Here is a 57,671-nt window from a genome sequence, read left to right on the forward strand (position 1 = left end):
AAGTAAAGGATGCACCGCGTTGCATGCAACTGGCGCAGCAGTTCGGTATTACCGCCCTCCTCGACCGACGCTTTAAATACCTTTCCACTGGCGAGACGCGAAAAACCCTGCTGTGTCAGGCGCTGATGTCGGAGCCTGACTTGTTGATTCTTGATGAGTCGTTCGATGGCCTGGATGTTGCCTCACGTCAGCAGCTGGCTGAGCGACTCGCCTCGTTACATCAGTCCGGTATTACTCTGGTACTGGTGCTCAATCGCTTCGATGAGATCCCGGAGTTTGTCCAGTTTGCTGGCGTGCTGGCGGATTGCACGTTAGCGGAAACTGGCGCTAAAGAGGAACTGCTCCAACAAGCACTCGTCGCGCAACTGGCGCATAGTGAACAGCTTGAAGGTGTGCAACTGCCGGAGCCGGATGAACCTTCAGCACGTCACGCCTTACCCGCCAACGAACCGCGCATTGTGCTGAACAATGGCGTGGTTTCTTATAACGATCGCCCCATTCTTAATAACCTTAGCTGGCAGGTGAATCCAGGTGAACACTGGCAAATTGTCGGGCCAAATGGTGCAGGAAAATCGACGTTATTAAGCCTGGTTACTGGCGATCATCCGCAAGGTTACAGCAACGATTTGACGCTTTTCGGACGACGTCGCGGCAGCGGCGAAACCATCTGGGATATCAAAAAGCATATCGGTTACGTCAGCAGTAGTTTGCATCTGGATTACCGGGTCAGCACTACCGTGCGTAATGTGATTCTTTCTGGCTATTTTGATTCGATTGGCATTTATCAGGCCGTTTCGGATCGCCAGCAAAAACTGGTGCAGCAGTGGCTGGATATTCTCGGCATTGATAAACGTACGGCTGACGCTCCGTTCCATAGTCTTTCCTGGGGACAGCAGCGTCTGGCGCTGATCGTCCGCGCACTGGTGAAACATCCGACGTTGCTTATTCTCGATGAACCACTACAGGGGCTTGATCCGCTCAATCGCCAGCTTATCCGCCGTTTTGTTGATGTGCTGATTAGCGAAGGTGAAACGCAATTGTTATTTGTTTCGCACCACGCTGAAGATGCGCCTGCCTGTATTACCCATCGCCTTGAGTTCGTGCCGGACGGTGGACTCTATCGCTATGTGCTGACAAAAATATATTGAGTCGGTAGTGCTGACCTTGCCGGAGGCGGCCTAAGCGCCCTCTCCGGCCAACGGTTCGACGCATGCAGGCATGAAACCGCTTCTTTTTTCAGATAAAAAGCGCAATCATTCATAAACCCTCTGTTTTATAATCACTTAATCGCGCATAAAAAACGGCTAAATTCTTGTGTAAACGATTCCACTAATTTATTCCATGTCACACTTTTCGCATCTTTGTTATGCTATGGTTATTTCATACCATAAGCCTAATGGAGCGAATTATGAGAGTTCTGGTTACCGGTGGTAGCGGTTACATTGGAAGTCATACCTGCGTGCAATTACTGCAAAACGGTCATGATGTCATCATTCTTGATAACCTCTGTAACAGTAAGCGCAGCGTACTGCCTGTTATCGAGCGCTTAGGCGGCAAACATCCAACGTTTGTTGAAGGCGATATTCGTAACGAAGCGTTGATGACCGAGATACTGCACGATCACGCTATCGACACCGTGATCCACTTCGCCGGGCTGAAAGCCGTCGGCGAATCGGTACAAAAACCGCTGGAATATTACGACAACAATGTCAACGGCACTCTGCGCCTGATTAGCGCCATGCGCGCCGCTAACGTCAAAAACTTTATTTTTAGCTCCTCCGCCACCGTTTATGGCGATCAGCCCAAAATTCCATACGTTGAAAGCTTCCCGACCGGCACACCGCAAAGCCCTTATGGCAAAAGCAAATTGATGGTGGAACAGATCCTCACCGACCTGCAAAAAGCCCAGCCGGACTGGAGCATTGCCCTGCTGCGCTACTTCAACCCGGTTGGCGCGCATCCGTCGGGCGATATGGGCGAAGATCCGCAAGGCATTCCGAATAACCTGATGCCATACATCGCCCAGGTTGCTGTAGGCCGTCGCGACTCGCTGGCGATTTTTGGTAACGATTATCCGACCGAAGATGGTACTGGCGTACGCGATTACATCCACGTAATGGATCTGGCGGACGGTCACGTCGTGGCGATGGAAAAACTGGCGAACAAGCCAGGCGTACACATCTACAACCTCGGTGCTGGCGTAGGCAGCAGCGTGCTGGACGTGGTTAATGCCTTCAGCAAAGCCTGCGGCAAACCGGTTAACTATCATTTTGCACCGCGTCGCGAAGGCGACCTTCCGGCCTACTGGGCGGACGCCAGCAAAGCCGACCGTGAACTGAACTGGCGCGTAACGCGCACACTCGATGAAATGGCGCAGGACACCTGGCACTGGCAGTCACGCCATCCACAGGGATATCCCGATTAAGGAACGACCATGACGCAATTTAATCCCGTTGATCATCCACATCGCCGCTACAACCCGCTCACCGGGCAATGGATTCTGGTTTCACCGCACCGCGCTAAGCGCCCCTGGCAGGGGGCGCAGGAAACGCCAGCCAAACAGGTGTTACCTGCGCACGATCCAGATTGCTTCCTCTGCGCAGGTAATGTGCGGGTGACAGGCGATAAAAACCCCGATTACACCGGGACTTACGTTTTCACTAATGACTTTGCGGCCTTGATGTCTGACACGCCAGATGCGCCAGAAAGCAACGATCCTTTGATGCGTTGCCAGAGCGCGCGCGGTACCAGCCGGGTGATCTGCTTTTCACCGGATCACAGTAAAACGTTGCCAGAACTGAGCGTTGCGGCATTGACGGAAATCGTCAAAACCTGGCAGGAGCAAACCGCAGAGCTGGGAAAAACGTACCCGTGGGTGCAGGTCTTTGAAAACAAAGGTGCGGCGATGGGCTGCTCTAACCCGCATCCGCACGGACAGATTTGGGCAAATAGCTTCCTGCCTAACGAAGCTGAGCGCGAAGACCGCCTGCAAAAAGAATATTTTGCCGAACAGAAATCACCAATGCTGGTGGATTATGTTCAGCGCGAGCTGGCAGACGGTAGCCGTACCGTTGTCGAAACCGAACACTGGTTAGCCGTTGTGCCTTACTGGGCTGCCTGGCCGTTCGAAACGCTACTGCTGCCCAAAGCCCACGTTTTGCGGATCACCGATTTGACCGACGCCCAGCGCAGCGATTTGGCGCTGGCGTTGAAAAAGCTGACCAGTCGTTATGACAACCTCTTCCAGTGCTCCTTCCCCTACTCTATGGGCTGGCACGGCGCACCATTTAATGGCGAAGAGAATCAACACTGGCAGCTGCACGCGCACTTTTATCCGCCTCTGCTGCGCTCCGCCACCGTACGTAAATTTATGGTTGGTTATGAAATGCTGGCAGAGACCCAGCGAGACCTGACCGCAGAACAGGCAGCAGAGCGTTTGCGCGCAGTCAGCGATATCCATTTTCGCGAATCCGGAGTGTAAGAAATGAGTCTGAAAGAAAAAACACAATCTCTGTTTGCCAACGCATTTGGCTACCCTGCCACTCACACCATTCAGGCGCCTGGCCGCGTGAATTTGATTGGTGAACACACCGACTACAACGACGGTTTCGTTCTGCCCTGCGCGATTGATTATCAAACCGTGATCAGCTGTGCACCACGCGATGACCGTAAAGTTCGCGTGATGGCAGCCGATTATGAAAATCAGCTCGACGAGTTTTCCCTCAATGCGCCCATTGTCGCGCATGAAAACTATCAATGGGCGAACTACGTTCGTGGCGTGGTGAAACATCTGCAACTGCGTAACAACAGCTTCGGCGGTGTGGACATGGTGATCAGCGGCAATGTGCCGCAGGGTGCCGGGTTAAGTTCTTCCGCTTCACTGGAAGTCGCGGTCGGAACCGTATTGCAGCAGCTTTATCATCTGCCGCTGGACGGCGCACAAATCGCGCTTAACGGTCAGGAAGCAGAAAACCAGTTTGTTGGCTGTAACTGCGGGATCATGGATCAGCTAATTTCCGCACTCGGCAAGAAAGATCATGCCTTGCTGATTGACTGCCGCTCACTGGGGACTAAAGCAGTTTCCATGCCGAAAGGTGTGGCTGTCGTCATCATCAACAGTAACTTCAAACGTACCCTGGTTGGCAGCGAATACAACACCCGTCGTGAACAGTGCGAAACCGGTGCGCGTTTCTTCCAGCAGCCAGCTCTGCGCGATGTCACCATTGAAGAGTTCAACGCTGTTGCACATGAGCTGGACCCAATCGTGGCGAAACGCGTGCGTCATATCCTGACTGAAAACGCCCGCACCGTTGAAGCTGCCAGCGCGCTGGAGCAAGGCGATCTGAAACGTATGGGCGAGTTGATGGCGGAGTCTCATGCCTCTATGCGCGATGATTTCGAAATCACCGTGCCGCAAATTGACACTCTGGTAGAAATCGTCAAAGCAGTGATTGGCGACAAAGGTGGCGTACGCATGACCGGCGGCGGATTTGGCGGCTGTATCGTCGCGCTGATCCCGGAAGAGCTGGTGCCTGCCGTACAGCAAGCTGTCGCTGAACAATATGAAGCAAAAACAGGTATTAAAGAGACTTTTTACGTTTGTAAACCATCACAAGGAGCAGGACAGTGCTGAACGAAACTCCCGCACTGGCACCCGATGGTCAGCCGTACCGACTGTTAACTTTGCGTAACAACGCAGGGATGGTAGTCACGCTGATGGACTGGGGTGCGACTTTACTTTCAGCTCGTATTCCGCTTTCCGATGGCAGCGTCCGCGAGGCGCTGCTCGGCTGTGCCAGCCCGGAATGCTATCAGGATCAGGCCGCGTTTCTGGGGGCCTCTATTGGTCGTTATGCCAACCGCATCGCCAATAGCCGTTATACCTTTGACGGTGAAACGGTGACGCTTTCGCCAAGTCAGGGCGTTAACCAGCTGCACGGCGGCCCGGAAGGGTTCGACAAACGTCGCTGGCAGATTGTGAACCAGAACGATCGTCAGGTGCTGTTTGCCCTGAGTTCAGATGATGGCGATCAGGGCTTCCCGGGTAATCTCGGCGCGACGGTGCAATATCGTCTGACCGACGATAACCGTATCTCCATTACTTATCGCGCCACAGTTGATAAATCTTGCCCGGTGAATATGACTAATCACGTCTATTTCAATCTTGACGGCGAGCAGTCTGACGTGCGCAATCACAAGTTGCAGATTCTGGCGGGCGAATATCTGCCGGTTGATGAAGGCGGCATTCCGCACGACGGCCTGAAATCTGTCGCCGGAACCTCTTTTGATTTCCGCAGCGCCAAAATCATCGCCAGTGAGTTTCTTGCCGACGACGATCAGCGCAAAGTGAAAGGTTACGATCACGCATTCTTGTTACAGGCCAAAGGCGATGGCAAGAAAGTGGCGGCGCATGTCTGGTCAGCAGATGAAAAATTGCAGCTGAAGGTCTACACCACCGCTCCCGCTCTTCAATTCTACTCCGGCAACTTCCTCGGCGGCACACCGTCGCGGGGAACCGAACCTTACGCCGACTGGCAAGGACTGGCGTTGGAAAGCGAGTTTCTGCCGGACAGCCCGAACCACCCTGAATGGCCGCAACCGGACTGCTTCCTGCGTCCTGGCGAAGAGTATTCCAGCCTGACGGAATATCAGTTTATTGCTGAGTAATGTTAAGCCCTCGTCATGAGGGCTTTATCTTCATATTGTTCAAATCACCAGCAAACACCGACATATTTGCAACTCAATATTCACAACAACCTTACACTGCGCCACTATTTTCGCTATGGTTATGCGTAAGCATTGCTGTTGCTTCGTCACGGCAATATAATGAGAATTATTATCATAAAAAGATAATTTGAGGAGTAAGTATATGGCTGTAACTAAGCTGGTTCTGGTTCGTCATGGCGAAAGTCAGTGGAACAAAGAAAACCGTTTCACCGGTTGGTACGACGTGGATCTGTCTGAGAAAGGCGTAAGCGAAGCAAAAGCAGCAGGTAAGCTGCTGAAAGAGGAAGGTTACAGCTTTGACTTTGCTTACACTTCTGTGCTGAAACGCGCTATCCATACCCTGTGGAATGTGCTGGACGAACTGGATCAGGCATGGCTGCCCGTTGAGAAATCCTGGAAACTGAACGAACGTCACTACGGTGCGTTGCAGGGTCTGAACAAAGCGGAAACCGCCGAAAAGTATGGCGACGAGCAGGTGAAACAATGGCGTCGTGGTTTTGCCGTGACTCCGCCGGAACTGACTAAAGATGATGAGCGTTATCCGGGTCACGATCCGCGTTACGCGAAACTGAGCGAGAAAGAGCTGCCGCTGACTGAAAGCCTGGCGCTGACCATTGACCGCGTGATCCCTTACTGGAATGAAACTATTCTACCGCGTATGAAGAGCGGTGAGCGCGTGATCATCGCTGCACACGGTAACTCTTTACGTGCGCTGGTGAAATATCTTGATAACATGAGTGAAGAAGAGATTCTTGAGCTGAATATCCCGACCGGCGTGCCGCTGGTGTATGAGTTCGACGAGAATTTCAAACCGCTGAAACGCTATTATCTGGGTAATGCTGACGAGATCGCAGCGAAAGCAGCGGCGGTTGCTAACCAGGGTAAAGCGAAGTAAACGTCATTCGTTTAAAAATGAGAAAGCCGACTGCAAGTGAGTCGGCTTTTTTGTTGCTAACAATGGAGCACATTGCCTGATGCGACGCTGCGCGTCTTATCAGGCCTGTGGTGATTCATCGGATACGCCACTCTGACGGCGCATCCGACAATTAAACCTTACCCGCGACGCGCTTTTACTGCATTCGCCAGTTGACGTAACAGAGCATCGGTATCTTCCCAGCCAATGCAGGCATCGGTGATGCTCTTACCGTAGGCCAGCGGCTCCCCGCTATCGAGGCTCTGATTGCCTTCCACCAGATGGCTTTCCACCATCACGCCAATAATGGCCTTTTCGCCACCGGCAATCTGCTGGCAAACGTCAGCACAAACATCCATCTGCTTTTTGAATTGTTTGGACGAGTTAGCATGGCTGAAATCGATCATCACCTGTGCTGGCAGGCCTGCTTTGTTCAGCCCTTCTTTCACTTCAGCAACGTGCTTCGCGCTGTAGTTAGGCTCTTTACCGCCGCGCAGAATGATATGGCAATCACCGTTACCGCTGGTATTCACAATCGCCGAATGCCCCCATTTAGTTACGGACAGGAAGCAGTGCGGCGCACCGGCGGCATTAATGGCATCGATAGCCACTTTAATCGTACCGTCTGTGCCATTTTTAAAACCTACCGGACAAGAAAGACCAGACGCCAGTTCGCGGTGCACCTGCGATTCCGTGGTACGTGCACCAATTGCGCCCCAGCTCATCAGGTCAGCGAGATACTGAGGAGTGATCATATCGAGAAACTCACCCGCCGCTGGCAGACCGCTGTCGTTAATATCAAGCAGCAATTTACGGGCTATACGCAGACCGTCGTTGATCTGGAAGCTGTTATCCATATGCGGATCGTTAATCAACCCTTTCCAGCCCACCGTGGTACGCGGCTTTTCAAAATAGACGCGCATTACGATTTCCAGCTCATCTTTCAGCTCTTCACGCAGCGCCAGCAAGCGAGTGGCATACTCTTTAGCCGCGACAGGATCATGAATTGAGCACGGGCCAATCACCACCAACAGGCGATCATCATTACCTTTCAGGATCTTATGGATCGCTTTTCGGGCATGGGCAACCGTATTCGCGGCATTTTCAGTTACGGGGAATTTTTCCAGCAATGCGACAGGAGGAAGTAACTCTTTGATTTCTTTGATGCGTAAATCGTCGTTCTGATAATTCATGTCTGTTCCAGTGTTGCCATACTTATCTTAGTGAATGCAATACTTCCAATCTATATCTTCCGTCAGAATGTGTAAACGGGGTTTTACACTATGAACGGATTAATCCTGGAATTAGCAAGAAAAACGCCAGATTGTCGCGAAAAACGAGATCTCTCCTACAATTTCTAACTGTAACTCCTTTGTTTGTTAATTATTTCAAGATTCTCTGCTGCGTTTCATAAACTGGCTGAAATCTTAAACCAATGCCTTATATTCACCTGCAAATGCACTGTTGGAAGAGGTTATCCGACATAACGACCATAACAGGAGCATCCTATGAAAATGACAAAACTGGCCACATTATTTCTGACTGCCACTCTAAGCCTTGCCAGCGGTGCCGCACTGGCTGCCGATAGCGGAGCGCAAACTAATAACGGCCAGGCAAACGCCGCAGCTGATGCGGGCCAGGTAGCCCCTGACGCCCGTGAAAATGTCGCGCCAAATAACGTCGACAATAACGGGGTAAATACCGGTTCTGGCGGCACAATGCTGCATTCGGATGGTTCTTCAATGAACAATGACGGAATGACCAAAGATGAAGAGCACAAGAACACCATGTGCAAAGATGGTCGATGTCCGGATATCAATAAAAAGGTACAAATCGGTGATGGCATCAATAATGATGTCGATACCAAAACCGACGGTACCACGCAGTAACCCTGCAAAATAGCCAATAATGGGAGAGCGGAGTCTCTCCCTTTTAATTTTTCACTTCTAAAAGCAGTATGATGTCATAAAGTTAAGTGAGAATAATTAAGGGATGACTCGTCATGGCGCACTCACACTCACACACGTCCTCACACCTGCCAGAAGATAATAATGCTCGTCGCTTGTTGTATGCTTTCGGCGTGACTGCCGGGTTTATGCTGGTAGAAGTCGTTGGTGGTTTTCTTTCTGGTTCTCTGGCATTGCTGGCCGATGCGGGTCATATGTTGACCGATACTGCCGCCCTGCTTTTCGCCCTACTCGCCGTGCAATTTTCACGTCGTCCTCCCACCATTCGCCACACTTTCGGTTGGCTAAGACTGACCACGCTCGCGGCGTTTGTGAATGCCATCGCCCTCGTGGTAATTACCATTTTGATTGTCTGGGAGGCGATAGAACGCTTCCGCACGCCGCGTCCGGTCGAGGGCGGCATGATGATGGCAATTGCCGTGGCTGGGTTGCTGGCAAATATACTTTCTTTCTGGTTACTTCATCACGGCAGCGAAGAGAAAAACCTCAACGTACGAGCAGCGGCATTGCATGTGCTCGGGGACCTGTTGGGTTCGGTTGGGGCTATTATTGCCGCGTTGATTATTATCTGGACCGGCTGGACACCTGCTGACCCCATTCTCTCGATAGTGGTGTCGCTTCTGGTTCTGCGTAGCGCGTGGCGACTGTTGAAAGATAGCGTGAATGAATTACTTGAAGGTGCACCGGTATCGCTGGATATCGCTGAACTGAAGCGTCGTATGTGCCGGGAAATCCCGGAAGTCCGCAATGTGCACCATGTACATGTATGGATGGTAGGCGAGAAGCCGGTGATAACGCTGCATGTGCAGGTGATCCCGCCACACGATCACGATGCCTTGTTGGATCAGATCCAACACTACCTGATGGATCACTATCAGATTGAGCACGCCACCATTCAGATGGAATATCAACCTTGTCATGGGCCAGACTGCCACCTGAATGAAGGGGTGTCTGGCCATTCACATCATCACCATTAATGGGACAGCGCGCGTGAGCCTCTTTCACGTGCGCTGTTGATCCACATCCGACTGCCGTTGAGCGCAATAAAGGTCAGGATGATGTACTCCAGAGACATGGCGTAAACGCCCTGAAGTGCAAAAATAACGACGCTAATCACGTTAATAATCACCCACAACAGCCAGTTTTCCACATACTTACGCGTCATCAGAATCATTGCCACGATAGATAACACCATCATGCATGAATCCCAGAACGGGAAAGCGTCCGGTTGCAGTTCAGGCATCACAACCTGTAATCCTAATGCTTGCATGATCATGACTGCCACGCGGGTCAAAAATGCAAACACCGGATTGATAAATACCGTCATCAGACCAATCGAAACAACGCAAACCGCCAACCAGCTGAGCGCCTTCGGCAATGGTAACCAGCGAATTTTCAACTCCGCCTCGTTCTGACTGGTTTGTCGCGACCACGCATACCAACCGTAAATATTCGCGGCAAAGAAAAACACCTGTAATAGCAGGCTGGCATACAGCTGAATCTGAAAGAAAATAATGCCAAACAAGGTGACGTTGATCAGGCCAAAGAAGTAGTTGCTGATCTTCTCCAGACTGGCAAGGCCAATACACAGCAACCCGGCGATCGTGCCTACCGCTTCGATCCATGAGAGATCATAACCGCCTGCCCCTATTGGTATATGTACCAGGATATTCTGCACACTAAAAAAATCCATCTTTCCCCCAAAGCGTAACGTTACGCCTTATTATTCGTTATCCACGTAGTGTAGCCGCAAAATCCAGCATACGATTGAGCGGCACCAGCGCCCTCTCTCGCAGCCTTTCATCAAGAACCTCGTGATTGCTTCCTTCCTGTTCTAATGCCTCTGCGATGGACTGAAGGCCATTCATGGCCATCCACGGACAATGCGCGCAGCTGTGTCAACGCCACGATGTTTGACCGTTATTTGCCATTTTCATGCCCGCTAAATACTTTCGTTACTGATGCTGTCCGCTTTCCACCATTTCATCATCACTGATTGGCGTTGTGTTTTTGGTCAGCACTCCAGCTTTACGTTTCTCTTTTAACCGGTAACTCTCTCCTTTGATATTCAGCGTGGTTGAGTGATGTAGCAGCCGATCCAGGATCGCTGTTGCCAGTACGTGATCTCCGAACATTTCTCCCCAGTCTGCGAACCCTTTGTTTGACGTCAGTATGATGCTCGCTTTTTCATATCGACGGTTCAGTAGCCGGAAGAACAGACTGGCTTCCTCTCTGTTCATCGGCAGATAGCCTATTTCATCCAGGATCAACACCCGGGCATAACTCAGTTGCTGTAGCTGACGCTCCAGCCGGTTTTCCTGTTTCGCTTTCATCAGTGTCGCGATCAGTCTGTCCAGTGGCATAAACAGTACCCGATGTCCCGCATCCACCGCTTTCACGCCAAGAGCTATGGCCAGATGAGTTTTTCCGACACCAGGAGGGCCCAGCAGGATCACGTTTTCGCTGCGCTCCACGAACGCCAGACCAGCCAGTTCCCGGACAACCTTACGGTCGATGCCCGGCTGGAAGGTAAAGTCGAACTGCTCCAGCGTTTTGACCCACGGCAGACGAGCCTGCTTCAGCCTGGACTCCATACCGCGCTGATGCCTGCCGTTCCATTCCTGCTGTAGCGCCATGCACAGGAACTCCCGGTAGTTCAGCTCTTTTTTAGCTGCCTGTTCCAGCAGGCTTTCAACGTGATAACTCAGATGCTCCATTTTCAGGCGACTCAGCAGGACTTCCAGTTCATGCATCACAACAGCTCCTCATAGGCACTCAGTGGTCGATGTTCCACCTGACTGACCTGCTGCCAGAGCGGGGCGTGATGCTCCGGCACTGTCTGCCAGCCAGACGATGCTGAACAGAGGCGATGTGAGGCCACCAGTTTCTCATTACTGTAGATCCGCAACTCGTCATCCAGCGATATTCGTATCGATACCGGCTGACCACACAGCGCTTCGGGAACGCTGTAACGATTACCACCAACCTCGATATAGCTGTCCCAGGACACATGGCGGATATCGAAGTAACTGGTATCGAAGTCTGTATCCGGTAACGGCTGCAGATGTTCCTGCTCCAGCGCGAAGCGCTGTTCCGGCGTTTCTTTGAACTGGCGAAGCTCCCGTTTGTCAGCCACATCGGCTATCCATTGCTCCAGTTGTTGATTGACATGAGTGAAGCTGTCGAACCTGCGGTACCGGACGAAGAAGTTCTCCTTGAGGTATTTCACCATCCGCTCAACCTTACCTTTTGTTCTGGCCCTGCGTGGACGGCATGCCCGTGGCAGGAAGTTATAGTGGTCAGCCAGCAACAGGAATCCGGAGTTGAACACGACTTTCCCGTTGTTATTCTTCAGCACCGCAGCCTTCTGGTTATCAACCAGCACCGTTTTCACACAACCACCGAAGTAGCGGAAGGCGCGAACCAGTGATTCGTAGGTATGCTCAGCATCCTGTTTTGGTGCGGCGAAGACATGGAAGCTGCGGGAGAACCCCAGCGTATTAACCGCAAAGTTAACTTTGCACCGTTGCCCGGCAACCTCCACCTCAACTTCGCCCCAGTCATGCTGGAGCTGGTATCCAGGCTGAGTTTCGAAGCGAACTGTTCTTTTTGACGGACGCATTTTACGTTTGGGCTGGATGTAGTAACGCAGCATGGAACGTCCGCCCGTATAACCCATTGCCTTAATCTCCGCGAAGATAACCTCGCTATTCCAGACATTCTCTGCCAGGCGCATGTCGATGTAATCCATAAACGGTTTCAGCTTAACCATTTTGTGGCGGGTCTTTCTGGCTGGCGGTTCAGGGTATTTGAGGTAGCGTCTGACCGTCCGTTCAGAGCAACCAATCTGAGTCGCAATATCAACGATGTACGCGCCCTGCTGGCGCATTTGCTTTATCATGTAAAAGTCCTCTCTGCTCAGCATGTTGATGTCCTTTCTGGTGTGAGAACCTTAAGGAAACAACATGTTGGGTGGAGCGGACAATCCAAATGGCGAATTACCGTCTTATATCACTGGCGCTGACACCTGCGGCAGGTTGCACCCTCACCTGCGGTTGGTGCTTCCAGTAACTCTTTATCTGGCACCGCCTGCTGCATTTTGTAGAAAATGCCCCGATCGGTTGCCACGATAAGCCGCTGATGTGGCAATGTTTTCGCAGCAGCGATCAGTTGACTGGTGGAACCGACCGCATCCGCCATATCGACAATAGCTTGTGGTGATTCTGGATGCACCAGTATGGCAGCATCCGGGTATTCTTCTTGCAAGCGGGTTAACGCCTGAGTCTTAAATTCATCATGCACAATACAGGCACCCTGCCAGCATAAAATGTCTGCGCCCGTCTGTTTTTGCACGTAACGCCCCAGATGTTTGTCGGGTGCCCAGATGATTTTTTCACCAAAACTATCCAGATGATCAATAAGTTCGACGGCAATGCTTGAAGTTACCACCCAATCTGCGCGCGCTTTTACCGCAGCAGAAGTGTTGGCGTAGACGACGACAGTATGATCGGGATGGGCATCGCAAAATGCGTTAAATTCTTCAACAGGGCAGCCGAGATCCAGTGAACATTCAGCCTGAAGTGTCAGCATCAGAATTGTTTTTTCCGGACTGAGAATTTTGGCGGTTTCTCCCATAAATCTCACCCCAGCGACTAACAACGTAGAAGCGGGATGCTTTGCACCGAAGCGCGCCATTTCCAGAGAATCAGAAATACAGCCACCGGTTTCTTCTGCCAGTTGTTGAATTTCGGGGTCGGTATAGTAGTGGGCAACCATCACCGCATTACGTTCTTTTAGCAGACGTTTTATCTTCTCGCGGTAATACGCTTTTTCATCAATGCTTAACGGCGTCGGCTTCGGGGGGAAAGGATAAATCGCCGTGTCTGGATCAAACATCACGCTCATCTTACCATCTCGTTTTACAGGCTTAACGTTAAAACCGACATTAGCGTAATATTCGCTACTATCGGCGTAATTTGTTTTATATGCTAAACAAGATAGTCGAATGGTGGGGAAAAGTCACTCGAATTACGCCTAATTCCACCGACGTAGAGTTGCTTGCACAGTAAGCTCTGACGATGTCATCAGGTTTACAAAGTGAAATTGAGGATGCCTGAATAGCAAAAAAGCGCCTTTAGGGCGCTTTTTTACATTGGTGGGTCGTGCAGGATGACTCGCTTCGCTCGCCCTTCGGGCCGTCGCCGCGAGCGGCTCCGTTGTTTCGCTGCGCTCAACTCGAACCTGCTGCAGGTTCGAATCTTTGAATATCTCAGATAGCAAAAAAGCGCCTTTAGGGCGCTTTTTTACATTGGTGGGTCGTGCAGGATGACTCGCTTCGCTCGCCCTTCGGGCCGTCGCCGCGAGCGGCTCCGTTGTTTCGCTGCGCTCAACTCGAACCTGCTGCAGGTTCGAATCTTTGAATATCTCAGATAGCAAAAAAGCGCCTTTAGGGCGCTTTTTTACATTGGTGGGTCGTGCAGGATTCGAACCTGCGACCAATTGATTAAAAGTCAACTGCTCTACCAACTGAGCTAACGACCCCTTGCGGGATTATGCTGCTTTAATCATTCAGGATGGTGGGTCGTGCAGGATTCGAACCTGCGACCAATTGATTAAAAGTCAACTGCTCTACCAACTGAGCTAACGACCCATACGGGTGTTACCTGAAAGATTTCTACTCGGGGCCAATCTTTAAGATTGGTGGGTCGTGCAGGATGACTCGCTTCGCTTGCCCTACGGGCCGTTGCTGGCGCAACGTTATCCTTCACGCTTAACATCTGAGTTTGATGTTAAAATTGGTGGGTCGTGCAGGATTCGAACCTGCGACCAATTGATTAAAAGTCAACTGCTCTACCAACTGAGCTAACGACCCGAGTGGTGGGTGATGACGGGATCGAACCGCCGACCCCCTCCTTGTAAGGGAGGTGCTCTCCCAGCTGAGCTAATCACCCGATACTGCGCTGGATACTACAAACTACTTCCACCGAACCCACCGTAATTAGTGGTGGGTCGTGCAGGATGACTCGCTTCGCTCGCCCTACGGGCCGTTGCTGACGCAACGTTATCCTACACGCTTAACATCTGTCTTCGATGCTAAAACTGGTGGGTCGTGCAGGATTCGAACCTGCGACCAATTGATTAAAAGTCAACTGCTCTACCAACTGAGCTAACGACCCACTTTTTCGTTGCTTTCGGTTTGTTTGATATCCCGTGGCAACGGCGGCATATATTACTGATTTCAGACTTGAGCGCAACAAAAATTTCGATGCAGATCACTCAACTGCTTATGATTCGCACGACACGACCAGAAATAATGCGACTTCTGGTCGTGTGTTATGCATTACATCGCGTTCAGACGTTTTTGTGCCTGTTTAGCGCCATCAGTACCAGGGTATTTACTGATAACCTGCTGGTATACGGCTTTCGCTTTTGCGGTGTCACCTTTGTCCTGCATGATGACGCCGACTTTAAACATCGCATCAGCAGCCTTTGGTGACTTCGGATAGTTTTTCACTACCGAAGCAAAATAGTACGCCGCATCATCTTTTTTACCCTTGTTGTAGTTTAACTGACCCAGCCAATAATTGGCGTTTGGCAGGTAAGTTGAATCAGGGTAATTTTTGATGAAATTCTGAAATGCCACCATTGCGTCATCCTGGCGGGATTTATCCTGCACCAGCGCAATAGCTGCATTGTAATCCGTGTTTGCATCGCCGCTTTTCACCGGCGCGCCAGCATTCGCAGTACCAGCATCAGCTGTCGGCGTCGTTGATGCCGCCGCACCGCTTTGATCGCTGCTGGTTGATTGCGCCGCTGCACCACCGCTGCTGAGGCTGTCGATCTGCAACAGGATCTGCTTTTGCCGCTCCACGACCTGATTCAGTTGATACTGATTTTCCTGAATCTGACCACGCAGGGAATCAATATCGGATTGATTATCAGAAAGTTGTTGCTGGAGTTGGGTTAAAAGCTGGCTGTGAGCATTAGAAATACGCTCAAGTTGAGTGACGCGGTCTTCGACCGAGCCTGAGCCGACACTACTGATTGGTGCCTGAGCAAAAGCGGCCCAGGGGGCCGCTATACCAACCAGTAACGACAGACTCAATAGTTGATGTCTGAAGTTACTGCTCATGCAATTCTCTTAGTAAACCAGTACCGCACGACGGTTTTTGGAGTATGCCGCTTCGTCATGACCCAGTACTGCAGGTTTTTCTTTACCGTAAGAAACGATGGAGATCTGGTCTGCAGAAACGCCTTTACCCTGCAGGTACATCTTAACGGCGTTCGCACGACGTTCACCCAGGGAGATGTTGTATTCCGGAGTACCACGTTCGTCCGCGTGACCTTCTACGGTGACTTTGTAAGACGGGTTGCTACGCAGGAAGTTTGCATGTGCATCCAGCATTTGAGCGAAGTCAGAACGGATATCGTACTTGTCCAGATCGAAGTAAACGATGTTGTTCTGCTGCAGCTGTTGCATTTGCAGACGAGCCTGCTCTTCGGAAGACATGTTGCCGTTGCCGCCGTTCGCATCCATACCAGTGCCGGCACCCAGCATGCCTTCGCTGCCGTCATTGCTGGCGTTCTTGTTGGAAGAACATGCCGCAATTGCCATAACAGGCAGAGCAATCATCAGCCCTTTCAGCACTTTGTTCAGTTGCATTTCAATGATTCCTTTACTATTCAATTAATTATTATCACAGATACGGCGACCAGGCAGGGAATTTGACCTGTCCATCAGTTGCCGGAAGACGCGCTTTGAAACGCCCATCTGTAGAAACCAAATTCAGCACGGATCCCATCCCCTGAGAAGAGCTGTAGATTACCATAGTGCCGTTAGGTGCCAGACTTGGCGTTTCATCCAGGAACGTGGACGACAGAACTTGTACGCCTCCCGTTGCCAGATCTTGTTTGGCAATGTGCTGCTGCCCACCGTTGGAGCTGACCATTACCATAAATTTACCGTCGCTGCTGACATCCGCATCCTGGTTCTGCGAACCTTCCCAGGTAATACGTTGTGGCGCACCGCCGTTGATATTCACTTTATAAACCTGTGGACGACCGGCCTGGTCAGAAGTAAATGCCAGGTTCTGGCTGTCCGGGAACCAGGTCGGTTCGGTATTGTTACTGCGACCATCAGTCACCTGGCGGATCTGACCAGAAGCCAAATCCATTACGTACAGGTTCAGGCTACCGGTTTTCGACAAGGCGAATGCCAGTTTGCTGCCGTCTGGCGAGAATGCAGGCGCACCGTTGTGACGCGGGAATGAAGCCACCTGACGTACAGCGCCGTTTGCCAGCGTTTGGATAACTAGCGCGGAACGACCGCTTTCGAAGGTCACATAAGCCAGTTTAGAACCGTCTGGTGACCACGCCGGGGACATCAGCGGCTGTGGTGAACGGTGAACGACAAACTGGTTGTAACCGTCATAGTCAGATACGCGCAGTTCATACGGGAACTGACCGCCGTTGGTCTGAACAACGTAGGCAATACGGGTACGGAACGCACCTTTAATGCCGGTCAGTTTTTCAAACACTTCATCACTGGCGGTATGACCAGCATAGCGCAGCCACTGCTTGTTCACTTTGTACGAGTTCTGAGCAAGTACAGTACCCGGTGCGCCGCCAGTGTCAACAAGTTGATAAGCAACATTGTAAGAACCATCCGGATTCGGAGTGACCTGACCGACAACTACAGCGTCAATACCCAGCGCGGACCATGCAGCTGGTTGTACTTCCTGCGCACTACCCGGCTGCTGTGGCAGACGAGCGCGATCTAACGGATTAAATTTACCGCTGTTACGCAAGTCGGCAGCAACGATGCCGCCAATATCTTCAGGTGCCGCACCAGGGCCCGCCCACTGGAAAGGAACAACACCAATAGGACGACCGGAATCTACACCGCTGTCGATCACAATGCGGACTTCAGCATGCAGAACTGATGCCCACAGTATGAGAAAACCAAATGCTACTCGTAATGCCTGCTTCATCATATCTCCCTTATCTGGACCGATGGCCCACGATAATTTAGCAGAATGTTAACAAACTAAAATACACAAAACTACCAGAACCCCGTGGCAACCGGTGCCTGATGTTGACCGTCGGAACAGTCAACATCGCGATTACGGTTTGAAGTCCAATGGCGCGTTTTTGAACACTTCATATACTGCCTGGCTTGGTGGTTTCGGGATCTTCGCAAGTTTAGCTGCTGCCAACGCAGCCTGACAAAGTGCGGGATCGCCACCTTCAGGTTTGATATCCAGTAACATACCATCGGGTGCCAGTTTTATGCGCAGCGTACAGGTTTTGCCTGCATAGGACGATGCGTCATAGAACTTACTTTCGATAGCAGATTTAATCTGCCCGGCATAGTTATTGATATCGGCCCCTGATGCGCCATTGTTTTTAGTATTACCACTCCCGGCAGGCGAAGCATTGTTCCCTTTCGCCCCTCCCCCCGTTTTCGGTGCATTCTTACCAGAGCTTAGCTCACCGAAAATATCATCTGCCTCTGCGGCAGCTTTTGCTGCAGCGGCTTTTTCAGCTGCTGCTTTTGCCGCTGCCGCTTTTTTGTCTGCGGCGGCTTTTTCTGCCGCTGCTTTTGCCGCTGCCGCTTTTTTGTCTGCGGCGGCTTTTTCTGCCGCTGCTTTCTTATCAGCTGCTGCCTTATCAGCAGCCGCTTTTTCTGCTGCTTTTTTGTCGGCTGCAGCTTTCTCTGCTGCCGCTTTCTTTCTTGCTTCAGCTGCAGCAGCTTCTGCCGCTTCCGCTTTCTTCTTCAGTGCCGCAGCGGCTGCCTCGGCTTTTTTCTGCGCTTCGGCTGCGGCTTTGGCGGCTTCTGCTTCTGCTTTTTTCTTCGCGTCTGCCGCCGCTTTCTTCGCTGCTTCTTCCGCAGCTTTAGCATCCGCTTCGGCCTTCGCTTTAGCATCTGCCGCCGCTTTCGCTGCCGCCTCTTCCGCTTGCTTCTGCTTTAACTCGGCCTGTTTTGCGGCTTCTTCAGCCTGCTTTTTCTGTTCCTGAGCAGCTAACCGCTCTTTCTCAAGTTGCTTCAGGCGTTCCTGTTCAGCCGCTTGTTTCTCACGCAGTTCTTCAGCAGCCTGCTGTTCCTTTATCTTGCGCTGCTCATCAGAACGCTTCGCGCTTGATTCCTGGCTTTGCATGCGTTTGTACTGCTCAACTACCGCACCTGAATCAACCATGACAGCGTCGATGGACGAACCACCGCCGCCTCCGGCTGAAGCTTCTATATTCTCATCGAACGAACTCCAGAGCAGCGCCGCAAATAAGATGACATGCAGCACTGCTGAAATAATTATCGCCCGCTTGAGCTTGTCGTTTTGTTCGGTTGCCTTTGACACTCTCGGTTTCCAAAAACTGTTCGCCTGTTACCCGCTCTCTTTCAAGCAAGGGAAACGCAGATGTTTAGATAGGCTGCGTCATTAAACCAACCGATTTCACACCCGCACTATGTAACAAGTTCAGTGCTTTAATTATTTCATCGTAAGGCACATCTTTTGCGCCACCGATCAGAAAGACCGTTTTCGGGTTGGCCTTGAAACGGCTGGACACTTCCGCCACCACCTGCTCTGGTGGTAAACGCTCCAGGCGATCTTTCTCAACCACCACGGTGTACTGACCAATACCAGACACTTCAACAATCACTGGCGGATTATCGTTACTGCTCACCGCCTGTGATTCAGTAGCGTCTGGCAGATCGACCTCCACGCTCTGGGTGATGATGGGCGCTGTCGCCATAAAGATCAGCAACAGCACCAGCAGTACGTCCAGCAACGGTACAATGTTGATTTCGGACTTGAGATCGCGACGACCTCGTCCACGCGCTCTGGCCATGGCTTACCCCTTGTTGCTCTCGCTAACGGTAAACGCCTGGCGGTGCAGAATCGCGGTAAACTCTTCCATAAAGTTGTCGTAATTCAGTTCCAGTTTGTTTACGCGCTGGTTGAGGCGGTTATAAGCCATTACCGCCGGAATTGCGGCGAACAGACCAATTGCAGTCGCAATCAACGCTTCTGCGATACCGGGCGCAACCATTTGCAGTGTTGCTTGTTTTACCGCCCCGAGGGCGATAAAGGCGTGCATGATCCCCCAGACCGTACCAAACAGACCAATATACGGGCTGATGGAGCCAACCGTACCGAGGAACGGAATGTGCGTTTCCAGATTTTCAAGTTCACGGTTCATGGAGATACGCATAGCACGCGACGCCCCTTCCACTACGGCTTCCGGCGCATGGCTATTGGCACGATGCAGGCGCACAAACTCTTTGAACCCGCTGTAAAATATTTGTTCCGAACCAGTCAGATTATCCCGTTTCCCCTGACTCTCTTGATAGAGGCGAGAGAGTTCGATTCCAGACCAGAATTTATCTTCAAACGCTTCGGCTTCGCGCGCCGCTGCGTTAAGAATACGGGTCCGCTGGATAATAATGGCCCAGGATGCGATTGAAAAACCAATCAAAATCAACATGATAAGTTTAACCAGAAGGCTAGCCTTCAGGAACAAATCAAGGATATTCATGTCAGTCACTGCTTAAACTCCGCGACAATAGACTTGGGAAGCGCACGAGGCTTCATTTTGAGTGGGTCAACGCAAACAACCAGAACCTCTGCTTCATTCAGCAAAGTATTCTCGGCGTTGACAATACGTTGCGTGAAAACCAAAGAGGTGCCACGCATTGATGTTATTTCAGTCTGTATTTCGAGCATATCGTCGAGCCGCGCAGGTGCGTAATATTCCACCGTCATTTTACGTACCACAAAGGCAACGCGTTCAGCCATCAGCGCCTGCTGACTGAAGTGATGATGACGCAGCATCTCTGTGCGTGCTCTTTCATAAAAAGCGACGTAACTGGCGTGGTACACCACACCACCGGCATCGGTATCTTCATAGTAGACGCGAACCGGCCATCGAAACAGCGTTGTATTCACTTTACATCCCGGTAATGCAACAAAAGTTAGAGCTTTTAAACGCTGCTACTATACGCGCGCGATTGAGGTTTGGGAATGAGGGCAAGTTAAGGGAGCGTAAAAATTTATGGGCCTGGAGCGGCCCATAATTTTTTAAAGAGAATTCTGATTTAAAAGAAGAAGAAAATCAGCCCGACAATGAGAACAATATCGGCAAGCAATGGGCAAAAAATCCCTTGCCAAAGAACCTTCTGCGGACGAAAGCCCACGCCGTGAATCACACCAGCACAGACGGCCCACATCAGCAATAAACCATGCCAGATTTCCAGTTCACTGGTCTTCGCGGCAAAACGAGATGGGTCCCAAAACATACATCCTGCTAACAGAAGCGCCATCACGAAGGAAAGCGCCCGCAGGGGGCGCTTGTCCATTACCGCATACAAGGTCGCGATAATCTTACTCATCAGATGTCTTCTTGACCGGCTTTGCCTGATTCGACGTGTTCAAGCGCCAGCGCGGTGATTACCCCAAACGAACAGGCAAGAAGCGTTCCCAGAATCCATGCGAAATACCACATTTTTAGCTCCTTACTTAGTACAGAGAGTGGGTGTTACGTTCAATATCTTCTTTGGTGATACGACCGAACATTTTCCAGTAACACCAAGCGGTGTAGAGCAGAATGATCGGTACCAGAACCACCGCAACCCAAGTCATGACGTTAAGCGTCAGCTGGCTGGAAGTTGCATCCCACATTGTCAGACTTGCGTTCATCATGGTGCTGGACGGCATCACAAACGGGAACATTGCGATACCGGCTGTCAGGATGATGCAGGCCAGCGTCAGGGAGGAGAACACAAACGCCCACGCGGCTTTATCCATACGTGCAGTCAGGATGGTCAGCAGCGGAAGAACCACACCCAGTGCCGGAATAGCCCACAGAATTGGCGTGTTGTTGAAGTTAACCAGCCATGCGCCAGCTTCACGAACCACTTCTTTATTCAGTGGGTTAGAGGCTGCGTAATGGTCCATTGTCGATTTCACGACATAACCATCGATACCGTACATCACCCATACGCCAGCCAGTGCGAAACAGACCAGTGTCACCAGCGCAGCCACCTGAGCCGTTGCACGGGTACGCAGGTGCAGTTCGCCCACGGTACGCATTTGCAGATAGGTTGCGCCCTGAGTAATGATCATCCCTACGCTCACCACGCCTGCCAGCAGGCCGAACGGGTTAAGCAACTGGAAGAAGTTACCGGTGTAGTACAGACGCAGATATTCATCAACGTTGAACGGTACGCCCTGCAACAGGTTACCGAACGCTACACCAATTACCAGCGGCGGAACGAAACTACCAATGAAGATGCCCCAGTCCCACATGTTACGCCAGCGGGTTTCTTCAATCTTGGAGCGGTAGTCAAAACCGACCGGACGGAAGAACAAAGACGCCAGCACGAGGATCATCGCCACATAGAAGCCGGAGAACGCAGCGGCATAGACCATCGGCCAGGCAGCAAAGAGTGCGCCGCCCGCGGTGATCAGCCAAACCTGGTTACCGTCCCAGTGTGGTGCAATGGAGTTAATCATAATTCGACGCTCGGTGTCGTTACGACCGAGGAAACGGGTGAGCATGCCCACCCCCATGTCGAAACCGTCAGTGACTGCAAAACCAATCAGCAGAACGCCAACCAGCAGCCACCAGATAAAACGCAATACTTCATAATCGATCATTTGACGACTCCTGTCTTAGCGTGCCGGCTGAGTAGTCGTGGAAGACTGCTCAAAGTGATAGCGACCGGTTTTCAGGCTGCTTGGGCCGAGGCGTGCAAACTTGAACATTAAGAACAATTCTGCCACCAGGAACAGGGTATACAGGCCGCAAATCAGCACCATTGAGAAGATGAGATCGCCTGCGGTCAGTGACGAGTTCGCCACAGCTGTCGGCAGCACTTCACCGATAGCCCACGGTTGGCGGCCATATTCAGCCACGAACCAGCCCGCTTCTACAGCAATCCACGGCAGCGGAATACCGTACAGCGCGGCGCGCAGAAGCCATTTTTTCTCGCCAATGCGGTTGCGGATGACACTCCAGAAAGAGAGCGCGATGATTGCCAGAAGCAGGAAGCCACACGCCACCATGATACGGAACGCAAAGTACAGCGGCGCTACACGCGGGATGGAGTCTTTGGTTGCCTGTTGAATCTGCGCTTCAGTCGCATCAGCCACGTTTGGCGTATAGCGTTTCAGCAGCAGACCGTAACCGAGGTCTTTCTTCATGCTATTGAACTGGTCACGAACCGCCTGGTCGGTAGAACCAGAACGCAGTTGTTCGAGCAGAGAGTACGCCTTCATCCCGTTACGAATGCGTTCTTCATGCTGCACCATCAGCTCTTTCAGGCCGATAACCGGGGTATCCACGGAACGCGTTGCAATGATGCCCAGTGCGTAAGGGATCTGAATCGCAAATTTGTTCGTCTCCTCTTCCTGATCAGGAATGCCGAACAGAGTAAAGGCAGCAGGCGCAGGTTGCGTTTCCCACTCGGCTTCAATAGCAGCCAGTTTGGTTTTCTGCACGTCGCCCATTTCGTAGCCGGATTCATCACCCAGAACAATAACAGACAGAACAGCAGCCATACCGAAGCTGGCAGCGATAGCAAAGGAGCGTTTAGCGAAGGCGAAGTCACGACCTTTCAGCATATACCATGCGCTGATACCGAGGATGAACATCGCGCCAGTCACATAACCAGACGCTACAGTGTGAACGAATTTCACCTGAGCAACCGGGTTAAGCACCAGCTCGGAGAAGCTCACCATCTCCATACGCATAGTTTCAAAGTTGAAATCGGACGCGATTGGGTTTTGCATCCAGCCGTTCGCAACCAGAATCCACAGTGCGGACAGGTTTGAACCGAGCGCCACCAGCCAGGTGACACACATATGCTGAACTTTACCCAGACGATCCCAACCGAAGAAGAACAGACCTACAAAGGTGGATTCGAGGAAGAAGGCCATCAGACCTTCGATTGCCAGCGGCGCACCGAAGATATCCCCTACATAGTGGGAATAGTAAGACCAGTTAGTCCCGAACTGGAACTCCATGGTCAGACCGGTAGCCACACCCAGAGCGAAGTTGATACCAAACAACTTGCCCCAGAACTTGGTCATATCTTTATAAATCTGTTTGCCGGAGAGGACGTAGACCGTTTCCATAATGGCCAGCAGGAACGCCATACCGAGCGTCAGTGGCACAAAAAGGAAGTGGTACATCGCGGTCAAGGCAAACTGTAAGCGCGACAGTTCGACTATATCTAACATCATGACTCCTTGCTCATCGCATGAAGACTCCGAGAGTGAACCCCGTTAGAAAGGGTCACACGCATGCCCCAATAGAAATTTGTTTGAACACTTTCATCATACCATGTGAATGCACACAAAAACGGCGTAAAGAAAGGTTGCAAACATGTTAATAAAAACTCAAATTGATCCCACGTATATATTACGCCGCAAAATCCTTACAATAAACAGGTTTTTGTTGAAGCAAATTTGCATTTTTCGACGGTGATCAATTTATAGCTAAATTACCGCCTTTCAGCCAATTTGATCGAGAACAATTTATCTCTTTTTGATGCCAATTTCCAAGACTTATACATTGATAAATATCAATTCCTACAAATTATGTTAATCATGTTTCAATAAGGTAACTTTAGTGACATTTATGTTTAAAATGTGTGAGTTATAAGGCTGAAATTAGTTTCGGTTGGCAATTTAAAGATAAAAAGAGACGAAGCAAAAACAGCACGGTTGACCTTAATTCTTTTTTTGGTCACTGGCTAATACGACGCAGAGTTTCAGGATTACTAATAAAGGCATAAATCCACCCCGCCGATATTAACATTTAATTAACTTGTAATTATATTATAATTAACTCACCCAGGGTTATTATTTTGTTAAAAATAAAGCCACATATACGTGGCTTGAGAGTGAAGATAAACGCAAAATTACCTGATGCGCTACGCTTGCCAGTGTCTACATCATCTCTGCAATATATTGAATTTGCCTGCTTTTGTAGACCGAATAAAGCGTTCATGCCGTATCCGGCATGAACAAAGCGCCCTTTGTCAACAATCTGGCCGCGCATATGTGGCTTCGGTTTGATTGCTATTCAGGCAAGCCGGTAACTGAACGTCCGTGACTGGCCGGGTAAAAAAGGCCCCGATAGATTTGAACCTTGATTTTCCTCGGTGGTAATGTGTTCATCCATCATCGTTTCTGAGCAAGAAATCACCTCGCGACTGAAAGCAACAGTCGCATCACAGGTTGCTGATTCAGCCGGATTAAACAGCCGTAAAATCACTTCTTGTCGGTCTTCAGCTTTCTTAAGTGCGCTTATCAGGCATCCCACTGGGGGCATTTTCAACAAACTATAACTTTCCGGCACGTTGAATCCGGCTTTGTTGAGCTTCATCGCATCCCATGGGATTTTGTTGTAACACTGTACTGGAGTCAGCCATGCTCGCGCCTGCTGAGCTACACCAGCGGCGGTTGGCGTACCGGTATAACTCAATAAACTTAGGCGACAAGAAAGCAGACCACGTAGTTGTGAGTCCGGGACTGGCATTTTAATTCCCGAAGGCCGCCCAGGCCTTAAAAGCAGATCTTCTTTGCCCAGTAAGCCCACGCCACGCAGCAACGTAATGGCAAAGGTTTTCTTCTCTTCACCGATGACTTCAAATTCACGTAACCCTTCGCTAAAGACAGCCATGCCGTTACGCCCTTCCTGTAAGGCAACATAGTTGAGCATATTCCATACCGGAACCGGCGCTTCTTTCCAGCCTTCTTGCTGCCAGTTGTTCATTGCACTGTCGTTCACGGGGCGCGTTAGCGAACCAAACTGCGTATCTGCCAGAACACTGTCAGTGTTAAAAGGTGTAGGGACCAGGACACGAAGGCGATGATCGTCAGCCTGGTTATCAAGGTTGATATCCACATCAATACGCCTGCTGTTATGACTAAGAGTGACAACCAACACCCCCCCTACTCTGCCAGTGGATTGCCGGGCGCTGCGTTCTGACAAATTGAGCGGCACTGCCATGTCATAGCGGATAACAGCCCTGCTCTGCCAGGCTTCATGAATAATATCGCATTGCGGTTTCGCGTTCGCTGCGGTAATTACCCACTCTTCTTTTGCGGGTGAATAGTCATATTCATCACCATCATCAGAGCTTTCTTCAATTTGCAATACCCGGTCATAGCGCACACCGCTGTCTTTATCTACCAGTTGCAGAGAACCATCCTCATTGAGCGCAATCTGCCAGAAAGCATTTTCCAGAATCCCTTCAGCGTCACTTTTTGCCGCAATCACGTTGCCAGGCTGATTCGCTTCAATATAAAGCGTGCGATAGCCCATAGAAGGGACAATCTGGTTGATCTGAATATCAAACTCCATAAAGGGATCATAATTGCCATAATGAACAATTTGCCGATCGATTAGGCCAGGATCGATCTCACGGGCATGGCGAATAAAATACGGTACAGGCTGACCGCGATCGTCTTGTAGATTAAACTGGCTGGCGCGCAGCCGCACAGTGGTGTTAATAACTTCTTCCCGCGGCCAGGGCATCAGGTTAAACAGCACGAGTTTGTCGGCATCACTCTGTGGCATGTTATCGGCAATTTTGCGCATGTAGAAACGCAGCAGATTATCCGCCATGTCTTCAGCCAGTTCGAAGCGGGCGACAATTTCGCGATGAACTTTGTCACTGCAACAACAACCGATACTGTCGTGGGCATGATTTTTTAAGATCTCTTTCCACATTTTCTCCAGCAAGCCGTGGTGGTATTCAAAACCCAACGTCCAGGCCAGCGTTGCCAGCGGTTCCAGCAGATTAACAATCTTATTTTCAATACGTGCGTGGGCAATTTTGATATCCATGCGCGTGGAACCGATGGTGCGATGTACGCGCATATATTTGCCATCGATAAATTCACCTTTCAGGGTGGCCAGACTTTCACGCTGCGCTTCGATCTTCTCAAATACCTCTTCAAAGCGGCTCATCACAAACTTACGTTGAGGGTAGATCTCACGTAGCTTATCCATCACTTCGAAGATATTTTGCTGCAATGGCATCTGGTCATGACCATTCGGCAGCAAAATCTCTTTGGTTACAGACGCTTTTTCCAGCACGTCAAAATAACTGTCGAGGCGTTTACGTAATCCGTTTTCGTCGGCAGGTAAGTACTTACCGATGGCGTAGCCCAGCGGCAGCACCTGCGCCGTCACTTCGCTACCGTCACTGCTTTGCCACAAAAACTCGGTTTTATCAGTACCGTGGCGCTCCGAACATCCGCGCCAGAACATAGTGCGGGTAATGCCAAATCCATTGTAAATATGCGGCAGTTGCCCGGACATGCCAAAGGAATCCGGTAAATAACCTATTTTCATCGGCTCGCCAAACGCGAGGCAGTCACGCATTCCGTACATCAGATTACGGACGATGGATTCCGCAGAAACAATCGTGGTATCGGTCTGGGTATACCAGGGGCCGATAATCAACTTACCGGCTTCTACCTGTTTCTTCACGCGGTCTTTGTTTTCCGGTTTCACCGCGAAATAATCTTCGAGGATCGCCGTTTGCCCGTCGAGTACGTAATATTTGTATTCGTTGTCCTGTTCCAGTCGGCACAGGATCTCTTCCATATTATTGACCAGCAGAATGCGTGACTCTTCGGTGGTGAAATACCACTCCCGATCCCAATGCATATGCGGGGTGATGTGAACGCGAGATACCGCTTTCATCGTCGTTTCCTTTTTGTTTATGGCATTACGCCATCAGTCAGATAGTTGCCATGCTTAACCGCGTGACGCCGCCAGATCAGGAGAATTGCAGTCGAGATTGCAGCCCCCACCAATGCCGCACCAAACCAGCCAATTGCCGCCATAACACCGCCCGCGCCATTATCATGAAGTAAAAAGAGCGAGAAAATGCCGGCACCGGGTGTCGAAAGGCCGATATTCATCGCACCGACAATAGCGCCCGTTACCATAGAGCCCAGCACAAACGAACCAATAACCCGCAGCGGATCTTCAATCGCCATCGGGATCGCCCCTTCGGTAATACCTGCCAGCCCTAACAGCCAGGTGGATTTCCCGGTCTCAATTTCAAACTCTTTAAACAGGCGCGGTGCGAGCATCGTGGAAGCGGTTACGGTAAATGCCGAAACCATTTTGACGGAGGCGAAAATGGCATACGGGCCGTAAACGCCGTTCGCCATTGCGCCCAGGCAGAATGCATAAGCGGCTTTGTTCACTGGCCCTCCAAGGTCAAAGGAACACATAAAACCGAGAATGGCACCCAGCAACAGCGCGTTACTTCCTGACAGACCGTTCAGCCAGGCGGTAAGCGAGTTATTGATCCATGCGACAGGTTCTCCCACCACAAACAGCATCAGACTGCCCGCTCCCAACGTACCGAGCACCGGGTAGAGATAAAAAGTCAGGAATCCATTGAATTTACTGCTAAGACGCAAGTGATTTTTCACCCAGCGCATCAAGTAACCGGCTATCAATCCGCCAACGACCGCGCCGAGAAACCCGGAGCCGATCATGTTGGCGGCAAGTCCAGCCGCAAAGCCTGGCGCTAACGCCGGTTTATCTGCCAGAGAATAGGCGGTATAGGCCGCGAGCACCGGTACCATCAAAATTCCGAGCAGCCCGCCGCCCAGCTTGCGGTACATCCACAGCCAGGAGTTTTCTTCATTAAACAGATCTTGTAGCCCGAAGATTTGCGACAGTAATACCGCGACCGCCAGCACCGTGCCCCCCGCGACAATCAACGGTACGGCAAAAGAGATTCCGCTCAACAGTGCCTGTTTCAGCTCCGTTTTGACACTTTTCACCGGTTGCGTATCTTGCTGTACGGTACGCGTCTCATCGCTACGCTTGAGGGTAAGCGCTTGTTGGATCAACGCTTCTGCATGGCGAATCGGCTCGGCAACAGGCACTGAAAGCGCGGGAATGCCATTAAAACGCTCACTCTCCTTGATGGCGACTTCAGCCGCAAAAATACAGGCGGTTGCACTATTGAGTTGATCCGCCGTTAAACGCCCTTCAATGCCGTTAGCGCCTTGTTTTTCAACGTAAACATTTACGCCGAGTTTGCGTCCGGCTTTTTCCAGATATTCCGCAGCCATATAGGTGTGAGCAATACCCGCCGGACAGGCCGTTACGCAGACGATAGTTGGCGCGTTGGAAAAAGAGGCAGAAGGTTGCGTGCCTCCCTTGTCATCCAGCGCCGAGAGCAACTCATCAGGCGTCGTCGCCGACTGTATACGCGCCCGAATCTCATCATCCGCAAGGCGCGTGGTCAGCGCTGTCAGCAGTTGCATATGCGTAGTACCCGCTTCATTGGGGGGAATCGCCAGCAGCACCACTAAATCAACTGCTTCCGGGCCATCAACGCCTTCCCACTGAAGCGGCTCGCTGAGTGTGGCGACCGCAAACGCCGCTTCTTTTACCGCAGCAGTTTTGCCATGCGGCACAGCCAACCCTTCACCTAAGGCGGTCGGGCCAAGGCTTTCACGGCGATACACTTCTTCCAGAAATTGCTCAGTACTGGAAATTTTCCCCAGAGCAGCAAGACGTTGAGTCAACGCGTGGATGGCCTCTTCACGGCTGGTAAAGCGCGCATTCAGACACAACGCATCGCGGTGGGTCAGAGTCGTCAGATTCATCATGATCCTCACTTGATCGTTTTTATAGTCGCGCCAGTGTGCCCGATAAAACAATACCATCATGTGATCAATTTCACTTGATTGAAATTATTTGTATTGTATTTGTATTATTTACAGGATGAATTTATCGGCATAATGGCTAAATTCGTATTAATGAGATACTAAAAATGGGACACAAGCCCTTATACCGGCAGATTGCCGATCGCATTCGTGAACAAATTGCGCGTGGCGAGCTTAAACCTGGCGATGCGTTACCCACTGAATCAGCGCTACAAACAGAGTTTGGCGTCAGCCGGGTTACGGTGCGTCAGGCTTTGCGCCAGCTAGTCGAGCAGCAGATCCTCGAAAGCATTCAGGGCAGCGGGACTTACGTCAAAGAAGAGCGGGTCAATTACGATATTTTTCAGTTAACCAGTTTTGATGAAAAACTGTCGGACCGTCACGTCGATACACACAGTGAAATCCTGATATTTGAAGTGATTCCGGCTGACGATTTTCTTCAGCAACAGCTACAAATCACCGCGCAGGATCGTGTGTGGCATGTGAAGCGCGTGCGCTATCGCAAGCAAAAGCCAATGGCGCTGGAAGAAACCTGGATGCCGCTTGCGTTGTTCCCGGATCTCACCTGGCAGGTCATGGAAAATTCGAAATATCACTTTATTGAAGAAGTGAAGAAGATGGTTATCGATCGTAGCGAACAGGAAATCATTCCTCTGATGCCAACCGAAGAGATGAGCCGTCTGCTTAATATCAGCCAGACAAAGCCGATTCTTGAAAAAGTATCGCGTGGATATTTAGTTGATGGTCGGGTGTTTGAATATAGCCGCAACGCTTTTAATACCGATGACTATAAATTTACCCTGATAGCGCAGCGAAAATCATCGCGATAAGCACAAAAAAGGCCATCATACGATGGCCAACCATGTCGAAACCGACAGCCCTTCGCCATTCCTGTAGAGGGAAGCGGCGAGGGCTATTTCTTATTACAGATATTTATTTCAGAACAGTTTTCAGTGCTTCACCGATATCCGCCAGGCTGCGAACGGTTTTCACGCCTGCGGCTTCCAGAGCAGCGAATTTCTCATCCGCAGTCCCTTTCCCACCAGCAATGATCGCACCCGCGTGGCCCATACGTTTGCCTTTCGGCGCAGTCACACCAGCGATGTAACCTACAACTGGCTTGGTAACGTGCTCTTTGATGTACGCTGCCGCTTCTTCTTCAGCGCTACCGCCGATCTCACCGATCATCACGATCGCTTCGGTCTGCGGATCTTTTTCGAACATTTCGAGGATGTCGATAAAGTTAGAGCCTGGGATCGGGTCACCGCCGATACCAACACAGGTCGACTGACCGAAACCGTAATCCGTGGTCTGTTTAACCGCTTCATAGGTCAGTGTACCGGAACGGGAAACGATACCCACTTTACCCGGTTTGTGAATGTGACCCGGCTGGATACCGATTTTGCATTCACCCGGAGTGATAACGCCCGGGCAGTTCGGGCCGATCATACGAACGCCGGCTTCGTCCAGTTTCACTTTCACAGTCAGCATATCCAGCGTCGGGATGCCTTCAGTGATGGTGATAATCAGTTTGATGCCTGCATCAATAGCTTCCAGAATGGAGTCTTTGCAGAACGGTGCTGGTACGTAGATAACAGAAGCGGTAGCGCCAGTAGCAGCAACAGCTTCACGCACGGTGTTGAACACCGGCAGGCCGAGGTGGGTAGTACCGCCTTTACCTGGGGTTACGCCGCCAACCATTTTAGTGCCGTATGCAATGGCCTGTTCTGAGTGGAAAGTCCCCTGGCTACCAGTAAAGCCCTGGCAGATAACCTTGGTGTTTTTATCAATTAAAATGGACATTATTTCCCCTCCACTGCGGCAACAACCTGCTGAGCTGCATCCGTCAGACCTTTTGCTGCAATAATATTCAGGCCGCTGTCAGCCAGTTTCTTCGCGCCGAGTTCGGCGTTGTTACCTTCCAGACGTACCACGACCGGTACGTTAACACCCACTTCTGCTACCGCGCCGATGATACCGTCAGCGATCAGGTCGCAACGAACGATACCGCCGAAGATGTTAACCAGAACGGCTTTCACTTTGTCGTCAGAGAGGATGATTTTGAACGCTTCGGTTACACGTTCTTTGGTTGCGCCGCCGCCAACGTCAAGGAAGTTAGCCGGTTCGCCGCCGTGCAGTTTAACGATGTCCATCGTACCCATCGCCAGACCTGCGCCGTTAACCATACAACCGATGTTACCGTCCAGCGCAACGTAGTTCAGTTCCCACTGTGCAGCCTGTGCTTCACGCGGATCTTCCTGCGACTGGTCACGCATTTCGCGCAGATCAGGCTGGCGGAACAGTGCGTTGCCGTCAGCGCCCAGTTTGCCGTCGAGGCAAATCAGATCGCCCTGTTTGGTGATGACCAGCGGGTTGATTTCGATCAACGCCAGGTCGCGCTCCAGGAAAATGGTCGCCAGGCCCATGAAGATTTTGGTGAACTGCTGAACCAGTTTACCTTCCAGACCCAGTTTGAACGCCAGCTCGCGTCCCTGATACGGCATCGGGCCAGTCAGCGGATCAAGCGCAACTTTGTGGATCAGGTGCGGAGTTTCTTCCGCCACTTTTTCGATTTCCACGCCGCCTTCGGTGGAGGCCATAAAGACCACACGACGGGAACTACGGTCTACAACGGCACCGAGATACAGCTCTTTAGCGATATCGGTCGCTGCTTCAACCAGAATCTGGTTAACCGGTTGGCCATTGGCATCTGTTTGATACGTTACCAGACGCTTGCCGAGCCAGTTTTCTGCAAAAGCACGGATGTCTTCTTTGCTGTTTACAACTTTCACACCGCCCGCTTTACCGCGGCCACCAGCGTGAACCTGACATTTCACTACCCACGGGCCGGCACCGATTTTTGAAGCGGCTTCTTCTGCTTCGCGCGGAGTAGTACAGGCATAACCCACCGGTGCTGGTAAGCCATAGCGGGCAAAAAGTTGTTTTGCCTGATATTCATGTAAGTTCATGTGTTCTGTCCATCCTTCAGTAATCGTTATCTTTTAAACCGTAGACCGACACCCTATCCACGTCGGTCTACAGTGCAGGTGAAGCTTAAACTACTACACGTCCAGCAGCAGACGCGTCGGATCTTCCAGCAACTCTTTGATCGTTACCAGGAAGCCCACGGATTCGCGACCATCGATCAGACGGTGATCGTAGGACAGCGCCAGGTACATCATCGGCAGGATCTCAACCTGACCATTCACCGCCATCGGACGATCTTTGATAGCGTGCATACCCAGAATTGCGCTCTGCGGCGGGTTGATGATCGGCGTAGACATCAGGGAACCGAACACACCACCGTTGGTGATGGTGAAGTTACCACCGGTCAGATCTTCAACCGTCAGCTTGCCGTCACGGCCTTTAACTGCCAGCTCTTTGATTTTCTTCTCGATGTCTGCCATGCCGAGGGTATCGACATCACGCAGTACCGGCGTCACCAGGCCGCGCGGCGTGGAAACCGCCATGCTGACGTCGAAATAGTTGTGGTAAACCACGTCATCACCGTCGATAGAAGCATTCACTTCCGGGTAACGTTTCAGGGCTTCAACCACCGCTTTCACGTAGAAGGACATAAAGCCCAGACGGATGCCGTGGCGTTTTTCAAACGCTTCACCGTACTGCTTACGCAGATCCATAATCGGCTTCATGTTGACTTCGTTGAACGTGGTCAGCATGGCGGTGGAGTTTTTCGCTTCCAGCAGACGCTCTGCCACACGCTTACGCAGGCGAGTCATCGGGACACGTTTTTCACTACGTGCAGCCAGAGCCGGTTGCGCCGCCGGAGCAGCCGCTGCCGGAGCAGACTCTTTCGCCGGGGCTTTCGCCAGATGTTTTTCCACATCTTCACGAGTCAGACGACCACCCACACCGGTGCCTTTAATGGCGCTGGCGTCGAGATTGTGTTCAGCCAGCAGGCGACGGATCGCCGGGCTTAACGCATCGTTGTTTTGCTCTTCCAGAGACGCCTGCTGGCGTTGCGCCGGAGTGGACGCTTTCTCTTCAGATTTGGCGCTGGTTTCTTTACCGGCGCTGTTGCCTTCACGCAGGCGACCAAGGATCTGACGAGACGTTACCGTTGTACCTTCATCTTCCAGAACCGCATCCAGAATGCCGTCTGCTGATGCCGGTACTTCCAGTACCACTTTGTCAGTTTCGATTTCTACCAGCACTTCATCACGTACGACTGCGTCGCCGGGTTTTTTATGCCAGGTTGCGACGGTGGCATCGGCTACGGATTCAGGCAGGTCAGGGACCAGAATATCTACGCTACTCATTGTGTATCCTTTATTTATTCGACGTTCAGCGCGTCATTAACCAGATCTTGTTGCTGTTTCTGGTGAACGGACATATACCCTACCGCCGGAGAGGCGGAGGCCGTGCGGCCTGCATAACGCAGAGAAGCCCCAAACGGAATCACTTCACGGAAATGATGCTGGCTGCAGTACCATGCGCCCTGGTTGAGCGGCTCTTCCTGGCACCAGACAAAATCCTTGACGTGAGCAAACTGCTGCAACACTTCCTGCATCGCTTTATGCGGGAACGGGTAGAGTTGCTCGATACGCACAATGGCGACATCGTGTTGATTGTTCTTACGACGCTGTTCCAGCAGGTCGTAATAAACCTTACCAGAACACATCACTACGCGCTTCACGCCCTTCGGATCAAGCTCGTCGATTTCACCGATGGCTGGCAGGAAGGTGCCGTTCGCCAGTTCTTCGAGGCTGGAAACCGCCAGCGGATGACGCAGCAGGGATTTCGGCGACATCACTACCAGCGGACGACGCATCCCGCGCAGCGCCTGACGACGCAGCATGTGGTAAACCTGTGCCGGGGTAGACGGAACGCAAACCTGCATGTTTTGCTCAGCACAAAGTTGCAGATAACGTTCCAGACGCGCGGAGGAGTGCTCCGGCCCCTGCCCTTCGTAACCGTGCGGCAGCAACATCACCAGACCACACATCCGGCCCCATTTCTGTTCGCCAGAAGAGATGAACTGGTCGATAACCACCTGCGCACCGTTGGCGAAGTCACCGAACTGCGCTTCCCAGATGGTCAGAGTGCGTGGTTCTGCGGTGGCATAACCGTATTCAAACGCCAGCACTGCTTCTTCAGACAGTACGGAGTCCCAGACGCGGAACGCGCCCTGCCCGTTATGGATGTGTTGCAACGGCGTGTAAGTGGAACCGTTAGACTGGTTGTGGATCACCGCGTGGCGGTGGAAGAAGGTACCGCGACCGGAGTCTTCACCCGACAGGCGAACCGGAATGCCTTCGTCAACCAGCGTGGCGTAAGCGAGGTTTTCCGCACCGCCCCAGTCGAACAGTTTCTCACCGGCAGCCATCGCCTGGCGATCGCCATAAATCTTGGCAACGCGAGACTGCATTTCAACTGCTTCCGGCACCGTGCTGATGCGTTTCGCCAGCTCCTGCAGGCGCTTCATCTCAACTTTGTTCGGGTACTCTTCGTCCCATTCGTGGTTGAGGTACGGCGACCAGGTGAAAGAGTGCATGTTCATCGGACGCCACTCTGCCACTACGCAATCGCCAGCATCCAGCGCATCGCGGTACAGGTTAACCATCTCGGTGGCATCTTCCAGCGTCGCCACTTTTTCCTGCTCCAGCTTGTCAGCGTAGATTTTGCGCGGTGTCGGATGTTTTTTGATTTTCTGATACATCAGCGGCTGGGTTGCGCTCGGCTCGTCGGCTTCGTTGTGGCCGTGACGGCGGTAGCACACCAGGTCGATGAAGACATCACGTTTAAAGGTGTTACGGAAATCGAGCGCCAGACGGGTCACAAAGGCAACGGCTTCCGGATCATCCGCGTTAACGTGGAAAATCGGTGCCTGAACCATCTTACCGATATCAGTACAGTACGGTGTAGAACGAGCATCCAGTGGATTAGAGGTGGTGAAACCAACCTGGTTGTTGATAACGATACGTACCGTACCGCCAACTTCATAACCACGCGCTTTCGACATGTTCAGAGTTTCCTGAACCACGCCCTGCCCGGTCACTGCGGCGTCACCGTGGATGGTGATTGGCAGCACTTTGTTGCTGCTCGGCTCATCAAGTCTGTCCAGACGGGCACGAACAGAACCGATAACTACCGGGCTTACAATCTCAAGGTGAGACGGGTTAAACGCCAGCGCCAGGTGCACCAGGCCGCCATCGGTCTGGAAGTCAGACGAGAAGCCCATGTGGTATTTCACGTCACCCGTGCCGAGGTGTTCTTTATGTTTACCGGCAAACTCGTCGAACAAGTCTTGCGGTTTTTTACCCAGCACGTTCACCAGCACGTTCAGACGACCACGGTGCGCCATCCCAAGAACCACTTCGCGGGTGCCGCTGTTGCCAGCGTGGCGGATCATCTCTTTAAGCATCGGGATTAACGCGTCACCGCCTTCCAGCGAGAAGCGTTTTGCGCCAGGGAATTTTGCGCCGAGGTAACGTTCAAGGCCTTCAGCGGCGGTCAGTTCGCTTAAGAAGCGTTTTTTCTCTTCGCTATTGAAAGTCGCGCGACCAGACTCGATACGCTGTTGGATCCAGCGTTTTTCTTCGGTGCTGGTAATGTGCATATACTCGGCACCAATCGGGCCACAGTAGGTTTGCTTGAGGGCTTCCAGCAGCTCGCCGAGTTTCATGTTTTCTTTGCCGCTGGCAAATGAACCGACGTTGAAGGTCTCCTGGAAGTCTGCTTCGGTCAGATCGTGGAAAGACGGATCCAGATCGGCCACTTTATCTTGCTGCCACAGTCCCAGCGGATCGAGATTCGCATGCTGGTGACCACGGAAGCGGTATGCGTTAATGAGCTGCAGGACTTTAACCTGCTTCACATTGGTGTCAGGGTCGGAGATCGTTGAAGAGTAACGTGAAGCGTCTTTCGCCAGGCGGCGGAAATATTCACGCGTTTGAGAGTGGAATTGATCCGGTTTGACTCCCGTACCAGGTAACTGCTGGAACGTCGAACGCCAGTTAGCGTCAACCGAGTCAGGATCGGTTAAGAAGTCTTCATAGAGCTGTTCTATCCAGCTCTGGTTTGCGCCAGAGAGGTAAGAAGAGTCCAACCAGGCTTTCAAAGCGCTGTTCTGCATCGTGATCCCTTAAGCATCTTTTTTATGCTTACTTCGCCGTGGATACTACCACGCACAGTGATGTGCGTGCCGGGGTTCACTTGCGAGCTCTTGTCTATGTAGTGGCTCGCGAAGGAACCTTTAAAAACTGTCTTAGTGTCAGGGGCAGTTTTTAAAGATTTCCTGCATTTCTTTGTTACGCCTGATGCGCTGCGCTTATCAGGCCTACGGGTAATGACTTGTAGGCCGGATAAGGCGTTCACGCCGCATCCGGCACTGGTTGCCTGATGCGACGCTTGCGCGTCTTATCAGGCCTACGGTTTACGCATTACGTTGCAACAACATCGACTTAATATGGCCGATGGCGCGCGTCGGGTTCAGCCCCTTCGGACATACACTGACGCAGTTCATGATGCTGTGACAGCGGAATACGCTGAATGCATCGCTCAAACCGTCGAGGCGGCTGTCAGTCTCGGTATCACGGCTATCGATCAGGAAACGATATGCCGCTAACAAGCCTGCCGGGCCGATAAACTTATCGGGATTCCACCAGAAAGACGGACAAGAGGTTGAACAACATGCGCAGAGAATACATTCATACAGCCCGTCGAGTTTTTCGCGCTGCTCTGGCATCTGTAAATGCTCGCGAGCTGGCGGATTTTGTCCATTATTCAACAGGTAAGGCTTAATTTTCTCATATTGCGCATAGAATTGTCCCATGTCTACCACCAAATCGCGGATCACCGGTAAACCTGGCAGCGGGCGAATCACAATCTTCTTGCCCGGCTGGTTGAGTGCCGAAATCGGGGTAATACAGGCCAGACCATTCTTGCCGTTCATGTTCAGACCGTCGGAACCGCACACACCTTCACGGCAGGAGCGGCGGAACGACAGGCTGGGATCTTTCTCTTTCAGCTGGATAAGCGCATCCAGCAGCATCATGTCGCGACCTTCTTCCGCTTCCAGGGTGTAATCCTGCATACGCGGAGCATCATCAACATCCGGGTTATAGCGATAAATTGAAAACTCGAGTCTCATTTTCCTGTCTCCGCATTAGTAAGTACGAATCTTCGGCGGGAATGCCGGGCGCAGTTTCGGTTCCATGTTGACGCTTCGGCGCGTCATGGATTCCGACTCTGGCAGATACAGGGAGTGGCACAGCCAGTTTTCATCATCACGATCCGGGAAGTCGAAGCGGCTATGTGCGCCACGGCTTTCGGTACGGAAGTTGGCAGAAACAGCCGTTGCATACGCCGTTTCCATCAGGTTATCCAGTTCCAGGCACTCAACGCGCTGGGTGTTGAACTCGCTGGAAGTGTCATCCAGACGGGCATTTTTCAGACGCTCGCGGATCACTTTCAACTGCTCAAGCCCTTTCGCCATCGCATCACCTTCACGGAAGACCGAGAAGTTATGCTGCATACATTCTTGCAGCGCTTTACGAATCGCCACCGGATCTTCACCGTTACGATTATTGTTCCAGCGGTTCAGACGATCCAGAGATGCTTCAACATCAGACTCGCTGGCATCGCGCAATGCGCCCTGTTCGGCGATAGACTCTTGCAGATGCAGACCTGCCGCACGACCAAAGACCACCAGGTCCAGCAGCGAGTTGCCGCCCAGACGGTTAGCGCCGTGTACCGATACACAAGCGATTTCACCAACGGCAAACAGCCCCGGAACAACCACATCTTCGCCTTTCTCGTTCACCGTCAGCGCCTGACCGGTCACTTTGGTCGGAATACCGCCCATCATGTAGTGACAGGTTGGGATAACCGGAATCGGCTCTTTCACCGGATCGACGTGAGCAAAGGTACGGGAAAGCTCCAGGATACCCGGCAGACGGGATTCGAGAACTTCTTTACCCAGGTGATCGAGTTTCAGTTTCGCGTGTGGCCCCCACGGACCATCACAGCCGCGACCTTCACGGATTTCAATCATGATGGAACGCGCCACCACATCACGGCCCGCCAGGTCTTTGGCGTTCGGCGCATAACGCTCCATAAAGCGTTCGCCATGTTTGTTCAGCAGATAACCGCCTTCACCACGGCAACCTTCGGTGACCAGTACGCCCGCACCGGCAATGCCGGTCGGGTGGAATTGCCACATTTCCATATCCTGCACCGGTACGCCTGCGCGGATAGCCATGCCGACACCGTCGCCAGTGTTAATGTGGGCGTTAGTGGTGGACTGATAAATACGCCCTGCCCCGCCAGTCGCCAGCACGGTAGCGCGGGCTTTGAAATAAACCACTTCACCGGTTTCGATGCACAGTGCGGTACAACCCACCACCGCGCCATCCTGGTTTTTCACCAGATCCAGCGCATACCACTCGGAGAAAATGGTGGTGTGGTTTTTCAGGTTCTGCTGATAAAGCGTGTGCAACAGTGCGTGACCGGTACGGTCAGCCGCCGCCGCAGTGCGTGCCGCCTGCTCGCCGCCGAAGTTTTTCGACTGACCGCCAAACGGACGTTGATAGATACGACCATCATCAAGACGCGAGAACGGCAGGCCCATGTGTTCGAGTTCCAGAATCGCTTCCGGCCCGGTTTTACACATATATTCAATCGCGTCCTGGTCACCGATATAGTCCGACCCTTTTACGGTGTCGTACATATGCCATTCCCAGTTATCTTCATGGGTATTACCCAGCGCAACGGTAATGCCGCCTTGCGCAGAAACGGTATGGGAACGGGTCGGGAAGACTTTAGAGAGCAGCGCACAGGTCTGGCCGCTCTGGGAAATTTGCAGCGCCGCGCGCATACCTGCGCCACCGGCACCAATCACAACTGCATCAAATTCTCTGACTGGCAATTTCATCACACACCCCACACCACAACGAATCCATAAATCACGTAAACCACCAGTGCAACGACAATCACCAGTTGCAGCATCAGGCGCAATGCCAGCGGTTTAACGTAGTCGGTCAACACCTGCCACATGCCGATCCAGGCATGAATCAAGATAGAAAACAGCGCCAGCAGGGTGAACACTTTGGTGAACGCAGAGGCGAAGAAACCGATCCAGACTTCATATGTCAGTTCGCCACTGGTGGCGAAAAAACCGACCATATAAATGATGTAGAGCGTCAGGACGATAGCGGTAGCGCGAACGAGGATGAAATCATGTACGCCATTGCGTCCTAATGCGGAGGCGTTGCTTACCATACGAGGACTCCTGCGAGAAGTGAAAGCACGACAGTAATAACAAAGGAGATTTTGGCGGAGCGTTTACCCGCTTCGAATGTTTCTTCCAGATAGCCAAAATCCATCATCATGTGGCGAATACCTACGACGACGTGATACGCCAGAGCGGTAAGGATGCCCCACATGATAAATTTGACGAAGAAGCTGCCCATAATCGCGGAAGCTTGCTCGAAACCTTCAGGGGAAGAGAGGCTGGTACCCAGAAGCCACAGCAGGATGCCCACTGCAACAAAGGTGATCACACCGGAAACGCGATGGAGAATGGACGCTATCGCCGTGATGGGGAACCGGATGGTCTGTAGGTCCAGATTAACAGGTCTTTGTTTTTTCACATTTCTTATCATGAATAACGCCCACATGCTGTTCTTATTATTCCCTGGGGACTACGGGCACAGAGGTTAACTTTCTGTTACCTGGAGACGTCGGGATTTCCTTCCTCCGGTCTGCTTGCGGGTCAGACAGCGTCCTTTCTATAACTGCGCGTCATGCAAAACACTGCTTCCAGATGCGAAAACGACACGTTACAACGCTGGGTGGCTCGGGATTGCAGGGTGTTCCGGAGACCTGGCGGCAGTATAGGCTGTTCACAAAATCATTACAATTAACCTACATATAGTTTGTCGGGTTTTATCCTGAACAGTGATCCAGGTCACGATAACAACATTTATTTAATTTTTAATCATCTAATTTGACAATCATTCAACAAAGTTGTTACAAACATTGCCAGGAAAAGCATATAATGCGTAAAAGTTATGAAGTCGGTATTTCACCTAAGATTAACTTATGTAACAGTGTGGAAGTATTGACCAATTCATTCGGGACAGTTATTAGTGGTAGACAAGTTTAATAATTCGGATTGCTAAGTACTTGATTCGCCATTTATTCGTCATCAATGGATCCTTTACCTGCAAGCGCCCAGAGCTCTGTACCCAGGTTTTCCCCTCTTTCACAGAGCGGCGAGCCAAATAACAAACGGGTAAAGCCAGGTTGATGTGCGAAGGCAAATTTAAGTTCCGGCAGTCTTACGCAATAAGGCGCTAAGGAGACCTTAAATGGCTGATACAAAAGCAAAACTCACCCTCAACGGGGACACAGCTGTTGAACTGGATGTGCTGAAAGGCACGCTGGGTCAAGATGTTATTGATATCCGTACTCTCGGTTCAAAAGGTGTGTTCACCTTTGACCCAGGCTTCACTTCAACCGCATCCTGCGAATCTAAAATTACTTTTATTGATGGTGATGAAGGTATTTTGCTGCACCGCGGTTTCCCGATCGATCAGCTGGCGACCGATTCTAACTACCTGGAAGTTTGTTACATCCTGCTGAATGGTGAAAAACCGACTCAGGAACAGTATGACGAATTTAAAACTACGGTGACCCGTCATACCATGATCCACGAGCAGATTACCCGTCTGTTCCATGCTTTCCGTCGCGACTCGCATCCAATGGCAGTCATGTGTGGTATTACCGGCGCGCTGGCGGCGTTCTATCACGACTCGCTGGATGTTAACAATCCTCGTCACCGTGAAATTGCCGCGTTCCGCCTGCTGTCGAAAATGCCGACCATGGCCGCGATGTGTTACAAGTATTCCATTGGTCAGCCATTTGTTTATCCGCGCAACGATCTCTCCTATGCCGGTAACTTCCTGAATATGATGTTCTCCACGCCGTGCGAACCGTATGAAGTTAATCCGATTCTGGAACGTGCTATGGACCGTATTCTGATCCTGCACGCTGACCATGAACAGAACGCCTCTACCTCCACCGTGCGTACCGCTGGCTCTTCGGGTGCGAACCCGTTTGCCTGTATCGCAGCAGGTATTGCTTCACTGTGGGGACCTGCGCACGGTGGTGCTAACGAAGCGGCGCTGAAAATGCTGGAAGAAATTAGCTCCGTTAAACACATTCCGGAATTTGTTCGTCGTGCGAAAGATAAAAATGATTCTTTCCGCCTGATGGGCTTCGGTCACCGCGTGTACAAAAATTACGACCCGCGCGCCACCGTAATGCGTGAAACCTGCCATGAAGTTCTGAAAGAGCTGGGCACCAAAGATGACCTGCTGGAAGTGGCTATGGAGCTGGAAAACATCGCGCTGAACGACCCGTACTTTATCGAGAAGAAACTGTACCCGAACGTCGATTTCTACTCTGGTATCATCCTGAAAGCGATGGGTATTCCGTCTTCCATGTTCACCGTCATTTTCGCAATGGCACGTACCGTTGGCTGGATCGCCCACTGGAGCGAAATGCACAGTGACGGTATGAAGATTGCCCGTCCGCGTCAGCTGTATACAGGATATGAAAAACGCGACTTTAAAAGCGATATCAAGCGTTAATGGTTGATTGCTAAGTTGTAAATATTTTAACCCGCCGTTCAAATGGCGGGTTAATTTTTATATGCCCAAACACAAAAAATTGTAAAAATAAAATCCACTATCGGACATTCATATATTCTAAAAAAAATATATCGGTATAAATTATAAACAAATCGATGATTTTTAATCATCTATCTTCCTCTCAGTTACATGAATAAACCACCAAATATAGCGCACCCCTATAATTTCCAATACTTTATTCATCAAACATTTAATTCATACCATCAATTAATTACTTTTACATTTAATAAAATTAATAATATTTTTAAGAAAAACTAAAAACATTCGACAATCAAATAAGATATTCTTGCACCGATATACTTTTTTCTTTTCTGTTAAAGGACTCAGTTATGTTTAAAGGACAAAAAACATTGGCCGCACTGGCCGTATCTCTGCTGTTCACAGCACCTGTTTATGCGGCTGATGAAGGATCCGGTGAAATTCACTTTAAAGGTGAAGTTATTGAAGCACCGTGTGAAATACATCAGGATGATATTGATAAAGAGGTTGAACTCGGTCAGGTGACCACCAGCCACATTAATCAGTCACATCACAGCGATGCCGTTGCTGTCGACCTGCGCTTAGTCAACTGTGATCTGGAAAACTCCAGCAACGGTTCCGGTGGCAAGATTTCTAAAGTTGCAGTCACCTTTGATAGCTCAGCGAAAACCACCGGCGCAGATCCGATTCTCAACAACACCAGCACGGGTGAAGCCACCGGCGTCGGCGTACGTTTAATGAATAAAGATCAAAGCAATATCGTTTTAGGCACCGCTACTCCAGATATCGACCTGGCTCCGACCTCCAGCGAACAAACGCTGAATTTCTTTGCCTGGATGGAACAAATTGATCAGGCTACACCTGTAACGCCAGGCGCAGTTACGGCGAATGCAACCTACGTGCTGGATTATAAATAAGTATTACTTTGGCGGCGCTATCGCCGCCTTTCATAAAATATTTATCAGGTATGGACACCGTGAATATTTATCGACTCTCTTTTGTATCCTGCCTGGTCGTGGCGATGCCTTGCGCATTGGCGGTCGAATTCAACCTTAATGTTCTCGATAAATCGATGCGCGACCGCATTGATATTTCATTATTAAAGGAAAAAGGAGTCATTGCTCCCGGTGAGTATTTTGTTAGCGTTGCGGTAAATAATAACCAAATCAGTAACGGGCAAAAGATTAACTGGCACAAAAATGACGATAAAACCATTCCGTGCATCAATGATTTACTGGTCGATAAATTTGGCTTAAAACCTGAAGTCCGTCAGTCGTTACCATTGATAAATCAGTGCGTCGATTTTAGCTCCCGACCTGAAATGCTCTTCAATTTCGATCAAGCCAATCAGCAACTGAATATTAGTATTCCGCAAGCCTGGCTGGCGTGGCACTCAGAAAACTGGACCCCACCCTCCACATGGAAAGAAGGTGTCGCCGGTATCCTGATGGATTACAACTTGTTTGCCAGCAGCTACCGCCCACAGGACGGCAGCAGCAGCACTAACCTGAACGCCTACGGTACCACCGGAATTAACGCCGGGGCATGGCGCTTACGTAGTGATTATCAGTTGAATCAGACTGATAGCGATGATAACCATGAACAGTCAGGCGGAATATCGCGCACCTATCTTTTTCGTCCATTACCGCAATTAGGCTCTAAATTAACCCTCGGCGAAACGGATTTTAGTTCCAATATTTTCGACGGTTTTTCTTATACCGGCGCGGCACTGGCAAGTGACGAGCGAATGTTGCCATGGGAACTACGCGGCTACGCCCCACAAATTAGCGGTATTGCACAGACCAATGCCACGGTGACGATCAGTCAATCAGGCCGCGTCATTTACCAGAAAAAAGTCCCACCAGGCCCATTTATCATTGACGACCTTAATCAGTCTGTTCAGGGCACACTGGATGTCAAAGTGACGGAAGAAGATGGTCGGGTGAACAATTTCCAGGTTTCGGCAGCATCGACGCCCTTCCTGACTCGTCAGGGACAGGTTCGCTATAAACTGGCCGCGGGTCAGCCACGGCCCTCCATGTCACATCAAACTGAAAATGAAACCTTTTTTAGCAATGAAGTTTCCTGGGGGATGCTGTCAAACACCTCGCTGTACGGCGGCCTGCTGCTTTCTGGTGATGACTACCATTCTGCCGCAATGGGTATTGGGCAAAATATGCTGTGGCTTGGTGCGCTGTCGTTTGATGTCACGTGGGCCAGTAGCCATTTTGATACTCAGCAGGACGAGCGGGGCTTAAGCTACCGTTTTAATTACAGCAAACAAGTGGATGCCACTAACAGCACGATTTCCCTCGCCGCTTATCGTTTCTCCGATCGTCATTTTCACAGCTACGCCAACTATCTGGATCACAAATACAACGACAGCGATGCGCAGGACGAAAAACAGACGATCAGCTTATTGTGGGCCAACCGATTACCCCACTAAACCTCAATCTTTACGCCAACCTGCTACATCAAACCTGGTGGAATGCAGACGCCTCCACGACCGCCAACATCACGGCAGGTTTTAATGTTGATATTGGTGACTGGAGAGATATCTCTATTTCGACGTCATTCAATACAACCCATTACGAAGATAAAGATCACGACAACCAGATTTACCTGTCGATTTCGCTCCCCTTCGGTAACGGTGGTCGGGTTGGCTATGACATGCAAAACAGTAGCCACAGCACCACACACCGCATGTCGTGGAACGATACGCTGGATGAACGTAATAGCTGGGGCATGTCTGCCGGACTGCAATCCGACCGTCCTGACAATGGAGCCCAGGTGAGCGGTAACTATCAGCACCTGAGTTCAGCGGGTGAGTGGGATATTTCTGGTACCTATGCCGCCAATGATTACAGTTCCGTCAGCAGCAGCTGGAGCGGTTCTTTCACCGCAACCCAATATGGTGCAGCGTTTCATCGCCGCAGCTCCACCAATGAACCACGCCTGATGGTCAGCACCGATGGCGTGGCAGATATTCCGGTTCAGGGCAATCTCGACTACACCAACCATTTTGGCATTGCGGTGGTGCCGTTGATTTCCAGTTACCAGCCTTCCACCGTGGCGGTGAACATGAATGACTTACCCGACGGCGTAACAGTTGCAGAAAACGTTATCAAAGAAACGTGGATTGAAGGCGCGATAGGTTACAAATCACTGGCTTCCCGTTCCGGTAAAGACGTTAACGTCATCATTCGCAACGCCAGCGGTCAGTTTCCTCCCCTCGGAGCGGATATCCGCCAGGATGACAGCGGCATTAGCGTGGGGATGGTTGGCGAGGAAGGACATGCCTGGTTAAGCGGAGTCGCTGAAAATCAAAAGTTTACCGTGGTCTGGGGTGATAGCCAGCATTGCTCGCTCCATCTTCCTGAACATATGGAAGACACCGCAAATCGCCTGATTTTACCTTGTCATTAATTAAGGAAATGAAAATGACATTTATGAAAGGACTACCCCTTTTGTTGTTGGTTGCCAGTCTGTGCAGCCACGCTGCACTACAACCCGATCGCACTCGTATTGTGTTTAACGCTAATGATAAAGCTACCAGTCTGCGGGTGGATAATCGTAGCGATAAACTCCCCTACCTCGCTTATTCCTGGCTCGAAAATGAAAAAGGGGAGAAAAGCGATGATCTTCTGGTCGCCCTGCCGCCGATACAACGTCTGGAACCGAAAGCAACAACGCAGGTACGGATAGTAAAGCAAGCCTCGACCACAAAATTACCGGGCGATCGCGAAACGCTATTTTTCTACAATATGCGTGAAATTCCTCCCGCCCCGGAAAAAAACAGCGACCATGCCGTTCTGCAAGTCGCCATTCAGAGTCGTATCAAGGTGTTCTGGCGACCGGCTGCATTACGCAAGAAAGCAGGAGAAAAGGTCGAACTGCAGTTACAGGTCAGCCAGCAGGGCAACCAACTGACACTGAAAAATCCTACCGCGTATTATCTGACCATTGCCTACCTGGGACGAAATGAAAAAGGCGTTCTCCCCGGCTTCAAAACCGTGATGGTTGCGCCTTTTAGTACGGTCAACACAAACACCGGAAATTATAGCGGCAGCCAGTTTTATCTCGGTTATATGGATGATTACGGCGCGTTACGCATGACGACGCTCAACTGCAGCGGACAATGCCATTTACAAGCCGTGGAGGCGAAGAAATGAGTGCTGGCAAGGGAGTGTTGCTCGTCATCTGTCTGTTATTTCTGCCGTTGAAGTCTGCGCTTGCCCTGAACTGCTACTTTGGTTCATCCGGTGGCTCGGTAGAAAAATCAGAAGCGATTCAACCTTTTGCTGTACCAGGCAATGCCAAACTCGGCGATAAGATTTGGGAATCTGACGATATTAAAATTCCCGTCTATTGTGACAACAATACCAACGGCAATTTTGAAAGTGAGCATGTTTATGCCTGGGTAACCCCCTACCCGGGGGTGCAGGATCGCTATTATCAACTCGGCGTAACTTACAATGGCGTTGATTATGACGCCAACCAGGGAAAAAGCCGCATCGACACTAACCAGTGTATTGACAGTAAGAACATTGACATTTATACCCCTGAGCAGATTATCGCGATGGGATGGCAGAACAAAATTTGCTCGGGTGATCCCGCTAATATTCACATGTCGCGTACCTTTCTCGCTCGCATGCGGTTATACGTCAAAATACGAGAAATGCCGCCGCATGATTATCAAAGTACGCTTAGCGACTATATCGTCGTGCAATTTGACGGTGCCGGTAGCGTTAACGAAGACCCTACTGCCCAAAACCTGAAATATCATATTACTGGTCTGGAAAACATTCGCGTGCTGGATTGCAGCGTCAATTTTTCCATTTCACCGGAAACACAGGTGATTGATTTTGGTAAATTTAATTTGCTGGATATTCGTCGCCACACAATGTCGAAAACATTCAGTATTAAGACGACAAAATCACAAAATGACCAATGCACCGACGGATTTAAAGTCAGTTCCTCCTTTTATACCGAAGAAACGTTGGTTGAAGAAGATAAAGCATTGTTGATTGGTAATGGTCTGAAGCTACGTTTGCTGGATGAAAACGCCTCGCCTTATACCTTCAATAAATATGCTGAATACGCCGATTTCACCAGCGACATGTTGGTCTACGAAAAAACCTATACAGCTGAACTTTCGTCCATTGCAGGTACCCCCATCGAGGCTGGGCCCTTCGATACAGTGGTGCTTTTTAAAATTAACTATAACTGATTTGCCATGATGCCCTTTGCAGCCGGAAAGGGCATCTCTTTCAGAAAATTGCTGATTTTCCCCTTTTCCTTGATTGCTGTTATTTTTTCCTGGCCCGGCTTTCTTTATGCTGTATCGATACACCAAAGAGAAAATAATGAGGGAGCGAAGGATGCCAGTTTTGCAGTGGGGAATGTTATGTGTGCTATCACTTCTCCTTTCTATTGGTTTCCTCGCGGTACATCTCCCGGCGGCGCTATTACTTGGGCCGATGATCGCCGGGATCATCTTCAGTATGCGCGGAATTACTCTGCAACTTCCCCGCTCCGCTTTTCTCGCCGCGCAGGCCATTCTTGGCTGCATGATTGCGCAAAACCTCACTGGTTCGATTCTCACCACGCTGGCCGCCAACTGGCCGATCGTGCTTGCTATTTTACTGGTGACGCTGCTTTCCAGCGCCATCGTGGGTTGGTTATTGGTGCGCTATAGCTCACTGCCTGGAAATACCGGTGCCTGGGGTTCTTCTCCAGGCGGCGCAGCGGCAATGGTCGCTATGGCGCAAGATTACGGCGCAGATATTCGCCTGGTTGCATTTATGCAATATCTGCGAGTGCTGTTCGTCGCGGGGGCCGCTGTTCTGGTCACCCGCATGATGCTGGGTGATAACGCTGAAGCGGTTAACCAGCAAATCGTCTGGTTCCCGCCAGTGAGCATTAATCTCCTGCTTACGATTTTGCTCGCAGTCGTTGCCGGTACGGCGGGATGCATGCTGCGTCTTCCTTCCGGCACGATGCTCATCCCGATGCTGGCGGGCGCAGTGCTCCAGTCTGGTCAGCTCATCACCATCGAACTACCGGAATGGCTGCTGGCGATGGCGTATATGGCAATTGGCTGGCGGATTGGTCTTGGTTTCGATAAACAAATCTTACTGCGGGCACTACGCCCGCTACCGCAAATCCTGCTGTCGATTTTTGCTCTGCTGGCTATTTGTGCGGGTATGGCGTGGGGGCTGACCCGGTTTATGCACATTGATTTTATGACTGCCTACCTCGCCACCAGTCCCGGCGGGCTTGATACCGTGGCGGTCATCGCCGCAGGGAGCAATGCCGATATGGCGCTTATTATGGCGATGCAAACCCTGCGCCTGTTCAGTATTTTGCTGACGGGGCCAGCCATTGCGCGGTTTATTTCAACCTATGCGCCGAAGCGGTCGGCCTAGTGCTGGCAGCCAGGGCACCAGTAAAACGGGCGAGATGACAGCGTGGTTTTCTCAATGATGCTGCCACAGCGTTCGCACGGTTCGCCATCACGATGAAAAACCTTAAAGCGAAACAGCGCCCCATGATGCTTATTCTCATCCACCTGCCCCCTCGTAGCGTAGGAAAATCGAGGAATATCCAGTAACGCGTGTGCGAGTGCATCCAGTTGCGCCGCATTGAGATCTTTCGCTTTATGATTTCCAGTCAACCCAACCTGCCAGAGGATCTCCACCCGCAAATAATTGCCAAGCCCAGCCAGAAACGCCTGATCGAGCAGTAATCCTGCAAACTGACGGTTACGAAAGCGCGGTGACAATAACCGTTCCTTTACCACCTCCGGCGTCAGATTCGGATCCAGCACATCGGGACCAACGCGTTGTAAAAACGGATGCGTGGTCAGTTGTTCCGGCCTCAACATCTCAATATCCGAGGCGCTATAAAGCAGAATGGTTTTGTCAGCCGTTTGCAGTTTTACCCGCAATACTCGCGTGGTCTGCGGCTCTTCGCCGGTATCAACCACGCGCCAGACGCCGTAAAGCTGATTATGGCTGTAGAGCGTTAAGTCGTTGGAAAAATGAGTTAACAACGCCTTACCACGCGTTTCCACATGGGTAACGTGTTGACCGATAAGTTGTGATTGATAAGTTTTTAACTGCGGGAAGGCAAACCAGACATCAGTTAGTGGTTTGCCTTTGATCGCCGCCTCCAGGTTATCCGCTGCACGGCGGATCTCCGGGCCTTCAGGCATGGTGATATCCTTTTTTCATTCTTTATTAATCGGGGTTATGCTGCGACAACAATCTCCTTTTCGGCAAATGTAGAGCGTAGTCGGCGGGCGAACGCCAGTGCGTGCTCGCCGTCGCCATGCAGGCAGACTGTTTGCGCCGTGACCGTTGCCCATTCGCCGGTGATACTTTTGACTCTGCCGTGTTGCACCATCTCTAGCGTTTGCGCCAACGCCTGTTCTTCGTTTTCAATCAACGCGCCTCGCTGACTTCGCGGCACCAGCGAGCCGTCAGCCTGATAACCGCGATCGGCAAACACTTCCTCGCGCGTTGTCAGGCCATATTGCTTGCCTGCACGAATCAGCTCGCTTCCTGCCAGCCCAACGAGAATCAATGCCGGATCGCAAGCGTATACCGCTCTGGCGATGGCGTCTGCCAGTTGTGCTTCTTTCGCCGCCTGGTTGTACAACATGCCGTGCGGTTTGACATGACGCATTACGCCGCCTTGCGCACGGGCAATCGTTGCCAGCGCGCCAATTTGATACAGCGTCTGGGCGTAAACGGTTTCTGGCGGCAGCTGCATGGCGCTGCGACCAAAATTTTCCCTGTCGGGAAAACTCGGGTGAGCGCCAATCGCGACACCATTTTTTATTGCTTCACGCACGCAAGCCTGCATGATTTGCGCATCGCCTGCATGAAATCCACAGGCAATATTGGCAGAGGAAACCAGCGTTAATAGCTCTGCGTCGCTGGCGCAGCCTTCGCCCAGATCGGCGTTCAGGTCAATTTTCATTGTGCAGCCGCCACACTAATTGTTCGAAATAACGTTGCTGATCTTGCCGCGCTTTCAGTGCCTCTTCCAGTGAACACTGGACAAAATGAATCGGCTGACCGAGCGGAATTTGCGCCAGATGGTACATATCAGCCTCAATGATACAGGCAATACGCGGGTAACCATCGGTGGTCTGTGCGTCGTTCATCAACACAATCGGCTGCCCGTTATGTGGCACCTGCACCACGCCCGGTAACAAACCGTGAGATAACAGTTCGCGATCGGTGGTGCGTTTTAAAATTTGCCCCTGTAAGCGATAGCCCATGCGGTTACTTTGCGAGCTAAGCTGCCAGGGCGAACGCCAGAATGCATCCTGCGAGGCGCGATCGAACTCATGATATTCCGGCCCCGGCAAGGCGCGAATGCGGTTGCCCCACAGCAGCTGTTTAACGCCCTGCGCTTCCATAAAATCACGCTTCGATTTGCCAATCGGGAGTCGGTCACCATCCTTCAGTAAACGGCCTTCCAGCCCGCCAATCCCCACTTTGAGATCGGTGCTGCATGACCCCATTACCGGCGGAACATCAATACCACCCGCGACCGCCAGATAACTGCGCATCCCGTGCTGCGGGCGTTTAAGCGTTAAACGCTGGCCTGCTTTCATCGGCAATCGCCAGCCGGTCCAGACGGCATTATCATCCAGCCGCGCTTCGCAACCGGCACCCGTCAGAGCAAACCACCCATCAGTTTCGAACTCAACCGTTAACTGACCGAGCGTGATCTCCAGCGCGGGGGCATTGGCGTCATTACCCACCAGCAGGTTAGCAATGCGTAACGCAGGCATATCCAGTGCGCCGCAGTGGCTGATTCCCGACTGGCGAAAACCGTGACGACCGCCATCCTGCACAGTGGTATACATGCCCGCACGAATAATCTTCAGCATACTCCCTCCTTCTGCGGTACAAAGCGCACGCTGTCTCCCGGACGTAATAAGATGGGTTCGTCACGCGCCGGATCAAACAGGCTGAGTGAGGTATGACCAATCAACTGCCAGCCACCCGGCGTTGCCAGCGGATAAACACCAGTCTGCGGCCCGCCGATCCCGACAGAACCTGCCGGAACGAGCAAGCGCGGTTCAGCGCGCCGTGGCGTGTGTAGTTGTTCCGGCAAACTCCCGAGATACGGGAAGCCCGGTTGAAAACCTAAAAACCAGACCACGTATTCCACGGAGGAGTGCAATTCAACAACCTGTTTTTCGCTAAACCCGCAATGCGCCGCGACCACCGCCAAATCCGGTCCGCCTGCACCACCGTAAACCACCGGAATTTCAATAAAGCGAGACTCAGGTTCCAGGGCCTCGCTCTCCTCCCACCAGCGTTGCAAACGCTCTATGGCATCCAGCGCCAGCGACTCAGGATTACGCAAAATCACCGTGATATTGTTCATGCCGGGAATGGCTTCAACCACATTCGGCATATCCACCAGACGCTGCGCCAGTCGCCAGATCCGTTTCTGGCTAGCCAGCGTCACCGGCGGTTCCAGTTCCAGCACTACCGCCGTTTCACCTATCAGATAACAACGCGCTCGTTGCACTTTCGATCCCTCTGATTATTCGTTATGCAGGATTAGGAATATCAATAAAGGTCACATCAAGATCGGTATTTTCATTCAGCCACTCGCTCAATGCGCGAATACCACCACGTTCAGTGGCATGGTGACCTGCAGCATAAAAATGCAACCCCTGCTCGCGGGCTGAATGAATGGTCTGTTCAGAAACTTCGCCAGTAATAAAAGCATCCACGCCAAAACGCGCGGCGCTATCGATAAAACTTTGCCCGCCGCCCGTGCACCAGGCGACGCGCTGGACCACCTCAGGTCCGGTATCGCCACACCATAACGGCTTACGTCCCAGACGCGCTTCAATCCAGGAGGCTAGTTCCAGTCCCGGCACAGGCATGGTCAGCTCTCCCCACGGCACCAACGGCTCAATTTCGCCCATGACCGTGATCCCCAGTAACGCCGCCAGCTGTGCGTTATTGCCCAGCTCAGGATGTACGTCAAGCGGCAAATGCCAGCCATACAGGTTGATATCATTCGCCAGCAACGTTTTTAAACGGTTACGCTTCATTCCGCGAATGACCGGAGACTCTCCTTTCCAGAAGTAGCCATGATGCACAATGACCGCATCCGCGCCCAGACGCACTGCCTCATCGAGCAAAGCCTGGCTGGCGGTGACACCGGTAACAATTTTTTGCACCGTCTCTTTGCCTTCTACCTGCAAACCATTCGGCGCGTAATCACTAATCGCCGCGCTGTTCAGTTTTTCGTTAATCAGTTGTTCCAGTTCGGTGTTTTTCATCTTCGCGCCTTCCGTATTCTGATAGCTACACCGTTAACATAGCGTTACCTCGCCTGTTCGTCGATAGCCAATCTTTTGACATATTAAGAAACAAACCCGACGCCAAAAGACGCAAATTGTTTATATCATCACGCTTCAGCTAATGTATATTTATGCAATCAGACAGCATATTGCATAAATAATCAGATCTGTATCAAAGTTTTAACTTTAAGGAAACACAAGCACGCCGCGCAACTATTACGTGACGTTGCAGTCAATTGTGGAATTATTATGAATAAACACGCATCACAACCGCGCACTATTTACTATGTCGTTGCGCTGCAAATCTGGGAATATTTTAGCTTTTACGGCATGCGTGCCCTGCTGATTCTCTATCTCACCAATCAACTAAAATACAACGATACTCACGCCTACGAGTTATTTAGCGCCTACTGTTCGCTGGTGTATGTCACGCCAATCCTCGGTGGCTTTTTGGCGGATAAAGTTCTCGGCAATCGCATGGCGGTGATGCTGGGGGCGTTGTTGATGGCGATCGGTCATGTGGTGCTGGGTGCCAGTGAGATCCATCCGTCATTCCTCTATCTGTCCCTGGCGATTATCGTTTGTGGCTATGGTCTGTTTAAATCCAATGTCAGTTGCCTGCTCGGCGAGCTGTATGAGCCAACCGATCCGCGTCGTGATGGCGGTTTCTCGCTGATGTATGCAGCGGGTAACGTGGGGTCTATTATCGCACCTATCGCCTGTGGTTACGCCCAGGAAGAGTACAGCTGGGCGATGGGCTTTGGCCTGGCGGCGGTGGGTATGATCGCGGGTCTGGTCATTTTCTTATGTGGCAATCGTCATTTCACACATACCCGCGGCGTTAATAAAAAAGTACTGCGTGCAACAAACTTTCTCCTGCCTAACTGGGGATGGCTGCTGGTTCTGCTGGTGGCAACGCCTGCGCTGATTACCGTACTGTTCTGGAAAGAGTGGTCGGTATACGCCTTAATTGTCGCGACTATTATTGGCCTGGGTGTACTGGCAAAAATTTATCGCAAAGCAGAAAACCAGAAACAGCGTAAGGAGCTGGGGCTGATTGTGACGCTCACCTTCTTCAGTATGTTGTTCTGGGCCTTCGCACAACAGGGCGGCAGCTCAATTAGCCTTTATATCGACCGCTTCGTTAACCGCGATATGTTTGGTTATACCGTTCCGACTGCTATGTTCCAGTCGATTAATGCCTTCGCAGTTATGCTATGCGGTGTGTTCCTGGCGTGGGTGGTTAAAGAAAGCGTCGCAGGTAATCGTACCGTGCGCATCTGGGGAAAATTTGCTCTTGGCCTTGGCCTGATGAGCGCCGGATTCTGCATTCTGACCTTAAGCGCCCGCTGGTCCGCAATGTATGGTCACTCTTCTCTGCCACTGATGGTGTTAGGCCTCGCGGTGATGGGCTTTGCGGAACTGTTTATCGACCCGGTTGCCATGTCGCAAATTACGCGCATTGAAATTCCGGGCGTGACCGGCGTATTAACCGGCATCTACATGCTGCTTTCTGGCGCGATCGCGAACTATCTGGCGGGCGTGATTGCCGATCAGACATCGCAGGCTTCGTTTGATGCTTCCGGGGCGATCAACTACTCCATCAATGCATATATTGAAGTATTTGATCAAATTACCTGGGGCGCACTGGCGTGTGTAGGACTGGTACTGATGATTTGGCTGTATCAGGCGCTGAAATTCAGAAACCGCGCGCTGGCGCTGGAGTCATAATAGGCCAGCACCGATGCCTGATGCGACGCTTGACGCGTCTTATCAGGCCGGTGATGCTGCCAACTTACTGATTTAGTGTATGATGGTGTTTTTGAGGTGCTCCAGTGGCTTCTGTTTCTATCAGCTGTCCCTCCTGTTCAGCTACTGACGGGGTGGTGCGTAACGGCAAAAGCACTGCCGGACATCAGCGCTATCTCTGCTCTCACTGCCGTAAAACATGGCAACTGCAGTTCACTTACACCGCTTCTCAACCCGGTACGCACCAGAAAATCATTGATATGGCCATGAATGGCGTTGGATGCCGGGCAACTGCACGCATTATGGGCGTTGGCCTCAACACGATTTTACGTCACTTAAAAAACTCAGGCCGCAGTCGGTAACCTCGCGCATACAGCCGGGCAGTGACGTCATCGTCTGCGCGGAAATGGACGAACAGTGGGGCTATGTCGGGGCTAAATCGCGCCAGCGCTGGCTGTTTTACGCGTATGACAGTCTCCGGAAGACGGTTGTTGCGCACGTATTCGGTGAACGCACTATGGCGACGCTGGGGCGTCTTATGAGCCTGCTGTCACCCTTTGACGTGGTGATATGGATGACGGATGGCTGGCCGCTGTATGAATCCCGCCTGAAGGGAAAGCTGCACGTAATCAGCAAGCGATATACGCAGCGAATTGAGCGGCATAACCTGAATCTGAGGCAGCACCTGGCACGGCTGGGACGGAAGTCGCTGTCGTTCTCAAAATCGGTGGAGCTGCATGACAAAGTCATCGGGCATTATCTGAACATAAAACACTATCAATAAGTTGGAGTCATTACCAAGGCAGGGTTAAGACGTAAGATGCGAAAAGCAGCCATGGACAGAAACTATCTGGCGTCAGTCCTTGCGGGGAGCGGGCTTTCGTAATCTTGCCCTGACTTGTAGTCTAATTTTCATGGCTGACTTTGGTGAAAGCCGCTATTTTAAACCTGCAAAAATAGCTATGAATAAGAATAATTTGATTATAAGGACGAGTGATGTAGAAATAGCATTTAAGATAACGAAATAAGTATTTGTTTTAACAGTGTTTATGTTTTTTAAAAAGAGAAAATGGAGTGCGATTGTTAGTTTGAAATACAATTAATAGTGAGGTAATTAAGCTTTGAGAACTGTTATTTTCTAAAAATAAAAAATACAAAAAATGAATGCAGCTCGGGAAATAGTAGAATAATTCTCACTCAGATGAAGTTGATAATATTTTTACCAACAAAATACTTCCCCGCAAAAACTCTGCCCCATAAAATTCATTTACCATCGTCTACACTTACTCCTTTATACCGTTCAGGAGCAGTAATGAATCTACAACGATTTGATGACAGCACCCTAATCCGTATCTTTGCCCTTCATGAGTTACATCGACTGAAAGAACATGGCTTAACGCGCGGGGCGCTTCTCGATTATCACAGCCGCTATAAACTCGTCTTTCTGGCGCATTCTCAGCCGGAGTACCGCAAACTTGGCCCGTTCGTGGCTGATATTCACCAGTGGCAAAATCTGGATGACTATTACAACCAGTACCGCCAACGCGTAGTTGTTTTGCTTTCTCACCCCGCCAACCCGCGCGATCACACCAATGTTTTGATGCACGTTCAGGGTTATTTTCGCCCGCATATTGATTCCACAGAACGCCAGCAGCTGGCTGCGCTTATCGACAGTTATCGCCGTGGCGAGCAACCACTTCTTGCGCCGCTGATGCGTATCAAACACTATATGGCGCTTTATCATGACGCCTGGCTTTCAGGGCAGCGTTATTTCGAACTTTGGCCGCGTGTGATTAACTTGCGCCATTCAGGAGTTTTATGACTACCCATCTGGTCTGGTTTCGCCAAGATTTACGTCTGCACGATAATCTCGCACTGGCTGCCGCCTGCCGCAATTCGTCTGCACGCGTGCTGGCGTTGTATATCGCTACACCACGCCAGTGGGCGACGCATAACATGTCGCCGCGTCAGGCTGAACTTATCAATGCTCAACTGAATGGGCTACAAATAGCGCTTGCGGAAAAAGGTATTCCTTTATTGTTCCGTGAAGTGGATGACTTTGTCGCCAGTGTCGAAATAGTTAAACAGGTGTGCGCGGAAAACAGCGTTACCCACCTGTTTTATAACTATCAGTATGAAGTGAATGAGCGGGCGCGGGATGTGGAAGTTGAAAGAGCGCTGCGTAACGTGGTGTGTGAAGGATTTGATGACAGCGTGATCCTGCCGCCTGGCGCGGTGATGACCGGTAATCACGAGATGTACAAAGTCTTTACGCCTTTTAAGAATGCCTGGCTGAAACGGCTGCGGGAAGGGATGCCGGAGTGCGTCGCTGCGCCAAAAGTTCGTAGTAGCGGATCGATAGAGCCCTCGCCATCCATTACGCTGAATTATCCTCGTCAGTCTTTCGATACTGCGCATTTTCCGGTGGAAGAAAAAGCGGCGATTGCGCAATTACGCCAGTTTTGCCAGAACGGTGCCGGAGAATATGAGCAACAACGAGATTTTCCGGCAGTGGAAGGCACCAGCCGTTTGTCGGCCAGCCTGGCAACGGGCGGGTTATCGCCTCGCCAGTGCTTGCATCGCTTGTTGGCTGAACAGCCGCAGGCGCTGGACGGTGGGGTCGGTAGTGTCTGGCTTAATGAGCTGATCTGGCGCGAGTTTTACCGTCACCTGATAACGTATCACCCCTCGTTGTGTAAACATCGTCCAATTATTGCCTGGACGGATCGTGTACAGTGGCAGAGCAATCCCGCACATTTACAGGCCTGGCAGGAAGGCAAAACGGGATACCCGATTGTTGATGCCGCTATGCGTCAGCTTAACAGCACTGGCTGGATGCATAACAGGCTACGGATGATTACAGCCAGTTTTCTGGTGAAAGATTTATTGATCGACTGGCGCGAAGGCGAGCGATATTTCATGTCGCAGCTGATTGATGGTGATTTGGCAGCCAATAACGGTGGCTGGCAGTGGGCCGCTTCAACCGGAACCGATGCAGCGCCGTATTTTCGTATTTTCAACCCGACAACCCAGGGCGAGAAATTTGATCTCGAAGGTGAGTTTATCCGCCAGTGGCTACCGGAACTACGCAATGTACCGGGGAAATCGGTGCATGAGCCGTGGAAGTGGGCGCAGAAAGCAGGTGTGAAGCTGGATTATCCGCAACCGATAGTCGAGCACAAAGAGGCGAGAGTACAAACGTTGGCAGCGTATGAGGCGGCGCGGAAGGGGAAATAACAGACGCGTCAGGCAATCGAGCCCAGATGCCGGATGCGGCGTGAACGCCTTATCCAGCCTACAAATTTGTGCAAATTCAATAAATTGCAGGAAATACGTAGGCCTGATAAGGTAATGACTCCAACTTATTGATAGTGTTTTATGTTCAGATAATGCCCGATGACTTTGTCATGCAGCTCCACCGATTTTGAGAACGACAGCGACTTCCGTCCCAGCCGTGCCAGGTGCTGCCTCAGATTCAGGTTATGCCGCTCAATTCGCTGCGTATATCGCTTGCTGATTACGTGCAGCTTTCCCTTCAGGCGGGATTCATACAGCGGCCAGCCATCCGTCATCCATATCACCACGTCAAAGGGTGACAGC

General features: G+C 51.2%; 51 protein-coding genes, 5 tRNA genes, 2 other RNA genes and 4 pseudogenes (2 of these 62 cut by a window edge). 22 read left to right on the top strand and 40 right to left on the bottom strand.

What is annotated here, in order from left to right; translation table 11 throughout:
* The 6 genes from modF to gpmA all read left to right on the top strand — a co-directional run.
* Window positions 1–1,148 carry the 3' portion of a molybdate ABC transporter ATP-binding protein ModF gene (gene modF, locus C1P89_RS11975; RefSeq protein WP_000096888.1) on the top strand. The gene continues 325 nt to the left of window position 1, outside the view, so only the last 1,148 of its 1,473 coding nucleotides appear in the window; its start codon lies off the left edge, out of view; it ends in the stop codon at window positions 1,146–1,148.
* Window positions 1,149–1,408: 260 nt separating this feature from the next.
* Window positions 1,409–2,425 carry a UDP-glucose 4-epimerase GalE gene (galE, locus tag C1P89_RS11980; RefSeq protein WP_001265443.1) on the top strand — a complete coding sequence of 339 codons (1,017 nt, stop codon included), beginning with the start codon at window positions 1,409–1,411 and terminating at the stop codon, window positions 2,423–2,425.
* A gap of 9 nt (window positions 2,426–2,434) precedes the next feature.
* On the top strand, window positions 2,435–3,481 hold the full coding sequence (gene galT / locus C1P89_RS11985; RefSeq protein WP_000191508.1) for a galactose-1-phosphate uridylyltransferase: 1,047 nt from the start codon (window positions 2,435–2,437) through the stop codon (window positions 3,479–3,481).
* Between the two features lie 3 nt (window positions 3,482–3,484).
* A complete protein-coding gene (galK, locus tag C1P89_RS11990; protein ID WP_000053437.1) occupies window positions 3,485–4,633 on the top strand; it encodes a galactokinase in 1,149 nt (382 codons plus the stop codon).
* The gene (galM, locus tag C1P89_RS11995) at window positions 4,627–5,667 is read left to right on the top strand and encodes a galactose-1-epimerase (RefSeq protein ID WP_000931400.1); all 1,041 of its coding nucleotides are present in this window, start codon (window positions 4,627–4,629) and stop codon (window positions 5,665–5,667) included. The genes galK and galM overlap by 7 nt, the downstream gene beginning before the upstream one ends.
* A 202-nt stretch (window positions 5,668–5,869) precedes the next feature.
* Window positions 5,870–6,622 (top strand): 2,3-diphosphoglycerate-dependent phosphoglycerate mutase, encoded by a 753-nt coding sequence (gene gpmA / locus C1P89_RS12000; RefSeq protein WP_001295305.1) that lies wholly within the window; start codon window positions 5,870–5,872, stop codon window positions 6,620–6,622.
* A gap of 158 nt (window positions 6,623–6,780) precedes the next feature.
* Here the strand turns inward: gpmA and aroG are convergent, their stop codons facing one another.
* Window positions 6,781–7,833 carry a 3-deoxy-7-phosphoheptulonate synthase AroG gene (gene aroG, locus C1P89_RS12005; RefSeq protein ID WP_001109223.1) on the bottom strand — a complete coding sequence of 351 codons (1,053 nt, stop codon included), beginning with the start codon at window positions 7,831–7,833 and terminating at the stop codon, window positions 6,781–6,783.
* Window positions 7,834–8,148: 315 nt separating this feature from the next.
* Between aroG and C1P89_RS12010 the strand changes: the two genes are divergently transcribed.
* Window positions 8,149–8,529, top strand: a complete 381-nt coding sequence (locus C1P89_RS12010; RefSeq protein ID WP_000784350.1) for a YbgS-like family protein — start codon at window positions 8,149–8,151, stop codon at window positions 8,527–8,529.
* 113 nt (window positions 8,530–8,642) lie between these two features.
* A complete protein-coding gene (gene zitB, locus C1P89_RS12015; protein WP_000951298.1) occupies window positions 8,643–9,584 on the top strand; it encodes a CDF family zinc transporter ZitB in 942 nt (313 codons plus the stop codon).
* On the opposite strand, the gene pnuC is transcribed toward zitB, so the two are convergent.
* From pnuC to mngA, 25 genes and pseudogenes are all read right to left on the bottom strand, one after another.
* The gene (gene pnuC / locus C1P89_RS12020; RefSeq protein ID WP_000345410.1) at window positions 9,581–10,300 is read right to left on the bottom strand and encodes a nicotinamide riboside transporter PnuC; all 720 of its coding nucleotides are present in this window, start codon (window positions 10,298–10,300) and stop codon (window positions 9,581–9,583) included. The genes zitB and pnuC overlap by 4 nt on opposite strands.
* Before the next feature lie 37 nt (window positions 10,301–10,337).
* Window positions 10,338–10,502: pseudogene (locus C1P89_RS12025) on the bottom strand (quinolinate synthase NadA); the annotation flags it as partial.
* 60 nt (window positions 10,503–10,562) lie between these two features.
* Entirely contained in the window at window positions 10,563–11,360 is a 798-nt protein-coding gene (istB, locus tag C1P89_RS12030; RefSeq protein WP_000544828.1) for an IS21-like element IS21 family helper ATPase IstB, read from the bottom strand.
* Window positions 11,360–12,532, bottom strand: coding sequence for an IS21-like element IS21 family transposase (gene istA / locus C1P89_RS12035; RefSeq protein WP_000952382.1), 1,173 nt, complete (start codon window positions 12,530–12,532; stop codon window positions 11,360–11,362). The genes istB and istA overlap by 1 nt, the downstream gene beginning before the upstream one ends.
* Window positions 12,533–12,630: 98 nt before the next feature.
* A pseudogene (gene nadA, locus C1P89_RS12040) lies at window positions 12,631–13,512 on the bottom strand (quinolinate synthase NadA); the annotation flags it as partial.
* A gap of 248 nt (window positions 13,513–13,760) precedes the next feature.
* Window positions 13,761–13,892, bottom strand: a non-coding RNA gene (locus C1P89_RS12045) — RtT sRNA.
* 24 nt (window positions 13,893–13,916) lie between these two features.
* Window positions 13,917–14,048: non-coding RNA, RtT sRNA (locus tag C1P89_RS12050), on the bottom strand.
* Window positions 14,049–14,072: 24 nt separating this feature from the next.
* Window positions 14,073–14,148 (bottom strand) — tRNA-Lys (locus tag C1P89_RS12055).
* Window positions 14,149–14,181: 33 nt separating this feature from the next.
* A tRNA-Lys gene (locus tag C1P89_RS12060) sits at window positions 14,182–14,257 on the bottom strand.
* A gap of 146 nt (window positions 14,258–14,403) precedes the next feature.
* A tRNA-Lys gene (locus C1P89_RS12065) sits at window positions 14,404–14,479 on the bottom strand.
* A gap of 3 nt (window positions 14,480–14,482) precedes the next feature.
* A tRNA-Val gene (locus C1P89_RS12070) sits at window positions 14,483–14,558 on the bottom strand.
* A gap of 149 nt (window positions 14,559–14,707) precedes the next feature.
* Window positions 14,708–14,783: transfer RNA gene (locus tag C1P89_RS12075), tRNA-Lys, on the bottom strand.
* A gap of 164 nt (window positions 14,784–14,947) precedes the next feature.
* Entirely contained in the window at window positions 14,948–15,739 is a 792-nt protein-coding gene (gene cpoB, locus C1P89_RS12080; RefSeq protein ID WP_000097580.1) for a cell division protein CpoB, read from the bottom strand.
* A gap of 9 nt (window positions 15,740–15,748) precedes the next feature.
* On the bottom strand, window positions 15,749–16,270 hold the full coding sequence (pal, locus tag C1P89_RS12085; RefSeq protein ID WP_001295306.1) for a peptidoglycan-associated lipoprotein Pal: 522 nt from the start codon (window positions 16,268–16,270) through the stop codon (window positions 15,749–15,751).
* 34 nt (window positions 16,271–16,304) lie between these two features.
* On the bottom strand, window positions 16,305–17,597 hold the full coding sequence (gene tolB / locus C1P89_RS12090; protein ID WP_001295307.1) for a Tol-Pal system beta propeller repeat protein TolB: 1,293 nt from the start codon (window positions 17,595–17,597) through the stop codon (window positions 16,305–16,307).
* A gap of 132 nt (window positions 17,598–17,729) precedes the next feature.
* Entirely contained in the window at window positions 17,730–18,962 is a 1,233-nt protein-coding gene (tolA, locus tag C1P89_RS12095) for a cell envelope integrity protein TolA (protein WP_000030709.1), read from the bottom strand.
* Between the two features lie 64 nt (window positions 18,963–19,026).
* Window positions 19,027–19,455 carry a colicin uptake protein TolR gene (tolR, locus tag C1P89_RS12100; protein ID WP_000090097.1) on the bottom strand — a complete coding sequence of 143 codons (429 nt, stop codon included), beginning with the start codon at window positions 19,453–19,455 and terminating at the stop codon, window positions 19,027–19,029.
* Between the two features lie 3 nt (window positions 19,456–19,458).
* Window positions 19,459–20,151 (bottom strand): Tol-Pal system protein TolQ, encoded by a 693-nt coding sequence (tolQ, locus tag C1P89_RS12105; RefSeq protein ID WP_000131314.1) that lies wholly within the window; start codon window positions 20,149–20,151, stop codon window positions 19,459–19,461.
* A complete protein-coding gene (ybgC, locus tag C1P89_RS12110; protein WP_001098384.1) occupies window positions 20,148–20,552 on the bottom strand; it encodes a tol-pal system-associated acyl-CoA thioesterase in 405 nt (134 codons plus the stop codon). The genes tolQ and ybgC overlap by 4 nt, the downstream gene beginning before the upstream one ends.
* Before the next feature lie 149 nt (window positions 20,553–20,701).
* The gene (gene ybgE / locus C1P89_RS12115; protein ID WP_000034602.1) at window positions 20,702–20,995 is read right to left on the bottom strand and encodes a cyd operon protein YbgE; all 294 of its coding nucleotides are present in this window, start codon (window positions 20,993–20,995) and stop codon (window positions 20,702–20,704) included.
* A complete protein-coding gene (gene cydX, locus C1P89_RS12120) occupies window positions 20,995–21,108 on the bottom strand; it encodes a cytochrome bd-I oxidase subunit CydX (RefSeq protein ID WP_000270282.1) in 114 nt (37 codons plus the stop codon). Before cydX ends, ybgE begins: the two co-directional genes overlap by 1 nt.
* A 14-nt stretch (window positions 21,109–21,122) precedes the next feature.
* The gene (gene cydB / locus C1P89_RS12125) at window positions 21,123–22,262 is read right to left on the bottom strand and encodes a cytochrome d ubiquinol oxidase subunit II (RefSeq protein WP_000568275.1); all 1,140 of its coding nucleotides are present in this window, start codon (window positions 22,260–22,262) and stop codon (window positions 21,123–21,125) included.
* A 15-nt stretch (window positions 22,263–22,277) separates the two neighbouring features.
* A complete protein-coding gene (gene cydA / locus C1P89_RS12130; RefSeq protein WP_000884361.1) occupies window positions 22,278–23,846 on the bottom strand; it encodes a cytochrome ubiquinol oxidase subunit I in 1,569 nt (522 codons plus the stop codon).
* Between the two features lie 847 nt (window positions 23,847–24,693).
* Complete coding sequence (mngB, locus tag C1P89_RS12135) at window positions 24,694–27,327, bottom strand: mannosylglycerate hydrolase (RefSeq protein ID WP_000648984.1); 2,634 nt, start codon at window positions 27,325–27,327, stop codon at window positions 24,694–24,696.
* A 17-nt stretch (window positions 27,328–27,344) separates the two neighbouring features.
* Window positions 27,345–29,261, bottom strand: coding sequence for a PTS 2-O-a-mannosyl-D-glycerate transporter subunit IIABC (gene mngA, locus C1P89_RS12140; protein WP_001054863.1), 1,917 nt, complete (start codon window positions 29,259–29,261; stop codon window positions 27,345–27,347).
* A 167-nt stretch (window positions 29,262–29,428) separates the two neighbouring features.
* Between mngA and mngR the strand changes: the two genes are divergently transcribed.
* Window positions 29,429–30,151, top strand: coding sequence for a mannosyl-D-glycerate transport/metabolism system transcriptional repressor MngR (gene mngR, locus C1P89_RS12145; RefSeq protein WP_000509893.1), 723 nt, complete (start codon window positions 29,429–29,431; stop codon window positions 30,149–30,151).
* A gap of 103 nt (window positions 30,152–30,254) precedes the next feature.
* On the opposite strand, the gene sucD is transcribed toward mngR, so the two are convergent.
* The 8 genes from sucD to sdhC all read right to left on the bottom strand — a co-directional run bounded on the left by sucD (window position 30,255) and on the right by sdhC (window position 39,961).
* On the bottom strand, window positions 30,255–31,124 hold the full coding sequence (sucD, locus tag C1P89_RS12150) for a succinate--CoA ligase subunit alpha (RefSeq protein ID WP_000025458.1): 870 nt from the start codon (window positions 31,122–31,124) through the stop codon (window positions 30,255–30,257).
* The gene (sucC, locus tag C1P89_RS12155; protein WP_001048602.1) at window positions 31,124–32,290 is read right to left on the bottom strand and encodes an ADP-forming succinate--CoA ligase subunit beta; all 1,167 of its coding nucleotides are present in this window, start codon (window positions 32,288–32,290) and stop codon (window positions 31,124–31,126) included. Before sucC ends, sucD begins: the two co-directional genes overlap by 1 nt.
* 93 nt (window positions 32,291–32,383) lie before the next feature.
* Window positions 32,384–33,601 (bottom strand): 2-oxoglutarate dehydrogenase complex dihydrolipoyllysine-residue succinyltransferase, encoded by a 1,218-nt coding sequence (odhB, locus tag C1P89_RS12160; protein ID WP_000099823.1) that lies wholly within the window; start codon window positions 33,599–33,601, stop codon window positions 32,384–32,386.
* Between the two features lie 14 nt (window positions 33,602–33,615).
* Window positions 33,616–36,417, bottom strand: a complete 2,802-nt coding sequence (gene sucA, locus C1P89_RS12165) for a 2-oxoglutarate dehydrogenase E1 component (RefSeq protein WP_001181459.1) — start codon at window positions 36,415–36,417, stop codon at window positions 33,616–33,618.
* A 300-nt stretch (window positions 36,418–36,717) separates the two neighbouring features.
* On the bottom strand, window positions 36,718–37,434 hold the full coding sequence (gene sdhB / locus C1P89_RS12170) for a succinate dehydrogenase iron-sulfur subunit SdhB (RefSeq protein ID WP_001235263.1): 717 nt from the start codon (window positions 37,432–37,434) through the stop codon (window positions 36,718–36,720).
* Between the two features lie 15 nt (window positions 37,435–37,449).
* A complete protein-coding gene (gene sdhA / locus C1P89_RS12175) occupies window positions 37,450–39,216 on the bottom strand; it encodes a succinate dehydrogenase flavoprotein subunit (RefSeq protein ID WP_000775540.1) in 1,767 nt (588 codons plus the stop codon).
* Window positions 39,216–39,563, bottom strand: coding sequence for a succinate dehydrogenase membrane anchor subunit (sdhD, locus tag C1P89_RS12180; protein ID WP_000254365.1), 348 nt, complete (start codon window positions 39,561–39,563; stop codon window positions 39,216–39,218). The genes sdhA and sdhD overlap by 1 nt, the downstream gene beginning before the upstream one ends.
* Window positions 39,557–39,961, bottom strand: coding sequence for a succinate dehydrogenase cytochrome b556 subunit (sdhC, locus tag C1P89_RS12185; protein ID WP_000263347.1), 405 nt, complete (start codon window positions 39,959–39,961; stop codon window positions 39,557–39,559). The genes sdhD and sdhC overlap by 7 nt, the downstream gene beginning before the upstream one ends.
* A gap of 380 nt (window positions 39,962–40,341) precedes the next feature.
* On the opposite strand from sdhC, the gene C1P89_RS12190 reads away from it, so the two are divergent.
* From C1P89_RS12190 to C1P89_RS12220, 8 genes and pseudogenes are all read left to right on the top strand, one after another.
* The gene (locus C1P89_RS12190; RefSeq protein WP_001305582.1) at window positions 40,342–40,449 is read left to right on the top strand and encodes a hypothetical protein; all 108 of its coding nucleotides are present in this window, start codon (window positions 40,342–40,344) and stop codon (window positions 40,447–40,449) included.
* Window positions 40,450–40,654: 205 nt separating this feature from the next.
* The gene (gltA, locus tag C1P89_RS12195; RefSeq protein ID WP_000785834.1) at window positions 40,655–41,938 is read left to right on the top strand and encodes a citrate synthase; all 1,284 of its coding nucleotides are present in this window, start codon (window positions 40,655–40,657) and stop codon (window positions 41,936–41,938) included.
* Between the two features lie 389 nt (window positions 41,939–42,327).
* Window positions 42,328–42,894, top strand: a complete 567-nt coding sequence (locus tag C1P89_RS12200) for a fimbrial protein (RefSeq protein WP_000472422.1) — start codon at window positions 42,328–42,330, stop codon at window positions 42,892–42,894.
* Window positions 42,895–43,049: 155 nt separating this feature from the next.
* Window positions 43,050–45,082, top strand: a pseudogene (locus C1P89_RS12205) (fimbria/pilus outer membrane usher protein); the annotation flags it as partial.
* Window positions 45,059–45,403 carry a FimD/PapC C-terminal domain-containing protein gene (locus C1P89_RS25965; RefSeq protein ID WP_196780665.1) on the top strand — a complete coding sequence of 115 codons (345 nt, stop codon included), beginning with the start codon at window positions 45,059–45,061 and terminating at the stop codon, window positions 45,401–45,403. The pseudogene C1P89_RS12205 and the gene C1P89_RS25965, both read left to right, overlap by 24 nt.
* A 14-nt stretch (window positions 45,404–45,417) precedes the next feature.
* Entirely contained in the window at window positions 45,418–46,149 is a 732-nt protein-coding gene (locus C1P89_RS12210) for a fimbrial biogenesis chaperone (RefSeq protein ID WP_000143529.1), read from the top strand.
* Complete coding sequence (locus C1P89_RS12215; RefSeq protein WP_001272424.1) at window positions 46,146–47,207, top strand: fimbrial protein; 1,062 nt, start codon at window positions 46,146–46,148, stop codon at window positions 47,205–47,207. Before C1P89_RS12210 ends, C1P89_RS12215 begins: the two co-directional genes overlap by 4 nt.
* Before the next feature lie 151 nt (window positions 47,208–47,358).
* Complete coding sequence (locus C1P89_RS12220; RefSeq protein ID WP_001297246.1) at window positions 47,359–48,405, top strand: AbrB family transcriptional regulator; 1,047 nt, start codon at window positions 47,359–47,361, stop codon at window positions 48,403–48,405.
* Here the strand turns inward: C1P89_RS12220 and nei are convergent.
* Genes nei through ybgI form a run of 5 tightly spaced genes read right to left on the bottom strand, consistent with a single transcriptional unit; the run spans window position 48,402 to window position 52,301 of the window.
* Window positions 48,402–49,193 (bottom strand): endonuclease VIII, encoded by a 792-nt coding sequence (nei, locus tag C1P89_RS12225; RefSeq protein WP_001114022.1) that lies wholly within the window; start codon window positions 49,191–49,193, stop codon window positions 48,402–48,404. The two genes, C1P89_RS12220 and nei, sit on opposite strands and share 4 nt — an antisense overlap.
* 35 nt (window positions 49,194–49,228) lie before the next feature.
* Window positions 49,229–49,963: a 5-oxoprolinase subunit PxpA gene (pxpA, locus tag C1P89_RS12230; protein ID WP_000687110.1), complete on the bottom strand. Its 735-nt coding sequence runs from the start codon at window positions 49,961–49,963 to the stop codon at window positions 49,229–49,231.
* Window positions 49,953–50,885: a 5-oxoprolinase subunit PxpC gene (gene pxpC, locus C1P89_RS12235; protein ID WP_000912721.1), complete on the bottom strand. Its 933-nt coding sequence runs from the start codon at window positions 50,883–50,885 to the stop codon at window positions 49,953–49,955. Before pxpC ends, pxpA begins: the two co-directional genes overlap by 11 nt.
* Window positions 50,879–51,535 (bottom strand): 5-oxoprolinase subunit PxpB, encoded by a 657-nt coding sequence (gene pxpB, locus C1P89_RS12240; protein ID WP_001188333.1) that lies wholly within the window; start codon window positions 51,533–51,535, stop codon window positions 50,879–50,881. Before pxpB ends, pxpC begins: the two co-directional genes overlap by 7 nt.
* Window positions 51,536–51,557: 22 nt before the next feature.
* Window positions 51,558–52,301, bottom strand: coding sequence for a radiation resistance protein YbgI (gene ybgI / locus C1P89_RS12245; RefSeq protein ID WP_000798879.1), 744 nt, complete (start codon window positions 52,299–52,301; stop codon window positions 51,558–51,560).
* Window positions 52,302–52,571: 270 nt separating this feature from the next.
* Here ybgI and dtpD point away from each other — a divergent pair, with 270 nt between their 5' ends.
* From dtpD to phrB, 5 genes and pseudogenes are all read left to right on the top strand, one after another.
* A complete protein-coding gene (gene dtpD / locus C1P89_RS12250) occupies window positions 52,572–54,053 on the top strand; it encodes a dipeptide permease DtpD (protein ID WP_001032728.1) in 1,482 nt (493 codons plus the stop codon).
* Window positions 54,054–54,157: 104 nt separating this feature from the next.
* A protein-coding gene (locus tag C1P89_RS12255; RefSeq protein ID WP_094096600.1) for an IS1-like element IS1A family transposase occupies window positions 54,158–54,855 on the top strand; the annotation gives its coding sequence in 2 pieces (ribosomal slippage) (window positions 54,158–54,407 and window positions 54,407–54,855; 699 coding nt in all).
* 9 nt (window positions 54,856–54,864) lie between these two features.
* A pseudogene (locus tag C1P89_RS26470) lies at window positions 54,865–54,957 on the top strand (hypothetical protein); the annotation flags it as partial.
* Between the two features lie 426 nt (window positions 54,958–55,383).
* Window positions 55,384–55,893, top strand: a complete 510-nt coding sequence (locus C1P89_RS12265; RefSeq protein ID WP_001053304.1) for a YbgA family protein — start codon at window positions 55,384–55,386, stop codon at window positions 55,891–55,893.
* Window positions 55,890–57,308, top strand: coding sequence for a deoxyribodipyrimidine photo-lyase (gene phrB, locus C1P89_RS12270; RefSeq protein ID WP_000207149.1), 1,419 nt, complete (start codon window positions 55,890–55,892; stop codon window positions 57,306–57,308). Before C1P89_RS12265 ends, phrB begins: the two co-directional genes overlap by 4 nt.
* Before the next feature lie 125 nt (window positions 57,309–57,433).
* Here phrB and C1P89_RS12275 read toward each other — a convergent pair.
* Window positions 57,434–57,671 (bottom strand): IS1-like element IS1A family transposase gene (locus C1P89_RS12275; protein WP_243461341.1); it runs 460 nt beyond the window's last position. Within the gene, window positions 57,434–57,671 belong to an annotated coding region that runs on past the window's edge; the region does not span the whole gene.

Origin of the sequence: Shigella sonnei (assembly GCF_002950395.1) — a bacterium.
GTDB lineage: Bacteria > Pseudomonadota > Gammaproteobacteria > Enterobacterales > Enterobacteriaceae > ECMA0423.

Coding starts and splice junctions, on each gene's coding strand:
- aroG (WP_001109223.1), bottom strand. CDS start 7,833: ATGAATTATCAGAACGACGATTTACGCATCAAAGAAATCAAAGAGTTA.
- odhB (WP_000099823.1), bottom strand. CDS start 33,601: ATGAGTAGCGTAGATATTCTGGTCCCTGACCTGCCTGAATCCGTAGCC.
- pnuC (WP_000345410.1), bottom strand. CDS start 10,300: ATGGATTTTTTTAGTGTGCAGAATATCCTGGTACATATACCAATAGGG.
- mngB (WP_000648984.1), bottom strand. CDS start 27,327: ATGAAAGCGGTATCTCGCGTTCACATCACCCCGCATATGCATTGGGAT.
- galE (WP_001265443.1), top strand. CDS start 1,409: ATGAGAGTTCTGGTTACCGGTGGTAGCGGTTACATTGGAAGTCATACC.
- ybgI (WP_000798879.1), bottom strand. CDS start 52,301: ATGAAAAACACCGAACTGGAACAACTGATTAACGAAAAACTGAACAGC.
- sdhB (WP_001235263.1), bottom strand. CDS start 37,434: ATGAGACTCGAGTTTTCAATTTATCGCTATAACCCGGATGTTGATGAT.
- sucA (WP_001181459.1), bottom strand. CDS start 36,417: ATGCAGAACAGCGCTTTGAAAGCCTGGTTGGACTCTTCTTACCTCTCT.
- cydB (WP_000568275.1), bottom strand. CDS start 22,262: ATGATCGATTATGAAGTATTGCGTTTTATCTGGTGGCTGCTGGTTGGC.
- sdhA (WP_000775540.1), bottom strand. CDS start 39,216: ATGAAATTGCCAGTCAGAGAATTTGATGCAGTTGTGATTGGTGCCGGT.
- dtpD (WP_001032728.1), top strand. CDS start 52,572: ATGAATAAACACGCATCACAACCGCGCACTATTTACTATGTCGTTGCG.
- C1P89_RS12215 (WP_001272424.1), top strand. CDS start 46,146: ATGAGTGCTGGCAAGGGAGTGTTGCTCGTCATCTGTCTGTTATTTCTG.
- ybgE (WP_000034602.1), bottom strand. CDS start 20,995: ATGAGTAAGATTATCGCGACCTTGTATGCGGTAATGGACAAGCGCCCC.
- zitB (WP_000951298.1), top strand. CDS start 8,643: ATGGCGCACTCACACTCACACACGTCCTCACACCTGCCAGAAGATAAT.
- pal (WP_001295306.1), bottom strand. CDS start 16,270: ATGCAACTGAACAAAGTGCTGAAAGGGCTGATGATTGCTCTGCCTGTT.
- gltA (WP_000785834.1), top strand. CDS start 40,655: ATGGCTGATACAAAAGCAAAACTCACCCTCAACGGGGACACAGCTGTT.
- gpmA (WP_001295305.1), top strand. CDS start 5,870: ATGGCTGTAACTAAGCTGGTTCTGGTTCGTCATGGCGAAAGTCAGTGG.
- C1P89_RS12220 (WP_001297246.1), top strand. CDS start 47,359: ATGCCAGTTTTGCAGTGGGGAATGTTATGTGTGCTATCACTTCTCCTT.
- istA (WP_000952382.1), bottom strand. CDS start 12,532: ATGCTGAGCAGAGAGGACTTTTACATGATAAAGCAAATGCGCCAGCAG.
- pxpC (WP_000912721.1), bottom strand. CDS start 50,885: ATGCTGAAGATTATTCGTGCGGGCATGTATACCACTGTGCAGGATGGC.
- C1P89_RS12200 (WP_000472422.1), top strand. CDS start 42,328: ATGTTTAAAGGACAAAAAACATTGGCCGCACTGGCCGTATCTCTGCTG.
- nei (WP_001114022.1), bottom strand. CDS start 49,193: ATGCCTGAAGGCCCGGAGATCCGCCGTGCAGCGGATAACCTGGAGGCG.
- C1P89_RS25965 (WP_196780665.1), top strand. CDS start 45,059: ATGAATGACTTACCCGACGGCGTAACAGTTGCAGAAAACGTTATCAAA.
- tolR (WP_000090097.1), bottom strand. CDS start 19,455: ATGGCCAGAGCGCGTGGACGAGGTCGTCGCGATCTCAAGTCCGAAATC.
- C1P89_RS12210 (WP_000143529.1), top strand. CDS start 45,418: ATGACATTTATGAAAGGACTACCCCTTTTGTTGTTGGTTGCCAGTCTG.
- galT (WP_000191508.1), top strand. CDS start 2,435: ATGACGCAATTTAATCCCGTTGATCATCCACATCGCCGCTACAACCCG.
- C1P89_RS12010 (WP_000784350.1), top strand. CDS start 8,149: ATGAAAATGACAAAACTGGCCACATTATTTCTGACTGCCACTCTAAGC.
- C1P89_RS12190 (WP_001305582.1), top strand. CDS start 40,342: ATGCGTAAAAGTTATGAAGTCGGTATTTCACCTAAGATTAACTTATGT.
- mngA (WP_001054863.1), bottom strand. CDS start 29,261: ATGAATCTGACGACTCTGACCCACCGCGATGCGTTGTGTCTGAATGCG.
- mngR (WP_000509893.1), top strand. CDS start 29,429: ATGGGACACAAGCCCTTATACCGGCAGATTGCCGATCGCATTCGTGAA.
- sdhC (WP_000263347.1), bottom strand. CDS start 39,961: ATGTGGGCGTTATTCATGATAAGAAATGTGAAAAAACAAAGACCTGTT.
- sucC (WP_001048602.1), bottom strand. CDS start 32,290: ATGAACTTACATGAATATCAGGCAAAACAACTTTTTGCCCGCTATGGC.
- cpoB (WP_000097580.1), bottom strand. CDS start 15,739: ATGAGCAGTAACTTCAGACATCAACTATTGAGTCTGTCGTTACTGGTT.
- pxpA (WP_000687110.1), bottom strand. CDS start 49,963: ATGAAAATTGACCTGAACGCCGATCTGGGCGAAGGCTGCGCCAGCGAC.
- C1P89_RS12265 (WP_001053304.1), top strand. CDS start 55,384: ATGAATCTACAACGATTTGATGACAGCACCCTAATCCGTATCTTTGCC.
- phrB (WP_000207149.1), top strand. CDS start 55,890: ATGACTACCCATCTGGTCTGGTTTCGCCAAGATTTACGTCTGCACGAT.
- galK (WP_000053437.1), top strand. CDS start 3,485: ATGAGTCTGAAAGAAAAAACACAATCTCTGTTTGCCAACGCATTTGGC.
- cydA (WP_000884361.1), bottom strand. CDS start 23,846: ATGTTAGATATAGTCGAACTGTCGCGCTTACAGTTTGCCTTGACCGCG.
- istB (WP_000544828.1), bottom strand. CDS start 11,360: ATGCATGAACTGGAAGTCCTGCTGAGTCGCCTGAAAATGGAGCATCTG.
- cydX (WP_000270282.1), bottom strand. CDS start 21,108: ATGTGGTATTTCGCATGGATTCTGGGAACGCTTCTTGCCTGTTCGTTT.
- tolB (WP_001295307.1), bottom strand. CDS start 17,597: ATGAAGCAGGCATTACGAGTAGCATTTGGTTTTCTCATACTGTGGGCA.
- sucD (WP_000025458.1), bottom strand. CDS start 31,124: ATGTCCATTTTAATTGATAAAAACACCAAGGTTATCTGCCAGGGCTTT.
- sdhD (WP_000254365.1), bottom strand. CDS start 39,563: ATGGTAAGCAACGCCTCCGCATTAGGACGCAATGGCGTACATGATTTC.